The organism is Streptomyces sp. CB03234, from assembly GCF_001905885.1.
Classification (GTDB): domain Bacteria; phylum Actinomycetota; class Actinomycetes; order Streptomycetales; family Streptomycetaceae; genus Streptomyces.
In genome coordinates this window covers 168,426-223,147 of the sequence record NZ_LIYH01000006.1, presented here as the reverse complement: position 1 = coordinate 223,147, position 54,722 = coordinate 168,426, and the positions used below count along the sequence as shown (strand labels likewise).

Annotated in this window: 58 protein-coding genes (2 of these 58 cut by a window edge); 31 read left to right on the top strand and 27 right to left on the bottom strand. The window is 72.7% G+C overall.

Annotation, left to right across the window (positions count from 1 at the left end):
* Nucleotides 1-168 carry the 5' portion of an alpha/beta fold hydrolase gene (locus tag AMK26_RS26745; RefSeq protein WP_073757324.1) on the bottom strand. The gene continues 702 nt to the left of window position 1, outside the view, so only the first 168 of its 870 coding nucleotides appear in the window; it begins with the start codon at nt 166-168; its stop codon lies off the left edge, out of view.
* A 524-nt stretch (nt 169-692) separates the two neighbouring features.
* Entirely contained in the window at nt 693-1,385 is a 693-nt protein-coding gene (locus tag AMK26_RS26740) for a metal-dependent transcriptional regulator (RefSeq protein WP_073757323.1), read from the bottom strand.
* Nucleotides 1,386-1,539: 154 nt separating this feature from the next.
* On the opposite strand from AMK26_RS26740, the gene AMK26_RS26735 reads away from it, so the two are divergent.
* The gene (locus AMK26_RS26735) at nt 1,540-2,295 is read left to right on the top strand and encodes an SIS domain-containing protein (RefSeq protein WP_073757322.1); all 756 of its coding nucleotides are present in this window, start codon (nt 1,540-1,542) and stop codon (nt 2,293-2,295) included.
* A 19-nt stretch (nt 2,296-2,314) separates the two neighbouring features.
* Here AMK26_RS26735 and AMK26_RS26730 read toward each other — a convergent pair whose 3' ends face one another.
* Both AMK26_RS26730 and AMK26_RS26725 read right to left on the bottom strand, forming a co-directional pair.
* Nucleotides 2,315-3,505: an ATP-binding protein gene (locus AMK26_RS26730; RefSeq protein ID WP_241838082.1), complete on the bottom strand. Its 1,191-nt coding sequence runs from the start codon at nt 3,503-3,505 to the stop codon at nt 2,315-2,317.
* A complete protein-coding gene (locus AMK26_RS26725) occupies nt 3,502-4,161 on the bottom strand; it encodes a response regulator transcription factor (protein ID WP_073757321.1) in 660 nt (219 codons plus the stop codon). Before AMK26_RS26725 ends, AMK26_RS26730 begins: the two co-directional genes overlap by 4 nt.
* A gap of 90 nt (nt 4,162-4,251) precedes the next feature.
* On the opposite strand from AMK26_RS26725, the gene AMK26_RS26720 reads away from it, so the two are divergent.
* Genes AMK26_RS26720 through AMK26_RS26705 form a run of 4 tightly spaced genes read left to right on the top strand, consistent with a single transcriptional unit; the run spans nt 4,252 to nt 7,656 of the window.
* Nucleotides 4,252-4,722, top strand: a complete 471-nt coding sequence (locus tag AMK26_RS26720) for a hypothetical protein (protein ID WP_073757320.1) — start codon at nt 4,252-4,254, stop codon at nt 4,720-4,722.
* Complete coding sequence (locus AMK26_RS26715; RefSeq protein ID WP_241838081.1) at nt 4,719-5,774, top strand: efflux RND transporter periplasmic adaptor subunit; 1,056 nt, start codon at nt 4,719-4,721, stop codon at nt 5,772-5,774. The genes AMK26_RS26720 and AMK26_RS26715 overlap by 4 nt, the downstream gene beginning before the upstream one ends.
* On the top strand, nt 5,771-6,454 hold the full coding sequence (locus tag AMK26_RS26710; RefSeq protein WP_073757318.1) for an ABC transporter ATP-binding protein: 684 nt from the start codon (nt 5,771-5,773) through the stop codon (nt 6,452-6,454). Before AMK26_RS26715 ends, AMK26_RS26710 begins: the two co-directional genes overlap by 4 nt.
* A complete protein-coding gene (locus AMK26_RS26705) occupies nt 6,454-7,656 on the top strand; it encodes an ABC transporter permease (RefSeq protein WP_073757317.1) in 1,203 nt (400 codons plus the stop codon). The genes AMK26_RS26710 and AMK26_RS26705 overlap by 1 nt, the downstream gene beginning before the upstream one ends.
* Before the next feature lie 357 nt (nt 7,657-8,013).
* Here AMK26_RS26705 and AMK26_RS26700 read toward each other — a convergent pair whose 3' ends face one another.
* Complete coding sequence (locus tag AMK26_RS26700; RefSeq protein ID WP_073757316.1) at nt 8,014-9,378, bottom strand: PAS domain-containing protein; 1,365 nt, start codon at nt 9,376-9,378, stop codon at nt 8,014-8,016.
* A 450-nt stretch (nt 9,379-9,828) separates the two neighbouring features.
* Between AMK26_RS26700 and AMK26_RS26695 the strand changes: the two genes are divergently transcribed.
* Entirely contained in the window at nt 9,829-10,197 is a 369-nt protein-coding gene (locus tag AMK26_RS26695) for a hypothetical protein (RefSeq protein WP_143608634.1), read from the top strand.
* Nucleotides 10,198-10,212: 15 nt separating this feature from the next.
* On the opposite strand, the gene pdxH is transcribed toward AMK26_RS26695, so the two are convergent.
* Complete coding sequence (gene pdxH, locus AMK26_RS26690) at nt 10,213-10,839, bottom strand: pyridoxamine 5'-phosphate oxidase (RefSeq protein ID WP_073757314.1); 627 nt, start codon at nt 10,837-10,839, stop codon at nt 10,213-10,215.
* A 267-nt stretch (nt 10,840-11,106) separates the two neighbouring features.
* Between pdxH and AMK26_RS26685 the strand changes: the two genes are divergently transcribed.
* Nucleotides 11,107-12,207, top strand: coding sequence for a citrate synthase 2 (locus AMK26_RS26685; RefSeq protein WP_073757313.1), 1,101 nt, complete (start codon nt 11,107-11,109; stop codon nt 12,205-12,207).
* Between the two features lie 68 nt (nt 12,208-12,275).
* On the opposite strand, the gene AMK26_RS26680 is transcribed toward AMK26_RS26685, so the two are convergent.
* From AMK26_RS26680 to AMK26_RS26630, 11 genes are all read right to left on the bottom strand, one after another.
* Nucleotides 12,276-12,677: a PIN domain-containing protein gene (locus AMK26_RS26680; RefSeq protein ID WP_073757312.1), complete on the bottom strand. Its 402-nt coding sequence runs from the start codon at nt 12,675-12,677 to the stop codon at nt 12,276-12,278.
* On the bottom strand, nt 12,674-12,937 hold the full coding sequence (locus tag AMK26_RS26675) for a hypothetical protein (protein ID WP_073757311.1): 264 nt from the start codon (nt 12,935-12,937) through the stop codon (nt 12,674-12,676). The genes AMK26_RS26680 and AMK26_RS26675 overlap by 4 nt, the downstream gene beginning before the upstream one ends.
* A gap of 58 nt (nt 12,938-12,995) precedes the next feature.
* The gene (locus tag AMK26_RS26670; RefSeq protein WP_073757310.1) at nt 12,996-13,589 is read right to left on the bottom strand and encodes a TetR/AcrR family transcriptional regulator; all 594 of its coding nucleotides are present in this window, start codon (nt 13,587-13,589) and stop codon (nt 12,996-12,998) included.
* A complete protein-coding gene (locus AMK26_RS26665) occupies nt 13,577-14,314 on the bottom strand; it encodes an enoyl-CoA hydratase family protein (RefSeq protein WP_073757309.1) in 738 nt (245 codons plus the stop codon). The genes AMK26_RS26670 and AMK26_RS26665 overlap by 13 nt, the downstream gene beginning before the upstream one ends.
* Nucleotides 14,311-15,888 carry a 4-coumarate--CoA ligase family protein gene (locus AMK26_RS26660; RefSeq protein ID WP_073757308.1) on the bottom strand — a complete coding sequence of 526 codons (1,578 nt, stop codon included), beginning with the start codon at nt 15,886-15,888 and terminating at the stop codon, nt 14,311-14,313. Before AMK26_RS26660 ends, AMK26_RS26665 begins: the two co-directional genes overlap by 4 nt.
* Nucleotides 15,889-15,903: 15 nt before the next feature.
* A complete protein-coding gene (locus AMK26_RS26655) occupies nt 15,904-17,037 on the bottom strand; it encodes an acyl-CoA dehydrogenase family protein (protein ID WP_073757307.1) in 1,134 nt (377 codons plus the stop codon).
* Nucleotides 17,034-18,965, bottom strand: a complete 1,932-nt coding sequence (locus AMK26_RS26650; protein ID WP_073757306.1) for an acetyl/propionyl/methylcrotonyl-CoA carboxylase subunit alpha — start codon at nt 18,963-18,965, stop codon at nt 17,034-17,036. The genes AMK26_RS26655 and AMK26_RS26650 overlap by 4 nt, the downstream gene beginning before the upstream one ends.
* Nucleotides 18,966-18,975: 10 nt before the next feature.
* Nucleotides 18,976-20,574, bottom strand: coding sequence for an acyl-CoA carboxylase subunit beta (locus tag AMK26_RS26645; RefSeq protein ID WP_073757305.1), 1,599 nt, complete (start codon nt 20,572-20,574; stop codon nt 18,976-18,978).
* Entirely contained in the window at nt 20,571-22,286 is a 1,716-nt protein-coding gene (locus tag AMK26_RS26640) for an acyclic terpene utilization AtuA family protein (protein WP_073757304.1), read from the bottom strand. Before AMK26_RS26640 ends, AMK26_RS26645 begins: the two co-directional genes overlap by 4 nt.
* Nucleotides 22,283-23,068 (bottom strand): TIGR03084 family metal-binding protein, encoded by a 786-nt coding sequence (locus AMK26_RS26635; RefSeq protein WP_073757303.1) that lies wholly within the window; start codon nt 23,066-23,068, stop codon nt 22,283-22,285. Before AMK26_RS26635 ends, AMK26_RS26640 begins: the two co-directional genes overlap by 4 nt.
* 99 nt (nt 23,069-23,167) lie before the next feature.
* Complete coding sequence (locus AMK26_RS26630; RefSeq protein ID WP_073757302.1) at nt 23,168-24,115, bottom strand: EamA family transporter; 948 nt, start codon at nt 24,113-24,115, stop codon at nt 23,168-23,170.
* 145 nt (nt 24,116-24,260) lie between these two features.
* On the opposite strand from AMK26_RS26630, the gene AMK26_RS26625 reads away from it, so the two are divergent.
* Both AMK26_RS26625 and AMK26_RS26620 read left to right on the top strand, forming a co-directional pair.
* Entirely contained in the window at nt 24,261-24,584 is a 324-nt protein-coding gene (locus tag AMK26_RS26625) for a hypothetical protein (protein ID WP_338015599.1), read from the top strand.
* Nucleotides 24,581-24,961 carry a hypothetical protein gene (locus AMK26_RS26620; RefSeq protein ID WP_198944167.1) on the top strand — a complete coding sequence of 127 codons (381 nt, stop codon included), beginning with the start codon at nt 24,581-24,583 and terminating at the stop codon, nt 24,959-24,961. Before AMK26_RS26625 ends, AMK26_RS26620 begins: the two co-directional genes overlap by 4 nt.
* Here the strand turns inward: AMK26_RS26620 and AMK26_RS26615 are convergent.
* Nucleotides 24,951-27,785: an FAD-binding and (Fe-S)-binding domain-containing protein gene (locus tag AMK26_RS26615; RefSeq protein ID WP_073757301.1), complete on the bottom strand. Its 2,835-nt coding sequence runs from the start codon at nt 27,783-27,785 to the stop codon at nt 24,951-24,953. The two genes, AMK26_RS26620 and AMK26_RS26615, sit on opposite strands and share 11 nt — an antisense overlap.
* Nucleotides 27,786-27,962: 177 nt before the next feature.
* Between AMK26_RS26615 and AMK26_RS26610 the strand changes: the two genes are divergently transcribed.
* From AMK26_RS26610 to AMK26_RS26570, 9 genes are all read left to right on the top strand, one after another.
* Entirely contained in the window at nt 27,963-29,471 is a 1,509-nt protein-coding gene (locus tag AMK26_RS26610) for a sensor histidine kinase (RefSeq protein WP_073757300.1), read from the top strand.
* Nucleotides 29,468-29,875: a roadblock/LC7 domain-containing protein gene (locus tag AMK26_RS26605; RefSeq protein WP_073757299.1), complete on the top strand. Its 408-nt coding sequence runs from the start codon at nt 29,468-29,470 to the stop codon at nt 29,873-29,875. The genes AMK26_RS26610 and AMK26_RS26605 overlap by 4 nt, the downstream gene beginning before the upstream one ends.
* Nucleotides 29,872-30,240: a DUF742 domain-containing protein gene (locus AMK26_RS26600; protein WP_073757298.1), complete on the top strand. Its 369-nt coding sequence runs from the start codon at nt 29,872-29,874 to the stop codon at nt 30,238-30,240. The genes AMK26_RS26605 and AMK26_RS26600 overlap by 4 nt, the downstream gene beginning before the upstream one ends.
* Nucleotides 30,221-30,820: a GTP-binding protein gene (locus AMK26_RS26595; protein ID WP_073757297.1), complete on the top strand. Its 600-nt coding sequence runs from the start codon at nt 30,221-30,223 to the stop codon at nt 30,818-30,820. Before AMK26_RS26600 ends, AMK26_RS26595 begins: the two co-directional genes overlap by 20 nt.
* Complete coding sequence (locus AMK26_RS26590) at nt 30,817-32,034, top strand: cytochrome P450 (RefSeq protein ID WP_073757296.1); 1,218 nt, start codon at nt 30,817-30,819, stop codon at nt 32,032-32,034. Before AMK26_RS26595 ends, AMK26_RS26590 begins: the two co-directional genes overlap by 4 nt.
* Nucleotides 32,031-33,245 (top strand): cytochrome P450 family protein, encoded by a 1,215-nt coding sequence (locus tag AMK26_RS26585; protein ID WP_073757295.1) that lies wholly within the window; start codon nt 32,031-32,033, stop codon nt 33,243-33,245. The genes AMK26_RS26590 and AMK26_RS26585 overlap by 4 nt, the downstream gene beginning before the upstream one ends.
* A gap of 81 nt (nt 33,246-33,326) precedes the next feature.
* Nucleotides 33,327-34,445 (top strand): phosphoserine transaminase, encoded by a 1,119-nt coding sequence (gene serC, locus AMK26_RS26580; protein ID WP_073757294.1) that lies wholly within the window; start codon nt 33,327-33,329, stop codon nt 34,443-34,445.
* Nucleotides 34,446-34,651: 206 nt separating this feature from the next.
* Nucleotides 34,652-35,311: a DUF4360 domain-containing protein gene (locus AMK26_RS26575; RefSeq protein ID WP_073757293.1), complete on the top strand. Its 660-nt coding sequence runs from the start codon at nt 34,652-34,654 to the stop codon at nt 35,309-35,311.
* Between the two features lie 151 nt (nt 35,312-35,462).
* Nucleotides 35,463-36,422, top strand: coding sequence for a TIGR04222 domain-containing membrane protein (locus AMK26_RS26570; protein ID WP_158071149.1), 960 nt, complete (start codon nt 35,463-35,465; stop codon nt 36,420-36,422).
* A 70-nt stretch (nt 36,423-36,492) separates the two neighbouring features.
* Here the strand turns inward: AMK26_RS26570 and AMK26_RS26565 are convergent, their stop codons facing one another.
* Nucleotides 36,493-37,500: a hypothetical protein gene (locus AMK26_RS26565; protein ID WP_073757291.1), complete on the bottom strand. Its 1,008-nt coding sequence runs from the start codon at nt 37,498-37,500 to the stop codon at nt 36,493-36,495.
* Between the two features lie 59 nt (nt 37,501-37,559).
* On the opposite strand from AMK26_RS26565, the gene AMK26_RS26560 reads away from it, so the two are divergent.
* Nucleotides 37,560-38,240, top strand: a complete 681-nt coding sequence (locus AMK26_RS26560; RefSeq protein WP_073757290.1) for a GDSL-type esterase/lipase family protein — start codon at nt 37,560-37,562, stop codon at nt 38,238-38,240.
* Nucleotides 38,241-40,091: 1,851 nt separating this feature from the next.
* Here AMK26_RS26560 and AMK26_RS26555 read toward each other — a convergent pair.
* Nucleotides 40,092-40,514, bottom strand: coding sequence for a hypothetical protein (locus tag AMK26_RS26555; protein WP_073757289.1), 423 nt, complete (start codon nt 40,512-40,514; stop codon nt 40,092-40,094).
* A gap of 82 nt (nt 40,515-40,596) precedes the next feature.
* Between AMK26_RS26555 and AMK26_RS26550 the strand changes: the two genes are divergently transcribed.
* Nucleotides 40,597-41,412, top strand: a complete 816-nt coding sequence (locus AMK26_RS26550) for a helix-turn-helix domain-containing protein (RefSeq protein ID WP_073757815.1) — start codon at nt 40,597-40,599, stop codon at nt 41,410-41,412.
* A complete protein-coding gene (locus AMK26_RS26545) occupies nt 41,409-41,615 on the top strand; it encodes a DUF397 domain-containing protein (protein ID WP_073757288.1) in 207 nt (68 codons plus the stop codon). Before AMK26_RS26550 ends, AMK26_RS26545 begins: the two co-directional genes overlap by 4 nt.
* On the opposite strand, the gene AMK26_RS26540 is transcribed toward AMK26_RS26545, so the two are convergent.
* On the bottom strand, nt 41,559-42,722 hold the full coding sequence (locus tag AMK26_RS26540; RefSeq protein WP_073757287.1) for an alpha/beta hydrolase family protein: 1,164 nt from the start codon (nt 42,720-42,722) through the stop codon (nt 41,559-41,561). The two genes, AMK26_RS26545 and AMK26_RS26540, sit on opposite strands and share 57 nt — an antisense overlap.
* Nucleotides 42,723-42,875: 153 nt before the next feature.
* On the opposite strand from AMK26_RS26540, the gene AMK26_RS26535 reads away from it, so the two are divergent.
* Nucleotides 42,876-43,355, top strand: a complete 480-nt coding sequence (locus tag AMK26_RS26535) for a MarR family winged helix-turn-helix transcriptional regulator (RefSeq protein WP_073757286.1) — start codon at nt 42,876-42,878, stop codon at nt 43,353-43,355.
* Here the strand turns inward: AMK26_RS26535 and AMK26_RS26530 are convergent.
* Nucleotides 43,342-43,797 carry a carboxymuconolactone decarboxylase family protein gene (locus tag AMK26_RS26530; protein WP_198944185.1) on the bottom strand — a complete coding sequence of 152 codons (456 nt, stop codon included), beginning with the start codon at nt 43,795-43,797 and terminating at the stop codon, nt 43,342-43,344. The two genes, AMK26_RS26535 and AMK26_RS26530, sit on opposite strands and share 14 nt — an antisense overlap.
* Before the next feature lie 65 nt (nt 43,798-43,862).
* Here AMK26_RS26530 and AMK26_RS26525 point away from each other — a divergent pair, with 65 nt between their 5' ends.
* From AMK26_RS26525 to AMK26_RS26515, 3 genes are all read left to right on the top strand, one after another.
* Nucleotides 43,863-44,372, top strand: a complete 510-nt coding sequence (locus AMK26_RS26525) for a MarR family winged helix-turn-helix transcriptional regulator (protein WP_073757284.1) — start codon at nt 43,863-43,865, stop codon at nt 44,370-44,372.
* 108 nt (nt 44,373-44,480) lie between these two features.
* Nucleotides 44,481-45,071, top strand: a complete 591-nt coding sequence (locus AMK26_RS26520; protein ID WP_073757283.1) for a Uma2 family endonuclease — start codon at nt 44,481-44,483, stop codon at nt 45,069-45,071.
* An 81-nt stretch (nt 45,072-45,152) separates the two neighbouring features.
* Nucleotides 45,153-46,139 (top strand): aldo/keto reductase, encoded by a 987-nt coding sequence (locus tag AMK26_RS26515; RefSeq protein ID WP_073757282.1) that lies wholly within the window; start codon nt 45,153-45,155, stop codon nt 46,137-46,139.
* A gap of 127 nt (nt 46,140-46,266) precedes the next feature.
* Here the strand turns inward: AMK26_RS26515 and thpR are convergent, their stop codons facing one another.
* The 3 genes from thpR to AMK26_RS26500 all read right to left on the bottom strand — a co-directional run bounded on the left by thpR (nt 46,267) and on the right by AMK26_RS26500 (nt 48,962).
* The gene (gene thpR / locus AMK26_RS26510) at nt 46,267-46,842 is read right to left on the bottom strand and encodes an RNA 2',3'-cyclic phosphodiesterase (protein WP_073757281.1); all 576 of its coding nucleotides are present in this window, start codon (nt 46,840-46,842) and stop codon (nt 46,267-46,269) included.
* 304 nt (nt 46,843-47,146) lie between these two features.
* Nucleotides 47,147-48,487: an MFS transporter gene (locus AMK26_RS26505; RefSeq protein WP_073757280.1), complete on the bottom strand. Its 1,341-nt coding sequence runs from the start codon at nt 48,485-48,487 to the stop codon at nt 47,147-47,149.
* Nucleotides 48,488-48,518: 31 nt separating this feature from the next.
* Entirely contained in the window at nt 48,519-48,962 is a 444-nt protein-coding gene (locus AMK26_RS26500) for a MarR family winged helix-turn-helix transcriptional regulator (RefSeq protein ID WP_073757279.1), read from the bottom strand.
* Nucleotides 48,963-49,093: 131 nt separating this feature from the next.
* Here AMK26_RS26500 and AMK26_RS26495 point away from each other — a divergent pair, with 131 nt between their 5' ends.
* Nucleotides 49,094-49,282, top strand: coding sequence for a ribbon-helix-helix protein, CopG family (locus AMK26_RS26495; protein WP_073757278.1), 189 nt, complete (start codon nt 49,094-49,096; stop codon nt 49,280-49,282).
* Nucleotides 49,283-49,490: 208 nt separating this feature from the next.
* Here the strand turns inward: AMK26_RS26495 and AMK26_RS26490 are convergent, their stop codons facing one another.
* Entirely contained in the window at nt 49,491-50,945 is a 1,455-nt protein-coding gene (locus AMK26_RS26490) for an NCS2 family permease (RefSeq protein WP_073757277.1), read from the bottom strand.
* A 194-nt stretch (nt 50,946-51,139) separates the two neighbouring features.
* Here AMK26_RS26490 and AMK26_RS26485 point away from each other — a divergent pair, with 194 nt between their 5' ends.
* Together AMK26_RS26485 and AMK26_RS37095 are read left to right on the top strand one after the other, a co-directional pair.
* Nucleotides 51,140-51,433: a DUF2530 domain-containing protein gene (locus AMK26_RS26485; protein ID WP_073757813.1), complete on the top strand. Its 294-nt coding sequence runs from the start codon at nt 51,140-51,142 to the stop codon at nt 51,431-51,433.
* A gap of 109 nt (nt 51,434-51,542) precedes the next feature.
* Nucleotides 51,543-51,680 carry a hypothetical protein gene (locus tag AMK26_RS37095; protein WP_158071148.1) on the top strand — a complete coding sequence of 46 codons (138 nt, stop codon included), beginning with the start codon at nt 51,543-51,545 and terminating at the stop codon, nt 51,678-51,680.
* On the opposite strand, the gene AMK26_RS26480 is transcribed toward AMK26_RS37095, so the two are convergent.
* Complete coding sequence (locus AMK26_RS26480) at nt 51,658-51,981, bottom strand: hypothetical protein (protein ID WP_073757276.1); 324 nt, start codon at nt 51,979-51,981, stop codon at nt 51,658-51,660. The genes AMK26_RS37095 and AMK26_RS26480 overlap by 23 nt on opposite strands.
* Here AMK26_RS26480 and AMK26_RS37090 point away from each other — a divergent pair.
* From AMK26_RS37090 to AMK26_RS26470, 3 genes are all read left to right on the top strand, one after another.
* On the top strand, nt 51,980-52,135 hold the full coding sequence (locus tag AMK26_RS37090; protein WP_158071147.1) for a hypothetical protein: 156 nt from the start codon (nt 51,980-51,982) through the stop codon (nt 52,133-52,135). The two genes, AMK26_RS26480 and AMK26_RS37090, sit on opposite strands and share 2 nt — an antisense overlap.
* Nucleotides 52,136-52,149: 14 nt before the next feature.
* Nucleotides 52,150-52,347 carry a hypothetical protein gene (locus AMK26_RS26475; protein WP_073757275.1) on the top strand — a complete coding sequence of 66 codons (198 nt, stop codon included), beginning with the start codon at nt 52,150-52,152 and terminating at the stop codon, nt 52,345-52,347.
* Between the two features lie 162 nt (nt 52,348-52,509).
* Nucleotides 52,510-54,722: the 5' portion of an HAD-IC family P-type ATPase gene (locus tag AMK26_RS26470; protein ID WP_073757274.1), read on the top strand. 256 nt of this gene lie beyond the right edge of the window; 2,213 of the gene's 2,469 nt are visible here — the first part of the coding sequence; it begins with the start codon at nt 52,510-52,512; the stop codon falls past the right edge of the window.

Below are 54,722 nucleotides of genomic sequence, written 5' to 3'. Positions count from 1 at the left end.
GCGGGCGGTGGTGGTCCAGTGCGAGGCGCGGCCCATCAGGCCGTGGAGGAGGAGCACCCCGGGAGCCGGGTCGGCGTCACCGGGCGTCCGGCCCTTGGGCGGGTCGGCGAACTCCCAGGCGGCGAGGCGTAAGCCGTCGGCTCCGGTCAGGTCGATGCGTCGCACCATGTGTCCTGACACCCCCTTCTGTCACGTGCGCGGCCAGGCTATCGAACCTGCATTCGAAAACGGGGGTCTCGCGCGCAACACCGCTCGTTCGAGTGACCCGGCTCAAGGATTGACGGCCGCCGCCGAGGGGAGATCTTCATCGGGAGGCGGGCCGCTCGGGGAAAACGGTCCGAGGGGGATGACCCTGAGAGCTCGGGGCTCCGGGTCAGCACAGGGGAGGTGAGGCCCCGGCGCCGATCGGCGCCGGGGCTCTCCACATGTACGGGTACGTGCGACGGGCGCATCAACCTGCTCCCTCCCCGGTCGCGGAGCCTCGGCTCACGCCGACTCAGGTCATATGCCTGAGCCAAGACTGGCACGCGAGGCGCCCGGGCGCTGCCCTTCCGGTCGAAAGCGCGTTCCGTGACGGAGGCCGGTGGGATCCGCCGCCGACCGGTGTTGCGGGGCGCCGCTCGACCCGGGGGCCCGGGCAGGGCATCGGGCGACGCTCCGGTGCCGTGCGGGGGGCCGCCCCGCACGACGGGTCAGCGCTTGGCGACGAAGACGTGCGACGCCACGTCGGCGCCCAGCTCCGCGGCCTCACCGCTGCTGCCGACGAGCACACCGCCGGCCGACTCCGTCACGCTCACCACCGAGCCGGGCTGCACGCCCGCGCGACGCAGCGTGTACATCAGCTGGGCGTCCGTCTGGATCGGCTCGCCGATGCGGCGCACCACGACGGTCTTGCCCTCCGGGCCCGCGTCCAGCTCGGCCAGCGACACCATGCCCTCGTCGAGGAACGCCTCGGTCTCCGCCTTCTCCCCCAGCTCCTCCAGGCCCGGGATCGGGTTGCCGTACGGCGACTCGGTCGGGTGGCGCAGCAGCTCCAGCACGCGGCGCTCCACCGCCTCACTCATTACGTGCTCCCAGCGGCACGCCTCGGCGTGGACCTGCTCCCACTCCAGGCCGATCACGTCGACGAGCAGGCACTCGGCGAGCCGGTGCTTGCGCATCACGCGCGTGGCCAGGCGGCGGCCCTCGTCGGTCAGCTCCAGGTGCCGGTCGCCCGCGACGGTCACCAGACCGTCCCGCTCCATCCGCGCGACCGTCTGGCTGACGGTCGGCCCGCTCTGGTCCAGCCGCTCGGCGATGCGGGCGCGCATGGGCACCACACCTTCCTCTTCCAGCTCGAGGATGGTGCGGAGATACATCTCCGTGGTGTCGATCAGTCCGGACATACGTGCCCCTCGAAAAGAATCGTGCGCTGGCCCTGACTCAATTCTTGCGCATCGCGCCGACAACCGTGCCGCCCTGTGGACAAGCCGGTATTGACAGAGCAATGGTCCAGACCGCAACGTGATCCGCGACACGGAGAGAAGGGGCCTTGACGCCATGGGCGACAGCGAGCTGGCAGGTCGGTTCTTCGACGCCGCGATCGGCCTGCTCCAGCGGGTCCGGGACGAAGAGGCGGCGAACATCGCCGCCGCCGGCGCGGCCGTCGCCGACACGGTCGCCGAGGGCGGCCGCCTCTTCGCGTTCGGCGCGGGCCACTCGTCCCTCGCCGCCCAGGACGTGGTCTACCGGGCCGGCGGCCTCGCGCTGGTGAACCTGCTGGCCGTACCCGGCGTGGTCGGGGTCGACGTCATGCCGGCCACCCTCGGCTCGGCCCTGGAGCGCGTGGACGGCCTGGCCGGCGCGGTCCTCGACTCCTCGCCCGCCACGGCCGGCGACGTACTGATCATCGTCTCGCTCTCCGGCCGCAACGCCCTGCCCGTCGAGATGGCGATGAACGCCCGCGCGCTCGGCCTGAAGGTCATCGGGGTGACGTCGGTGGCGTACGCGGAGGAGACCAAGCCCCGGCACGTGTCGGGCACCTTCCTCAAGGACCACTGCGACATCGTCCTGGACTCCAAGATCGCCGTCGGGGACGCCGAGCTGACCCACGAGGGCGTCGAGGCCCCGTTCGCCCCGGCGTCCACGGTCGTCACCAGCGCCCTGATGCAGGCTGTCATGGCGGCCGCCACCGAGGCCCTGGTCGCCCGCGGCATCGAACCACCCCTGCTGCGCTCCGGCAACGTCGACGGCGGCCACGAGTGGAACGGCCGCGTGATGAACGAGTACGCGGACCGGATCTTCTTCCGGCACTAGCGGAAGGCCACTTCCGGCACTAGCGGAAGGCCACCCGGACCGTCAGGCCGCCCTCCGGGGCCCGGTTCGCCGTGGCGGTCGCCGACGCGCCGTGGGCGCGGGCGATGGAGGCGACGATCGACAGGCCGAGGCCCGCGCCCTCCCCTGGGGCGTGGCGGCGTTCCGTGAGGCGGCGGAACGGCTCGAAGAGCAGGGGGACCGTGTCCTCGGGGACGACCGGGCCCGTGTTGGACACCACGATTCCCTCCGGCCCCGTACGCAGGGACACGTGCCCGCCCGCCCGGTTGTGCCGGATCCCGTTGGCGACCAGATTGTGCACCAGCCGGTCCAGCAGGACCGCGTCGCCGGCGACCGTCAGCGGCTCGGCACGGACCGAGACCGTCACGCCCCGCTCGGCCGCCTCCCCCGCGAGGGCGTCCACGGCAGCCCGGGCGACCTCGTGGACGGCGACCGGCGCGACGTCGCCCGACAGCCCCTGGTCGGAGGCGGCCAGCAGCAACAGCCCGTCGATGATCCGCTCGCTGTCGTCCGCGACGCCGATCAGCTTCGTACGGATCCGGGCCACCCGCTCCCGGTCCGGCTCCCCCGCCAGGCCGATCTCCGCCGCCGCCCGCTGCACCGCCACCGGCGTACGCAGCTCGTGCGCCGCGTTCGCCGCGAACCGCTGCTGCGCGCCGACGAGCTGCTCCATCCGTTCCAGCATCCCGTCGAAGGTGTCCGCCAGCCGCTTCAGCTCCCCCGGCGGGCCCGCCAGCCCGATCCTTTCGTGGAGGTTCTCGCCGGACAGCCGCCGTGCCGTCTTTGTGATCACCGCGACCGGCCGCAGCACGCGCCCCGCCATCCACCACGCCACGGCCACCGAGACCACCGCGTACAGGGCGAGGACCAGCAGCGACACGGTCAGCAGGCGGCTCAGCGCGGCGTCCTCGGCCGCGTCGCTGAGCTGCCGCGTGACGGCGTAGCCGCGCGCCACCGCCCCCGGCGGCACGGGCATCGGGCTGGCCGGCACGGCCGAACGGGTCGGCAGCGGCCCGGAGGGGTCCAGCGTCGACGCCGGAACGGCCGTCGTCACCGCCGTACTGATCGAGGTGTGGAGACCCTGCCGTACGAGCAGGTAGACCACCCCCGTCAGCAGCGCGCCCGCCAGCACCAGAAGCCCGCCGTACAGCGCGGTGAGGCGGGCGCGCTCACTGCTGGGGAACAGGGTCACGAGGCGATCCGGTAGCCCGCGCCCGGCACCGTCTCCACCACCGGCGGCTCCCCCAGCTTGGCCCGCAGCTTGCTCAGGGCGACGCGTACCGCGTTGGTGCGGTAGCTGGTGTGCTCCTCCCACACCTGCTCGATCAGGTCCTCGCCGCTGAGGACCGCGCCCTCCGCGCGCAGCAGCGCCTCCAGTACGGCGAACTCCTTGCGCGACAGGTGCAGGTGCCGCCCGTCGCGGCTGGCCTGCCTCCGTGCCGTGTCCAGCACGATCCCGGCCCGCTCCAGGACCGGCGGCAGCGCGGGCCGCGCCCGGCGCCCGAGCGCCAGCACGCGCGCGAGGAGCTCGTCGTACGCGAACGGCTTGGTCAGGTAGTCGTCGGCGCCCAGGCCCAGTCCCTCCACCCGGTCCCGTACCGTCCCCGACGCGGTCAGCATCAGGATCCGGGTCAGCAGCCCCTGCCGCACCACCCGGCGGCACACGTCGTCCCCGTGCAGCCCCGGCAGGTCCCGGTCCAGCACCAGCACGTCGTACGCCCCGAACCGCAGCTTCCGCAGGGCCTCCAGGCCGTCCGACGCGACGTCGACGGCGAGCGCGTCACGGCGCAGGCCCTCCGCGATCATCTCCGCGAGGAACTCCTCGTCCTCCACCACCAGTACGCGCATGCGTCCTGTGTAACCCACAGGCACCTTTCGGCGGTGTTAACGGATCCCTTGGCAGCGGCGAAACACCCGTCCCGGGCACCCTCCACAGCCATGAGAATCCGACACTGCACAGCCCTCGCCGCCCTCGCCCTGCTCGCCGCCGCCTGCTCGGGCGCGGAGAGCGGGACCAAGAGCGAGGACGTCAGCGGCGAGGGCAAGAAGGCCGACCAGGCCCTGGAGTACCGCAAGTGCCTGCGCGAACAGGGCCTGGACGTGCCCGAGCCCGAGCCGGGGCAGGACGAGCGGGGCATCACCATCGGCGGCGACCTGAGCAAGGAACAGATGGAGAAGGCCTTCAAGGCGTGCCGTAGTAAGAGCGGCTCTTCCGGCTCCGGCGAGATCACCCAGGCCGACAAGGACAAGGCCCTGAAGTACGCGCGCTGCATGCGGGAAAACGGCGTCAACATGCCCGATCCGAAGTTCGACGGTTCGATGCAGCAGGCGCTGCCCATGCCGACGGCCGGACCGGAGAAGGAGAAGTTCGACAAGGCGATGAAGGTCTGCGGAGGCGAGACCCGGTGACCCGCCGCCGACTCGTCGTCGCGCTCGCCGTCATCGTCCTGGCGGCGGGCGGCGGGGCCGCCGTCACCGCGTACAGCGCCCCCGAGCAGAAAACCGTCCCCAAGAAGACCCCGGCCGCGACCGCCACCGTCCAGCGCGGCGACCTGAAGGACAGCAGCCGGCAGACCGGCACCCTCGGCTACGCCAAGGAACGCCGGATCAACGCCGGGCCGTCCGGCACCCTCACCTGGATCGCGGGCGCCGGCTCCACCGTCGAGCGCGACGAGCGGCTGTACGAGGTCGACGGCCGGCCCGTCCGGCTGATGTACGGCAGCGGGCCGATGTACCGGACGCTGAAGCCCGGCGACAGGGGCCGGGACGTCGAGGAGCTGGAGGAGAACCTCCGCGACCTCGGGTACGGCTCCGGGCTCGCCGTCGACGAGAAGTACACCGAGGGCACCGCCGACGCCGTCAAGCGCTGGCAGAAGTCCCACGACCTGAAGCAGACCGGCCGCACAGGCCCCGACCAGATCACCTTCGCGTCCGGTTCCGTCCGCGTGAAGGAGACCGGCGCGGCGCCCGGCGACCCGGTCGGGCCGGGCAGGCCCGTCCTCACCGTGACCGGCGCCGAACGCGTCGTACGCTTCCAGCTCCCCGTCGCCGACGGGTCCCTGGCGAAAACCGGCACCAAGGTCACGGTCGACCTCCCGGACGGCACCAGCGCGCCCGGAAAGGTGACGGGTGTCGGCAAGACCGCCAAGGCGGGCGACGACCCGCAGGACAAGACCCCGAAGATCGACATCACGGTCTCGTTCGACGACCCGGACAAGGTCAAGGCCTTCGACCAGTCACCGGTCACCGTGAACCTCACCGGCGAGACCCGCGAAGGCGTCCTGTCCGTCCCCGTCAACGCCCTCCTCGCCCTCCCCGGAGGCGGTTTCGGCGTCGAAGTCGTCGAGAACGGCCGCAGCCGGGACGTGAAGGTCGAGCTGGGCATGTTCGCCGAAGGCAGGGTCGAGGTCAGCGGCGGCGGGCTGCGCGAAGGCATGAAGGTCGGGGTGCCGTCCGTATGAGCACGGTCGTACGGCTGACCGGCGTCACCAAGGAGTACGCGGGCGGCGTCACCGCGCTCGACGGCGTCGACCTGACCATCGGGCAGGGCGAGCTGGTCGGGATCGTCGGCCCGTCCGGGTCCGGCAAGTCCACCCTGCTGCACGTCGTCGGCACGCTCGACCGGCCGACGGCGGGGCGCGTGGAGATCGCCGGGCACGATGTCGCCGCCCTGTCCGACCGGCGCCTGTCGGCGCTGCGCGCCCGGCACATCGGGTTCGTCTTCCAGGCGTTCCACCTGGTGCCGGGCGTCAGCGCCCGCGACAACGTCGCCGAAGGGCTCCTCTACTCCGGCCTGCCCCGGGCCCGCAGACGCGCCCTCGCCGCCGAGGCGCTGGCCCGCGTCGGGCTGGCCGACCGGCTGGAACACCGGCCGCACGAGCTGTCCGGCGGGCAGAAGCAGCGCGTCGCCATCGCCCGGGCCGTCGTCGGCCGCCCGGACCTCCTGCTCGCCGACGAGCCCACCGGTGCGCTCGACACGGCCTCCGGCGAGGCCGTCATGGAGCTGCTGCACGCCCTCAACGCGGAGGGCGCCACCATCGCCGTCATCACCCACGACACGGAGATCGCGGCTCGGCTCCCGCGCCAGGTACGCATCCGGGACGGCCGGATCGTCGCGGACGTACGGAAGGTGGCGGCCTGATGCCCTCTCGTACGCGCCTGAAGGCCGCCCGGCTCGGGCCCCGCGACGTCCTGCACGTCGGCGCCGCCGGGCTGCGCAGCCGGCCGGTGCGGATCGTGCTGTCCGCGCTCGGCATCGCCATCGGCATCGCCACGATGATCGCGGTCGTGGGCATCTCCGCGTCCAGCAAGGCGCAGCTGATGCGGCAGCTCGACGCGCTCGGCACCAACATTCTGGTGGCGACGCCCGGCGAGTCGATGTTCGCCGGACAGGACGTCAAGCTGCCCAAGGACGCGCCCGGCATGGTCGGCCGCATCGACGGCGTACAGCAGGTCGGCGCGACGGGCGACGTGGCCCGGTCGGTGCGCCGCTCCGAGAAGATCCCGGAGGAGGAGACGAGCGGCATCGCGGTGAAGGCCGCCACCGAGGACCTGCTGAAGGTGCTGCGCGGCTCGGTCGGCCGCGGGACGTGGCTGAACGACGCCAACGGCCGCTACCCGTCGGTGGTGCTGGGCCACGTCACCGCCCAGCGGCTCGGCATCAGCGAACCGGGGCGGCAGGTATGGCTCGGCGACCGGTACTTCACGGTCGTCGGCATCCTCGACCCGCTGCCCCTCGCCCCCGAGATCGAACGGTCCGCCCTGGTGGGCTGGGCGGCGGCGGAACGGCTGCTCGGCTTCGACGGGCACCCCACGTCGGTGTACGAGCGGTCCACGGACGCGTCGGTGGCGTCCGTGCGGTCCCTGCTGGCGTCCACGGTCGACCCGCGGAACCCGCAGAACGTCCGGGTCACCGACCCCTCGTCGGCGCTGCGCGCCAAGGCGGCGACGGAGGGCGCCTTCTCGACGCTGCTGCTCGGACTGGGCGGGATCGCGCTGTTGGTCGGCGGGGTCGGGGTGGCCAACACCATGATCATCTCCGTGCTGGAGCGGCGCCACGAGATCGGGCTGCGCCGCTCGCTGGGCGCGACGCGGGGCCAGATCCGGATCCAGTTCGTCACCGAGTCGCTGATGCTGTCGGGCCTCGGCGGCCTGGCGGGCGTGGCGCTCGGCGCGGCCGCCACGGGCGCGTACGCCGCGTCTGGCGGCCTGCCGTGGGTCGTACCGCCCTGGGCGGTCGGCGGCGGCTTCGGCGCGACGCTCGCCATCGGCACGGTGGCCGGGCTCTACCCGGCGGTGCGGGCGTCCCGCCTGTCCCCGACGCTGGCGCTGCACGCGGGGTAGGCGGTCCGTTCGCCGTACGGCGGCCGGGGCGGGGCCGTGCAGGGTCGCCCGGCTGGCGGCGCCGGGTGGGCTCGCGTGCCGGGGCCCGAGGCCGCCGGCCTCGAGGAGGTGAGCCCGGAGGGGCCCCGCCCCCACCCACCGGGGGTAGCCGCCGCTCGGGCACCGCGCCTGGGGGCACCGGGAACAGGCACCGCCCCGTGGGGCACCGAGAAAGGGCGCCGCCCCGGTTCCGTTGTGCCCACCCGTTCCGCCCTGCGGAACGACTGCCCACAACGTAGCGGGAGCGGGACCCCGACGGCGGGGCGGCTGCCCACACCGGGCGCGGGGCGGGGCCCGCAGCGGCGGGGGCGGTGGGGGTTACCCCGCCAGGTCGATCGCCGCCGCCACCCGGACCGCGACGCTCTCCGCGTACAGCGCGTCCGGGCGCTCGAAGGCGGGGCGGCTGCCCGAGCGGAGGAAGGTCACGACGCCGAGCGTCCGGCCACGGCTGCGGAGCACCGCGCACAGGGCGTGGGCCGCGTCCCCGGGCCACTGGCGGTCGGCCGCCCACGACTCCGAGGACGCGCTCGCCCGTACCGAACCGGCCCGCTCCACCGCCTGCATCGCGGGGTGCCGCGCCGCGTACCGCACCGGGATGCCCGCGCCCGCCAGGCGGGCCACCGGGCCCGGCGCGCCGGGCGGGGAGGCGGCCGCCCGGACGAGCCGGTCGCCCTGGAACAGGTCCACCACCACGTGGTCGGCGAACCCGGCCAGCGCGAAGTCCAGGTAGGTGACCGCCGCCTCCATCGGGTCCTCGCACTCCGCGGCGGCGTTGCCCGCCCGGTGCAGCTGGCTGGACCGGAACCGCAGCCGGTCGGCCTCCTGTTCCGCCAGCTTCGCGTCCGTCACGTCCTGGAACAGCCAGCCGACGCCCAGCGGCACCGGCTCCTCCGCGAGCGGCGACGCCAGCCGCAGGAACCCACTGCGCCAGCAGCGCCGCCGCTCGCCCTCCGGCGTCCGGAGCGTCACCCACAGTTCGACCAGCGCCCTGGGCGCGCCCTCCGCCAGGACGTGGTGCAGGGCGCCCTCCAGTTCCTCCACACCCTGGACGACCAGTTCGCCGAGCGGCCGCCCGAGCAGCGTCGTACGGCCGCAGCCCAGCGCCCGCGCGGCGTGGGCGTTCACGATGGTCGGCCGGAGGTCCACGTCGACCAGGACGACGCCCCAGGACGCGTCCTCGAACAGGGCCTCGCTCAGCGCGATCGACCGCTCCAGGTCGATCTGGGCGTGCACCTCGCTGAACGCGCAGTACACGCCGGCGGGCCGGCCGTCCGCGCCCCGCACCCCGGCCGACTGCGTCCGCACGAGCACCCGTCCGCCGTCCTTGCGCAGGAGGGCGAATTCGTTGACCTGGCGGCCGGGCGCGTCCATGACGGCCATCAGGCGCCGGTGTACGTCGTCGGCGTCCGCGCTGCGCACGGCCCACCCGGCGAACCCGCGCCGTCCGACGGCCTCCTCGGCGCTCCACCCGAGGATCCGCTCGGCCTCGCGGTTCCAGTGGGTGATCGTCCCGTCCGCGTCGAACGCGCACAGCGCGGCGTCCATCCCGTCGAGCAGCGCGGCGAGCAGATCCGCCCCGGCCTCGACCCGGTCGTCCGGCCCGCCGACCCGGCCGGACCCGGCGGCCCGGTCGGGCTCGTCGGGTCCCAGAGCACTGGTGGTCTCGCTCCTGGACGCACTCATCCCGGCACCCCCTGCAGGACGTGTCCACACGTGCAGCTGCACGCCCGGTCATTCAACTGGAACGTGACTCAGAACACACCCCGTTCCCGGAAATCGACCCGGCCCAAAAACCGGTTGTCGGGCGCGGGAGCCGTTCCTAGGGTGTGGGGCACACGAAGAAAGGAGGTGATCCGGAAGTGGTTTCTTTTCGGATGCGTGAGGTGACTGCGGGCTGAGGCCTGCCGTCGCACTCTGTGCAATGCCGGCAGGCCTCCTGCCGCAATCCAAGCAGTCACCGACCCGCGGGCTCGCCGGCACATCCGGCCGGCCTCTCCGTCAGGAGAGCCAGAGCCCGCGGGTTTCTGCTTGCCGCGTGACCGTGGCCTGAGTACGTACGCGTGCGTACGCGTGTGCGGCTCTGAGTACCTGGGACGATGTCCGCCGCGCCCGGCGGCGGCCACGATGGCCGGCATGAACGCAACCGACTCGGCCAAGGCCGGGACAGAGGCAGAGACAAAGACCGCTCCTCGGCCGCACGACCCCTTCGCGCCCAGCACCGGGGCCGTACGCGTCTTCGCCGGGATCGGGCTGCTGCTGCTCGCGGTCACGTTCGTCGGCACGCTCGCCATCGTGCTGCACCAGGCGTTCGGGGGCGACGGGGCGAGCGGCCCCATGACGGAACTCGCCATGTGGTCGCTGGGCCTGTCCGGCCTCGTGGGGCTGTGGGCGCTGTGCCTGCCCCGTGACGCGGTGGACCACGGTGTGCGGTGCGGGGCGGTGGTCGTCCAGTACGCACTGGCGGTGGCGGGACCGCTGCTGGCCTCCGTCGACCTCTCCTGAGGCTCGCCCCGGGCCCTACGGCGCCAGCCGCTCGACCCGCCACGCCTCTCCGTCCCGTACATACCGCAGCCGGTCGTGCAGCCGGTTCTCGTGGCCCTGCCAGAACTCGACCGTGTCCGGGGCGACCCGGAAGCCGCCCCAGTGGGGCGGGACCGGGACCTGCTCGCCCTCCGGGTAGCGGGCCGCGAGCTCCTCGTACCGGGCGAGCAGCTCGGCCCGGGAGGCGATCACCGACGACTGCTCGCTCGCCCAGGCGCCGAGCTGGGAGCCGTGCGGGCGGGTACGGAAGTAGGCGGCCGTCTCGTCGCGCCCGACGCGGGTCGCCGTGCCGGTGACGAGGACCTGGCGGGCGACCGGGTGCCAGGGGAAGAGGAGCGAGACGTACGGGTTGGAGTCCAGCTCCGAGCCCTTGCGGGAGCCGTAGTTGGTGAAGAAGACGAAGCCCCGCTCGTCGTAGTGCTTCAGCAGCACGGTCCGCGACGAGGGCCGGCCGCCGGGCGTCGCCGTCGAGACGATCATGGCGTTCGGCTCGACGACCGCGGCGCTGTCGGCCGCCTCCTTGAACCAGCGCGCGAACTGCTCCATGGGGTCGGCCGCGAGGTCCGCCTCCAGGAACTCGGCGGTGCGGTACTGCTCGCGCATGTCGGCGGGATCGAGAGCTGAGGGGTCCAGAGCGTCTGTCACAAGGCCATCCTGCCGTAGCACCCCAGTTTGCCCGGCACCGCGTGCCACTAATCCTCCCTGACCGGTTCGGCGGAGTGTGCCGGATGTCACGCTTCCCCGCATCGGGGGAACCCGACAGACTCATGCGCTGGGTCACTGTTCCCTCCCTACGACGGTGAGGATGACCACCAGCCTTACGGGGCATCACCGCACCACCGGAAGACACACCTCACGAGGAGCCGCCTGATGTCCGACTTCGTACCCGGACTCGAAGGAGTCGTCGCGTTCGAGACGGAGATCGCCGAACCGGACAAGGAAGGCGGCGCGCTCCGGTACCGCGGCGTCGACATCGAGGACCTGGTGGGTCAGGTCTCCTTCGGCAACGTGTGGGGCCTGCTGGTCGACGGGGCGTTCAACCCGGGTCTGCCGCCCGCCGAGCCGTTCCCGATCCCGGTGCACTCCGGTGACATCCGCGTCGACGTGCAGTCCGCGCTCGCCATGCTCGCGCCCGTGTGGGGCCTGAAACCGCTGCTCGACATCGACGAGGAGCAGGCCCGTGACGACCTCGCGCGGGCGGCGGTCATGGCGCTGTCCTACGTCGCCCAGTCGGCGCGCGGGCAGGGCCTGCCGATGGTCCCGCAGAGCGAGATCGACAAGGCGCAGTCGGTCGTCGAGCGGTTCATGATCCGCTGGCGCGGCGAGCCGGACCCCAAGCACGTCAAGGCCGTCGACGCGTACTGGACGTCCGCCGCCGAGCACGGCATGAACGCCTCGACCTTCACCGCCCGCGTCATCGCCTCCACGGGCGCGGACGTGGCGGCCGCCCTGTCGGGCGCCGTCGGCGCCATGTCGGGCCCGCTGCACGGCGGGGCGCCGTCCCGCGTCCTCGGCATGATCGAGGAGATCGAGCGCACCGGTGACGCCGGCGCGTACGTCCGCCAGGCCCTGGACAAGGGCGAGCGCCTGATGGGCTTCGGTCACCGCGTCTACCGCGCCGAGGACCCGCGCGCCCGCGTCCTGCGCCGCACCGCCAAGGAGCTGGGCGCACCGCGCTTCGAGGTGGCGGAGGCGCTGGAGAAGGCCGCCCTGGAGGAGCTGCACGCCCGCCGCCCGGACCGGGTCCTGGCGACGAACGTCGAGTTCTGGGCGGCGATCGTGCTGGACTTCGCGGAGGTCCCGGCGCACATGTTCACGTCCATGTTCACCTGCGCCCGCACGGCCGGCTGGTCGGCCCACATCCTGGAGCAGAAGCGCACCGGCCGCCTGGTGCGGCCCTCGGCCCGTTACGTGGGGCCGGGTTCCCGCAGCCCGCGCGAGATCGCCGGGTACGAGGACATCGCCGGCTGACCGGCCGTACGTACGGGAACGGCGCCGACCCCTGCGCGGGGCGGCGCCGTTCGCATTCGTGCGCGTCGTCAGAGGCTGACGAGCTGGACTCGATCACCGCAGAGGCGGGACATGTCGTCGATGTCCGAGGTGAGCATGAAGACAGGCCCCGGCTGGCGCAGCGCCATCTCGGCGACGGTCGCGTCGATGGCGTACTTGTGGCCGTGCAGCCCGGTGTCCTTGAGCAGCCGCGCTGCGGCCTTGGCGGACTGCTCGGTGACGGGTTCGACCTTCACCCGCGACAGCAACCACTGAAGCCGAGGAAGGTTCACCCCGTCGTACATCACCTCGACGATGGTGTTGGCGCAGACCACAAGCCTGGCGCCCACGTCGTAGAAGACCTGGATCTTCGATGTGACCTTCCGGTCCCGTGTGATCCAAGCCGACAGGCCCTCCGAGTCCAGGACGACGGAACTGATGTGGTCGCTCAAGCTGCCCTCGCCGAGTCCTGGTCCTGGCCTGTGTCCATGCCGAGCGCCCCGAAGATCTCGGCGCGTGCCTCAGCGAGTTCCTCCTCGGTGAAGGCTCCGTACTCTTCCTGATAGAGCCGCAGTTCCTCCCCCAGCAGGTCGTGCCGTATCCGTTCGGCCACGGCCTCGGCCACGAATCCGGACACGTTGTCCGTCGACTTCTTCAGAATCTCCACCAGAGCGGTGGGGAGAGTCACCGTGATACGCGTCGTCTCGGCCATGCGACAAGCCTACCGCCGGCACGCATACCCCGATATGCACTTTCGGGTGAACTCTCGGTCAGCCCAGCACCTCGTCCAGCACCGCCCCCCACTGCGCCACCACCCGCTCCCGGCGCGTCCGGTCGTCGGTCAGCAGGTTCGCCAGGCCCAGGCCCCGCGCCATGTCCAGCAGGCCCTGGACCGTCTCGCGCACGCCCGGGCGGGTCTCGTCGGCGCCCAGCAGCTCGACCGCGATGCGGTGGGTCTCGCGGCCGACCCGCGCCTCCAGCTCCGTCACCCGGGGCCGCAGCTGCTCCTCGTTGGAGGCCGCCACCCACAGGTGCAGCGCCGCCCGGAACAGCGGGCCGGTGTACAGGTCGACCAGGGCGGCGACGACCGCCGCGCGCCCCTGGACGGGCAGGGCGCGCAGCGCCTGGGAGCGCTCCTCGGCGACGTACTCGACCGCCGCCGTGAACAGGTCCTCCCGCGTCGGGAAGTGGTGCTGCGCCGCGCCCCGCGAGACACCGGCCCGTTCGGCGACGACGGAGACCGTCGAGCCCGCCCAGCCGTGTTCCGCGAGGCACGCCACGGCCGCTGCCAGCAGCCGCTGCCGGGTGGCGCGGCTGCGGTCCTGCTTCGGCGCCTTGGTCACCGAGGAGGTCACAACACCCATACGGGGTCCCGTCGTTCGAGGAAGGCCGTCATCCCCTCGCGTGCCTCCGCCGAGGCGAAGAGCGAGGCCGAGCGCTGTACGAGATCCTCCGCGTCACGCTCGAACATCTCCAGCACCCTAGCCGTGACCAGCCTCTTGGCCTCCGCCAGCCCCTGCGGGGACGCCTTGCGCAGCCCGTCCAGTACGGGGGCGAGGGCGGCGTCCACCTCGTCCCCGACCACCGTCACCAGCCCGATCCGGGCCGCCTCCGCCGCGCCGAACCGCTCCCCGGTCAGGTAGTAGCGGGCGGCGGCCCGTGCGTCGAGACGCGGCAGCAGCGACAGGGAGATCACCGACGGCGCCACCCCGATCCGCACCTCCGTCAGCGCGAAGTCCACACCCGTCCCCGCCGCCACGATGTCGCACGCCCCGAGAAGGCCCAGCCCACCGGCCCGTACGTGCCCGTCCACCCGGGCCACCACCGGCTTGGGCAGCTCCACGATCGCCCGCAGCAGCGCCACGAAGGTGTACGGGCTGGGCGGCGCCTTCAGGTCGGCGCCCGCGCAGAACGTGGACCCGGTGTGCGTGAGCACCACCGCCCGTACCGCCGGGTCCTTGCCGCAGCCGTCGAGCGCCTCGGCCAGCTCGCCGACCAGCCGCGCCGACAGGGCGTTGCGGTTGTCCGGGGAATCCAGCGTCAGGGTCGTGATGCCCCGCTCGTGCGCGGTGGTGACGAGACTCGTCATGCGCCTTCTCGCTCCCTCAGTTCGCGCCGGAGGATTTTCCCCGACGCCGCCCTCGGCACGCCGTCGATGAACTCGACGCGCCGGATCTTCTTGTACGGGGCGACCTTCCCTGCCACGAACGCGATGATGTCGTCGGCCGTCAGTTCGCCGGCGTCCGGCTGACGCACCACGTACGCCTTCGGGACCTCGTTGCCGTCCTCGTCGTACGCCCCGATCACCGCCGCGTCCGCGACGCCGTCATGGGTCAGCAGCAGCGCCTCCAGCTCGGCCGGGGCGACCTGGAAGCCCTTGTACTTGATCAGTTCCTTGACCCGGTCGACGACGAACAGCCACCCGTCCGCGTCGACCCGCCCGATGTCCCCGGTGTGGACCCACCCCTCGGCGTCGATCATCGCGGCGGTCGCGTCCGGCCGGCCCAGGTACCCCTTCATCACCTGTGGGCCCCGGATCGCGATCTCGCCCTCCTCGCCGGGGCCGGCGTCCTCGGCCGGGTCGTCCAGCGACAGGATCCGCATCTCGGTACCCGGCAGCAGCTTGCCCACCGCGCCCGGTGGAGGGTCCGTCGCGTCCAGCGGGACGACGTGCGTGCCGGGCGACAGCTCCGTCATCCCGTACGCCTGCCGCACCGGCGGCAGCCCGAGCCGCCGCGCGCACGCCTGCGCGAGGCGCGCGTCCAGCGGGGCGGCGGCGCTGACGACGTACTCCAGGGAGGACAGGTCGTAGCGCGCGACCGCCGGGTGCTTGGCGAGCGCCAGGACGATCGGCGGGGCGACGTACAGGGCGTTGATGCGGTGCTTCTCGATCGCGGCGAGGAACTGGTCGAGTTCGAAACGGGGCAGGACGACGACGGTGGCGCCCTGCCGCAGAGGGGCGTTCATCAGGGCGGTCAGCCCGTATATGTGGAAGAACGGGAGCACCGCGAGGATCCGGTCGCCCGGACCCATCGGGATCGCCGGCTCCAGCTGCGCCAGGTTGGTGGCGATGGAACGGTGCGTGAGCATCACGCCCTTGGGGACGCCGGTGGTGCCCGAGGAGTACGGCAGGACGGCGACGTCCTCGTCCGGGTCGATGGCGACGGCCGGTTCGGGGGCGGCCGAGCCGAGCATCTCCAGGACGGAGCGGTGCCCTTCGGCCTGGTCGCACACGAAGATCTCGGCCACGCCGCCCGCCAGTTCGGCGGCCCGCCGCGCGGCGGCGAGGAGCGGCGAGACGGTGACGATCCAGCGGGCGGAGGAGTCCCGCAGCTGCTTGGCGAACTCCTCCGGCGTGGCCAGCGGGTGGACGGTCGTGACGGCCGCTCCCGCGCGCGTCGCCCCGTAGAAGACCACCGGGTAGGCGACCGTGTTGGGGCTGTGCAGGGCCAGGACGTCACCCTTGCGCAGCCCCGCCTCGGCGAGCGCGGCGGCGACCCGCCGGTGGTACGCGTCGAGCATGCCGTACGTGAGGGTGAGGTCGCCCGCCCCGTCGACGAGGGCGACCTCGTCGGCGTACGCGGCGGCCGACCGGCCCAGTACCGCGTCGTGGATGGGGAGGGAGACGGCCGGGACGTCGGCGTACTCGCTGTGGAACACCATCACGGCTCCTACGGGTCAGTACGACTTGGGCAGGCCGAGCGATTGGTGGGACACGTAGTTCAGAATCATTTCCCGGCTTACCGGAGCGATGCGTGCCACTCGTGACGCGGTGATGAGCGACGCGAGACCGAACTCACGGGTGAGACCGTTCCCGCCGAGGGTGTGCACGGACTGGTCGACGGCCTTCACGCACGCCTCGGCGGCGGCGTACTTGGCCATGTTGGCGGCCTCACCCGCGCCGATGTCGTCGCCCGCGTCGTAGAGGTGGGCGGCCTTCTGCATCATCAGGCGGGCCAGCTCCAGCTCGATGTGGGCCTGGGCGAGGGGGTGGGCGATGGCCTGGTGGGCGCCGATGGGCGCCTGCCAGACCTGGCGGTCCTTGGCGTACGCGACGGCCTTCGTCACCGCGTACCGGCCCATGCCGAGGGCGAACGCGGCGGTCATGATGCGCTCGGGGTTGAGCCCGGCGAACAGCTGGAGCAGTCCCGCGTCCTCGTCGCCCACCAGGGCGTCGGCAGGGAGGCGTACGTCGTCGAGGGTCAGCTCGAACTGCTTCTCGTGGGCGTTCAGTTCCATGTCGATCTGCCGGCGCCCGAAGCCGGGCGCGTCACGCGGGACGACGAACAGGCAGGGCTTGAGCTTCCCGGTCCGGGCGTCTTCCGTGCGGCCCACGATGAGGGTGGCGTCGGCGATGTCGACGCCGGAGATGAAGACCTTGCGGCCGGTCAGCACCCAGCCGTCCCCGTCCCGGCGGGCCGTGGTCGTGATCCGGTGGGAGTTGGACCCCGCGTCGGGCTCGGTGATGCCGAACGCCATGGTCCGGGTGCCGTCGGCCAGGCCCGGCAGCCAGCGCCGCTTCTGCTCGTCGGTGCCGAAGCGGGCGATGACGGTGCCGCAGATGGCGGGCGAGACGACCATCATCAGCAGCGGGCAGCCCGCCGCGCCCAGCTCTTCGAGGACGATGGACAGTTCGGCCATCCCGCCGCCCCCGCCGCCGTACTCCTCGGGGAGGTTGACCCCGAGGTAGCCGAGCTTGCCGGCCTCGGCCCAGAGGGCCTCGCGGTCGTGGGCGCGTCCGTGGCGCTGCCCGAGGGCGGCGACAGCGGCGCGCAGGGCGCGGTACTCCTCGGTCTCCGGACTTCCGGTCATGCCTGTTCCTCCTGTACTTCCCGTACGACGGCGAGCAGGGCACCGACCTCGACCTGGCGGCCGGGGGCGGCGTGGAGCGCGGTGAGCGTGCCGGAGGCGGGAGCGGTGATCTTGTGCTCCATCTTCATGGCCTCCAGCCAGAGGAGCGGCTGCCCCGCCTCGACGCGGGCGCCGACCTCGACGCCGGCGACCCGGACGACGGTGCCGGGCATGGGCGCGAGCAGCGAGCCGGGCGCGGCGCGCTCGGCCGGGTCGGTGAACCGGGGGTGGGCGGCCAGCCGGTGGCCGTTCACATGGACGACGCCGTCGCCGTACGCGGCCACCTCGAAGCGCCGTACGACGCCGTCCACGTCGAGGCTCACGCACCCGGGCGAAACGGCCACCACGCGCGCGTGCGGGTGGGATTCGACGGTGAACCCGCCGCCCCGGGTGGGCCGGTACCGCACCTCGTGGTCGCCGTAGCGGGCGGTCTGCGGCTGCGACGGTACGTTGCGGAAGGCGCCGAACCGGCCGGAGCGGCGCGCGGCGGCCGCGAGGGCGGCGGCGACGGCCGCGTACGCCTCGCCGGCGAGGGGCGAGGTGAGGCCGTCCAGGTTCCGCTCGTAGAACCCGGTGTCCAGGCGCCCCGCCACGAAGTCCGGGTGCCGCAGCGACGCGACGAGCAGGTCCCGGTTGGTGACGGGCCCGTGCACCCGGGCGCGCGCCAGGGCATGGGCCAGCCTGCGGACGGCCTCGTCCCGGGTGGGCGCGTGGGCGATCACCTTGGCGAGCATGGCGTCGTAGTGGACGCCGACGGTGTCCCCGGCGGCGTACCCGGCGTCGACGCGGAGGTGGCCGCCTTCGGCGTACGCACCGTCGCTGTGGGGGTTCCCGTCCCCCACCGGGAACTCCAGCGCGTGCAGGACGCCCGTCTGCGGCGCCCAGTCCCTGGCCGGGTCCTCGGCGTACAGGCGGGCCTCCACGGCGTGACCGGAGGCGGCCGGGGGCTCGGGCGGCAGCGCGGCGCCCTCGGCGATACGAAGCTGGTGGGCGACCAGGTCCAGGCCGAAGACCGCTTCCGTGACCGGGTGTTCGACCTGGAGCCGGGTGTTCATCTCCAGGAAGTACGCCTGGTCGCCGGCGACCAGGAACTCGACCGTGCCCGCGCCGACGTACCCCACCGCCCGTGCGGCGGCCACCGCCGAGGCGTGGAGGGTTTCGCGGAGGTCCGGGCCCAGGCCGGGCGCCGGGGCCTCCTCGATGACCTTCTGGTGCCGCCGCTGGAGCGAGCAGTCGCGGGTGCCGAGCGCCCACACCGTGCCGTGGGTGTCGGCGAGGACCTGGACCTCGACGTGGCGGCCGCGCTCGACGTACGGCTCCGCGAACACCTCGCCGTCCCCGAACGCCGACCGTGCCTCGGCGGTCGCCGCCGCCAGCTCACCCGGCAGCGCGGCCAGGTCCCGCACGATCCGCATGCCCCGGCCGCCGCCGCCCGCCGCCGCCTTCAGCAGGAGAGGGAGGTCCTCGGACGTGGCCTTCGCCGGGTCCACGGGCGCCAGGAGCGGCACGCCCGCCGCCGCCATCAGCTCCTTCGCCCGCGTCTTGGACGCCATCGTCTCGATCGCCTTCGGCGGCGGGCCGATCCAGACCAGGCCCGCGTCAATGACGGTCCGCGCGAAGTCGGCGTTCTCCGACAGGAACCCGTACCCGGGGTGCACCGCGTCCGCGCCCGCCGCCAGCGCGGCCTTCACGACGAGGTCGCCGCGCAGGTACGTGTCGGAGGGCGCCGCCCCCGGCAGCCGTACCGCCGCGTCGGCCTCCCGTACGTGCAGGGCGCCCGCGTCCGGGTCGGAGTGGACGGCCACCGTGTCGATGCCGAGCGTCCGGCACGTACGGAAGACGCGGCAGGCGATCTCGGCCCGGTTGGCGACAAGGACAGAAGAGATCATGGAGTGGTCCTCACATCCGGAAGACGCCGAAGCCGCCGCGCGCGCCTTCGACCGGGGCGGTGTGGATCGCGGAGAGGCACAGGCCGAGGACGGTCCGGGTGTCGCGCGGGTCGATGACGCCGTCGTCGTACAGCCGCCCCGACAGGAACACCGGCAGCGACTCGGACTCGATCTGCTGCTCCACCATGGCGCGCAGCGCGGCGTCGCCCTCGTCGTCGTACGGCCGGCCCTTCGCCGCCGCCGACGCGCGGGCGACGATGGAGAGCACGCCAGCGAGCTGTTGCGGGCCCATGACGGCGGACTTGGCGCTGGGCCAGGCGAACAGGAACCGGGGGTCGTAGGCGCGCCCGCACATGCCGTAGTGCCCGGCGCCGTACGACGCGCCCATGAGGACGGACAGGTGCGGGACCTTCGAGTTGCTCACCGCGTTGATCATCATCGCGCCGTGCTTGATGATGCCGCCCTGCTCGTACTCCTTGCCGACCATGTAGCCGGTGGTGTTGTGCAGGAAGAGCAGGGGGATGTCCCGCTGGTTGGCGAGCTGGATGAACTGCGCCGCCTTCTGCGACTCGGCGGAGAACAACACGCCCTGTGCGTTGGCGAGGACCCCGACCGGATAGCCGTGCAGGGACGCCCAGCCCGTCACCAGCGACGGCCCGTACAACGGCTTGAACTCGTCGAAGTCCGAGCCGTCGACGATCCGGGCGATGACCTCGCGCGGGTCGAAGGGCGTCTTCAGGTCGCCCGGCACGATGCCGAGGAGTTCGTCCGGGTCGTACTTCGGCGGCTGGGCCGGGCCCGGATCCGGGTGCGCCTTGCGGTGGTTGAGGCGGGCGACGATCCGGCGGGCCTGCCGGAGGGCGTCGGCCTCGTCGACGGCGTAGTGGTCCGCGAGACCCGACACGCGCGCGTGCATCTCGGCGCCGCCCAGGGACTCGTCGTCGCTCTCCTCCCCGGTGGCCATCTTCACGAGCGGCGGGCCGCCCAGGAAGACCTTCGACCGCTCCTTGATCATCACGGTGTGGTCGGACATGCCCGGCACATAGGCGCCGCCCGCCGTCGAGTTGCCGAAGACGACCGCGATGGTGGGGATCCCGGCGGCGGACAGGCGGGTGATGTCGCGGAACAGCGCCCCGCCCGGGATGAAGATCTCCTTCTGCGACGGCAGGTCGGCGCCGCCGGACTCGACGAGGGCGATGCAGGGCAGGCGGTTGGCGTACGCGATCTCATTGGCGCGCAGCGCCTTCCTCAGCGTCCAGGGGTTGGACGCGCCGCCGCGTACGGTTGGGTCGTTGGCCGTGATCAGGCACTCGACGCCCTCGACGACACCGATGCCGGTGACGAGCGACGCGCCGACGGGGTAGTCGCTGCCCCAGGCGGCGAGCGGGGACAGTTCGAGGAACGGCGCGTCGGGGTCAAGGAGCAGCTCGATGCGCTCGCGGGCCAGCAGCTTGCCGCGCCCCCGGTGCCGGTCGACGTACTTCTCGCCGCCGCCCGCGAGCGCTTTGGCGTGCTCGGACTCCAGCTCGGCGAGCTTGGCGAGCATGGCCTCGCGGTGGGCGGCGTAGTCGGGCCCGGTCGTGTCCAGGGCGGTGGGGAGGACGGTCACAGCAGGGCCTCCGGAATGTCGAGATGGCGGGAGCGGAGCCATTCGCCCAGCGCCTTGGCCTGGGGGTCGAACCGGGCCTGGGCGGCGACGCCCTCGCCCAGCAGGCCGCTGACGGTGAAGTTCAGCGCGCGGAGGTTCGGCAGAACGTGCCGTACGACCTCCAGCGGCCCGGTTTCCGGGAGGAGTTCGCGCAGCCGGTCGACGGTCAGCGCGTGGGCGAGCCAGCGCCACGCGTCGTCCGTGGGTGCCCACACGCCCACGTTCGCGTCGCCGCCCTTGTCGCCGCTCCTCGCCCCGGCGACCAGCCCGAGCGGGGCACGGCGGAGCGGACCGTCCGGGAGGGGGTCGGGGAGGGGCGGCTGAGGGACGGGCTCCAGTGCCCGTGTACGGACCGGTGCCGGGATCACCAGACTCCCCCAGCCTTCGGCCGGGGGGACCCCCATCTCGCTTCGCTCGCCGTCCGGGAGTACGGCGGTGTGCGTGACGGTGCCGGGGTCGACGTACGCCGCCTCGAACACGCCGTAGGGCGCGCCCTTGCCCGGCGGTGCCGTGACGTGGAAGCCCGGGTAGCTGCCGAGGGCCAGCTCGATGGCCGCGCCGCTCACGGCCCGGCCCACCGCGTCGGGGTCGGCGTCCCGGACGACGAGCCGCAGCAGGGCGCTGGCCGTCTCCTCGGTGTCGGCGTCCGGTCGGTCGGTACGGGCCAGCTCCCACCGCACCTCGGCGGGCTTCACCGCGAGGGCGCCCTCCAACTGCTCCCGTACGAGCCGCGCCTTGGCCTCGATGTCGAGTCCCGTCAGCACGAACACGACCTCGTTGCGCCAGCCGCCGAGCCGGTTCAGCCCGGCCTTCAGCGTCGGGGGCGGCGCCTCGCCCCGTACGCCGGAGATCCGCACCCGGTCCGGCCCGGCCGCCTCCAGCGCCACCGTGTCGAGCCGCGCGGTCACATCCGGTCCCGCGTACCGGGCGCCCGCCGTCTCGTACAGCAGCTGCGCGGTGACCGTGCCGACATCGACGACCCCACCCGTACCGTCCTGTTTGGTGATGACCGAGGACCCGTCCTCGTGCAGCTCGGCGACCGGGAAGCCGGGCCGGCGTACGTCGTGGCGGGCGAAGAACGCGTAGTTGCCGCCCGTCGCCTGCGTGCCGCACTCCAGGACGTGCCCGGCGACCACCGCGCCCGCCAGCCGGTCGTACGCCTCCGGCCCCCACCCGAACCACCACGCCGCCGGCCCGCTGACCAGCGCCGCGTCCGTGACCCGCCCGGTCACCACCACGTCCGCCCCGCCGCGCAGGCACGCCGTGATGCCGCCGCCGCCCAGGTACGCGTTGGCCGTCAGCGCCCCGTCCGGCACCGGCAGCTGATCGCCCTCCACGTGCGCGACACGCACCTGCGGGAGACCAAGGCGGTCCGCGAGGGCGCGCAGCGCGGCGGCGAGACCGGCCGGGTTGAGGCCGCCGGCGTTGGTCACGATCTTCACGCCCCGCTCGTGGGCGAGCCCGAGGCCCTCCTCCATCTGCTTCAGGAAGGTCTTGGCGTAGCCCAGTCCGGGGTCCTTGAGCCGGTCGCGGCCGAGGATGAGCATGGTCAGCTCGGCGAGGTAGTCGCCGGTCAGGACGTCCAGGTCGCCGCCGGTGAGCATCTCGCGTACGGCGTCGAAGCGGTCGCCGTAGAAGCCGGAGGCGTTGCCTATGCGCAGCGGCCGCTTCATGCCGCCCCCTTGGGCCCGCGCCCCGGACCCGCCGGTCCGGCGAAGGCCTGCGCAATGTCCAGCCATCGGTCGGCGTCGGGGCCCTCCGCCCGTACGGCGAGGTCGTCGCGGTGGGCCCGCTGGGTGACCAGGAGGCAGAAGTCCAGGGCGGGGCCGGTGATCCGCTGGGGGGCGTCCTCCGGACCGTACGCCCAAAGGCTGCCATCGGGTGCGGTCAGCTCCACGCGGAACGGCTCGGCGGGCGCTGCCATGCCCCGTACCGCGTAGGCGTAGTCCCGGGCCCGGACGCCGATCCAGGCGACGTGCCGGAGGCGGGCGGTGGGCTGCTGCACTGTTCCGAGGGCGTCGGCGACGTCCCTGCCGTGCGCCCAGGTCTCCATCAGGCGGGCGGTCGCCATGGACGCGGCGCTCATGGGCGGCCCGTACCAGGGGAAACGGGCCCCTGGTGGGGCGGCCGCGAGGGCGTCGAGGAGCCGTGAGCGGCCGGCGCGCCAGCGGGCGAGGAGCCTGGCGGGCGGTTCGGCGGCGCCTGCCTCCGCCCCGTCGTCGACGAAGGTGTCGGGTGCCTTGAGCGCCTCGTCGACGTGCGCCGCGAACCGGTCCGCGTCCGTGACGGCGAGCAGGGCCGCGTCGTCGGTCCACGCCAGGTGGGCGATCTGGTGGGCGACGGTCCAGCGGGGCGCGGGGGTGGGCGTGGCCCAGCCGTCCGGTTCCAGGCCTGCGACCAGCCGGTCGACCTCCTCGCTCTCGTCGCGCAGATCATCCAGCAGGGCATCGGACACGGAGCGCTCCCTCCGACGGCACGGGGCACAGGGCACGGACACGGCAGTGCGTGCCCCGGAGCATGGCAGCGCCCGGAGAAACAAGCAAGCGTGCTTGCTTTACTTTTTCGGCTTTCCGGCCACCTGCGACCGCACCGCCCCCATGCTGGCCGCGATGACCAGCGCTATCGCCAACGCGTCGGTGACGGACAGGGCTTGGTGCAGGACGAGGAACCCGGCCGTCGCCGCGATCGCGGGTTCCAGGCTCATGAGGATCGCGAAGGTCGGCGCGGGCAGGCGGCGCAGGGCGAGCAGTTCGAGGGTGTACGGGAGGACGGAGGACATCAGCGCGACGGCGAGGCCCAGGGCGACCGTCGACGGCACCAGCAGCCTGGACCCGGCCTCCGCGACGCCCAGCGGCAGGCTCAGCACCGCGCCGACGGCCATCGCGAGCGCCAGCCCGTCCGCCTGCGGGAACCGCCGCCCGGTGCGGGCGCTGAAGACGATGTACGCCGCCCACATCACGCCCGCCGCGAGCGCGAACACCGCGCCCACCGGGTCCAGCCGGTCGAACCCGCCCCCGCTCAGCAGCACCACCCCGGCCAGCGCCAGCCCGGCCCACACGACGCTGACCAGCCGCCGTGATGCGATCACCGACAGGACGAGCGGCCCGAGCACCTCCAGCGTGACGGCCGCGCCCAGCGGGATACGGTCGGCGGCCTGGTAGAAGAGCACGTTCATGCCGGCCATGGCCGCGCCGAAGGCGACGACGGTCCCCCAGTCGGCGCGCGTGTACCCCCGCACCTGGGGCCGGCACAGCGCCAGCAGCACGACGGCGGCGAGGACCAGCCGCAGCGTGACCACCCCGAGGGCACCGGCGCGCGGCATCAGCAGCACGGCGACGGCCGCCCCGAACTGCACCGACAGCCCCCCGGCGACCACCAGCGCCACCGGCCCGACCGCGCCCCGCCGCCGCGCGACACCGCCCTCGGGATGCGCGGCGGCAACCTCGGGCAGCGCGACGGCGGCGGCGTCGGCGGTACGGGCATCGGTAGGGGTGGCGTCCACCAGGACCTCAGGACTTCCTGCTGGGCATATTCCAGCGACACATTCATCAGTTCGGGCTACGTACCGACGGTACGGGACCGGAGTTCCCCATTCCGCACCAAGAATCCGGAGGGCACGTTCTCCGACGGAAAGTGAGTGTATGGTCATGACGCTGATGGACACGGGTACGGGTACGGGTACGTATCCGTCGACACAGGGAAGGGTCGTCACGATGGCTGACGCGAACATCCGGATCCCCGTCGAGGCCCGCGACCGGCTCGCGACCATCGCGGCTGCCGAAGGCATGTCGCTGCGCGCCTACCTCTCCAGCCTCGCCCAGAGCCTCCTCACCCCGGAGGAGCGCAAGGCGCAGGCCGACGAGGCCCGCCGGATCCTGCACGAGTGGAACGGCTACGACCCCACCGACGAGGAGCTGGAAGAGACCGTCGCCGAACTGAAGCGGCGAATCGCAGAGGCGGTCATCCGTTGAACGAGAGCACGCACATCATCATGGACGACTCGGCCTTGGTGGCGGCCGGCCGGGGCAATCACAAGGCATCTGTCCTGATCCATTGGGCGCACAACGATCCCACGTGGTCCCTGTACGCGCCCACCTGCGCCATCGTCGAGGCGGATCGCAGCCGCCCCGGTACGGCTGAGCACATCGCGAGCATGCCCGGCATCGTTCTGCTGGAGCTGGATCTGCCCGCCGCGCTCGCCGTCGCCAAGCAGGAGACGTGGTCGATGGCCCACGTGCTGCACGCCGCCGAACCGACACCGGAGCGGCCGAGCGGCGGGGTCGTCGCCACGCTGGAACCCGACCGCTGGAAGGGCGCCCCCGTCCGCCTGCTGGACCTCAATCCCTGAGTCCGGGTTCCGGGCTCTCCGCCGGGTCGCCCCGGCGGAGAGCCTCCGCCAGCACCTCCGCCAGGTGCCTGGCCCGTACCCCGGCCAGCTGGTCCAGCTGCGTGCGGCAGGAGAAGCCGTCCGCGAGGATCTCGGTGCCGGGTGGCGCCGTGCGGACGGCGGGCAGCAGCTGGTCCTCGGCGCAGGCGACCGAGACGTCGTAGTGTCCGCGCTCGAAGCCGAAGTTCCCCGCCAGGCCGCAGCAGCCGCCGCTCAGCTCGCTGGTGAGGCCCGCGCGGGCGCGCAGCCGGCGGTCGGGGGCGTCGCCGAGGACCGCGTGCTGGTGGCAGTGGGTCTGGCCGGCGACCGGCCGGTCCAGGCGCGGGGGCCGCCAGTCGGGGGCGTACTCCTCCAGGGCCTCGGCGAAGGTGCGTACGGAGTCGGCCAGGCGGCGCGCCCGGGGGTCGCCGGGGAGCAGCTCGGGCAGGTCGGTACGCAGGGCGGCGGCGCAGCTCGGTTCGAGGACGACCACGGGGGTGCCCAGGGTGGGCGCCATGGTGTCGAGGGTGCGGCGCATGACGGTACGGGCCCGGTCGAGCTGGCCGGTGGAGACGTACGTGAGCCCGCAGCACACCCGGTGCGGCGGGAGGGCCGGGGTGAGGCCCGCCGCCTCCAGGACGGTGACGGCCGCGCGGCCCACGGACGGGGACAGGTGGTTCGTGAACGTGTCGGGCCACAGGAGCAGGTCGCCCGCCGTGTTCCCCCGCCGCGCGTACCAGCGGCGGAACGTCTCCGTCGCCGGCTCCGGCAGCTCCCGCTCCGGCGCGATGCCCGCCACCCGCTTGGCCAGGGCCGCGAGCACGGGCACCCGTGCGGCGGCGTTGAGGACCCGGGCGAAGGGCGCGGCGAGGCGCAGCCACTGCGGCAGGCGGCCCATGGCGTAGTGGGCGGCCGGGCGCCGCCGCCCCGCGTAGTGGTGGTGCAGGAACTCCGCCTTGTACGTCGCCATGTCGACCCCGACCGGGCAGTCGCTGCGGCAGCCCTTGCACGACAGGCACAGGTCCAGCGCGTCCCGCACCTCCGCCGACCGCCACCCGTCCGTCACCACCTCGCCGGCGAGCATCTCGTGCAGCAGCCGGGCGCGGCCGCGCGTCGAGTGCTGCTCCTCGCCCGTCGCCCGGAAGGACGGGCACATCACCGCCGGGCCCTGGCTGGGTCCTTCCACCCGGCACTTGGCGACGCCGACACAGCGCCGTACGGCGGTGGCGAAGTCCCCGCCGTCGTGCGGGTAGCCGAAGGCGACGTCCACGCGCTCGCGCGGCAGCACGTCGAAGCGGAGGTTGTCGTCGAGGCGGGCGGGCCGGGCGAGCATGCCGGGGTTCATGCCGCCGGCCGGGTCCCACAGGTCCTTGAACCGGCCGAAGAGGGCGACCAGTTCGTCCCCGTACATCTTCGGCAGCAGCTCGGCGCGCGCCTGCCCGTCGCCGTGTTCGCCGGACAGCGAGCCGCCATGGGCGACGACGAGATCGGCGACGTCCTCGGAGAACCGCCGGAAGCGCCGTACGCCGCCCTCCGTGACCAGGTCGAAGTCGATACGGACGTGGACGCAGCCGTCGCCGAAGTGCCCGTAGGGCGTGCCGCGCAGCCCGGATTGCGCCAGCAGGGCGCGGAAGTCGCGGAGGTACGCGCCGAGGCGGGCGGGCGGTACGGCGCAGTCCTCCCAGCCGGGCCAGGCCTCGGCGCCTTCGGCGGTGCGGGTGGCGGTTCCGGCGGCGTCCTCGCGGACCCGCCACAGGGCACGCTGGGCGGCCGGGTCGGTGACGACGGTGGCGTCCAGGGCATCGGCGGCTCGCACGAGCCGGGCCGCGTGGGCGGCCGCCTCCTCCGGCGTCGCGCCGCCCGTCTCGGCGAAGAGCCAGGCGCCGCCCCGGGGCAGCGCGGCGCGGGCGGCCGGGTCGCGGACCAGGTCCTCGGCCATGCCCTCCACGGTGAGCGGGCCGTACAGGAGGAGGCCGGGCGCCGCGTCGGCGGCCGCGCCCTCGTCGGCGTACCCGAGGATGGCGAGGGCGCGGGCGGGCGGCGACTCGACGAGACGTACCGTCGCCTCGGTCAGCACGGCCAGGGTGCCCTCGCTGCCGCAGAAGGCGCGGGCGAGGTCGGTGCCGCGCTCGGGGAGGAGGGCGTCCAGGGCGTAGCCGGAGATGCGGCGGGGAAGGCCCGGCGGGAAACCGGTGCGGAGGGCGGCCAGGTGGTCGCGGACGAGGTCCGCCAGCCCGTCCGGCGCGCCCTGCCCGCCGCACCCGAGGTCCAGCTCAGCGCCGCCGTAGGTCACGACCGTGAGCCGGTCGACGTTGTCGGCGGTCGTGCCCCACGCCACGGAGTGCGACCCGCACGCGTTGTTGCCGATCATGCCCCCCAGCGTGCAGCGGCTGTGGGTGGAGGGGTCGGGCCCGAAGGTCAGCCCGTACGCACGTGCCGCCCCGCGCAGCCGGTCCAGCACCACGCCGGGCTGGACGACGGCCGTGCGGGCCTCGGGGTCCACCGAGACGATGTCCCGCATGTGCCGGGTGAAGTCGAGCACGACGCCGGTGCCGGTCGCCTGCCCGGCGATGGACGTCCCCGCCCCGCGCGGCACGACCGGCACACCGTGCTCGCGGCACACCGCCAGCGCGGCGGCCACGTCGGCCGCGTCGCGCGGGGCGACGACGCCGACCGGGACGCGCCGGTAGTTGGACGCGTCCATGGTGTGCAGGGCCCGGGCCGCCGCCCCGAAGTCCACCTCGCCGCGCACGGCGTCCCGAAGGGCCCGCGCGATGTCCGCCGTCTCCCGCCGCTGATCACCCATGCGGCCAGGATGCCCCCCGACAGGCCCGGCGGCCTTCCGGCCCTCGCCCTCCCGCCACGTCAACCGAAAGAAAGCACACAAGAACTTCCCAAACTGATCGTCAATTCTCTTATAGTGACCCGGAATTGTTCGGGAATTGACGGCTCCAGATGCCCACACGCCCAGAGGACTGACGATTTGCGCCCCTCCCTCCGGCCGGTCGCGCCGACCCTGCTGATCTCGGCGGCCGTCACCGGCCTCCTGTGCGCGGGAGCGGTGGCCCTCGCTCCCGGCTCCGTGCGGGCCCCGCTGGCGTGGGGCTCGGCCGCGGCCGCCGTCCTGCTGACCGCCGCGGTCACCACCGCCGCGTACGCCCTCGACACCGCCCGCCGCCTGCGCGACCGGGCCGCCGCGCTCACCACCGAGGCCGCGCGCCGCGCCGCCGACACCGCCCGGACGGTCGCCGACGCCCGCGCGGAAGCGGCCCGCGCGAGGACGGAGGCGGACCGCGCCATCGCCGAAACCCGCGCGGAAGCCGACCGCGCCATCGCCGAAACCCGCGCCGACGCCGACCGCGCCATCGCCGAAACCCGCGCCGAAGCGGACCGCGCCGCCGCCGAAGCCCGCGCCGACGCCGACCGGGCCCGGGCGGAGGCCGCGCGCAGCGAGACCAACCGGGCCGCCGCCGTGGCCGCCTGCGCCAACGCGGCCGGCCGCATGCAGGCCCTCGCCACCAGCATGCTCGCCGACCTCCGCGAGATGGAGCACCGGCACACCGACGAGGACGTCCTCACCGACCTCCTCCACCTCGACCACCGCACCGCCCAGGCCGGGCGCCTCGCCGACTCCATCGCCGTCCTCACCGGCGCCCGCTCCGGCCGCCGCTGGGCCAAGCCGATCGTGATGGAGTCCATCCTGCGCGGCGCGATGGGCCGTATCGGCGGCTACCAGCGCGTACGGCTCCACACCACCAGCGACGCGGCGATCGCCGGGCACGCGGCCGAGGGCGTCATGCACGCCCTCGCCGAACTCCTGGACAACGCCGCGAACTTCTCGCCACCCACCGCCGAGGTCCATGTGTACGTCGAGGAGGTCCCGGCCGGGCTCGTGGTCACCGTCGAGGACAGCGGCCTGGTCATGAGCGACGTCCAGCTGCGCCGCGCCGAACGCGCCGTCACCGCCGAACGGACCGACCTGACCGGCCTGTCCGGCACCCGCCTCGGCCTGGCCGTCGTCGGCCGCCTGGCCCGCAAGCACGGGCTGACCGTGTCCTTCCGCCCCTCGGCCCGCGGCGGCACCGGCGCGCTGGTGATGATCCCGCACGAGCTGATCACCCGCCCCCGCGACACGGCCGCCCACGCCCCCGGCACGACCCCCGTGCCCGGCGCGCCCCGCGACACCCATGCGCCCCACGCGCCCCACGACCCCCCGTCACCCCCCTTCGTCACCTCCACCTCCCCCTCCCCCTCCACCACCCCCGGCGGCCTCCCCAAGCGCCGCCGGGGCCAGACCCTGGCCGCCGCCCACCCGGAAGGCACCCCCGAAGGCACCCCCGACGGCACCCCCGGCGGCACCCCCGAAGGCACCCCCGGCGCCACCCCCACGACCCCCTCCACCACCGACCCCGCCTCCCGGACCCGGTCGGCGGCCCGTTTCAGCAGCTTCCGCCACGCGGTACGCACCACCACGGAAGGCACCCCCCGATGACGACCGGCACCACCACCGACGAGAAGCTCAACTGGCTGCTGGAGAACCTGCTCCAGCGCACGCCCGGCGCCCGCCACGCACTCGTGCTGTCCCGGGACGGCCTCAAGCTGTGCCGTACGCCCGAGCTGTCCGTCGACCAGGCCGACCAGCTGGCCGCCATAGCGGCGGGCATCCAGAGCCTGTCCCACGGGGCGTCCATGGAGTTCGGCGACGGGACCGGCGGCGTACGGTCCGCGATGGCCGAGTTCTACGGCGGCATCCTGCTCATCGTCGAGGCCGGCGAGGGCGCCCACCTCGCGGTCGTCGCCGCCGAGGACTCCGACGTCGGCCTGGTCGGGCACAACATGAGCGAGCTCGTCGAGCAGCTCGGCGAGCACCTGCACGCCGAGCCCCGCACACCGTGAGCCCGACAGGCCGGTCCGGGAGCCACCGGGACGAGTCCCCGGACCGGCTGTACACCCTCACCGGTGGCCGCACCCGCTCCGGCCCGGACGCGCCGTTCGACCTGGTCACCCTGGTGGTCGCCGAGTCCGAGCCGGCGCCCGGCATGCAGTCGGAGCACACCGCGATCCTCCGCATGTGCCGGCGCCCCACCGCGGTCGTCGAGGTGGCGGCCGAACTCGCCCTGCCGGTCGGCATCGTGCGCATCCTGCTCTCCGACCTGCTCGGTACGGGCCGGATCAGCGCCCGCCACCCGCGCGCATCCGCGCACAGCCTTCCCGACCCCGACATCCTGGAGCAGGTGCTCGTTGGACTCCGCAATCTCTGAACGGACACCCCTCACCAGCACCGCCGACAACGGTCTCAAGATCGTCATCGTCGGCGGTTTCGGTGTCGGCAAGACCACCCTCGTGCGCTCGGTCAGCGAGATCCGTCCCCTCAACACCGAGGAGACGATGACCCGCGCGGGCGAGGCCGTCGACGACGTCGGCCAGATCCACGCCAAGACGTCCACCACCGTCGCCTTCGACTTCGGCCGCATCACGCTCGACGCGCGCAACGTCCTGTACCTCTTCGGCGCCCCCGGCCAGGAACGCTTCTGGTTCCTGTGGGACCGCCTCTTCTCCGGCACCCTCGGCGCGGTCGTCCTCGTCGACACGCGCCGCCTCGCCGACTCCTGGTACGCGATCGACCGCCTGGAGCACCACGGCATGCCGTTCATCGTCGCCTGCAACGACTTCGGCGGCCCGGCCCACACCGAGCGCGAGATCCGCGAGGCGCTCGACCTGGCCGACGACGTACCGCTGGTCGAGTGCGACGCCCGCGACCGCTCGTCGAGCAAGTACGTACTGATCACGCTCGTCACCCACCTCCAACACCTGCACGCCCTCCGGGAGACCAGAACATGACCGCCCCGCTGCCCCTGTCCGGGCCCCGGTTCCAGGCCGAACCCGCCCAGCTGTACCGGGAGCTGAGGCGCGAGCACGGAGCCGTCGCTCCGGTCGTGCTCGACGGGGACGTACCGGCCTGGCTGGTGCTCGACTACCGGGAGCTGCACCAGGTCACCAGCGACCCGGTGCTCTTCAGCCGCGACTCCGACCTGTGGAACCAGTGGGACCGCATCCCCGACGACTGGCCGCTGCTGCCGATGATCGGCCGCAAGCAGCCGTCGATCCTCTACACGGTCGGCGAACGCCACCGGCAGCGCGCCGGGATGATCGCGACCGCCCTGGAATCGGTCGACCCCTTCAGCCTGCGCCGGTACGCCGAGGAGTACGCGGACGGGCTCATCGACACGTTCTGCGGCACGGGCGAGGCGGAGCTGATCGCCCAGTACGCCATGCTGCTGCCCGTCCGCGTCCTGGTGAAGATCTACGGCGTGCCCGACGCACAGGGCCCCGGGCTCGTCACCGCGCTCAACGACATGATCGACGGCCGGGAGCGGGCGCTCGACGGCCAGCGGCACCTGGCCGAGGCGATATTCGGCCTCCTCACCGCCAAGCAGACCGAGCCGGCCGAGGACGTGGCATCGCGCATGCTGGCCGACCCGTCCGGCTTCACCGTCGAGGAGATGGCGCAGGACCTGATGGTCATGATGGCGGCCGGGCACCAGCCGACGGCCGACTGGATCGGCAACTCGCTGCGCCTGATGCTGACCGACGACCGGTTCGCGGCCTCCCTGTCCGGCGGCCGGCACAGCGTCGCCGAGGCGATGAACGAGGTGCTGTGGGCCGACACCCCCACCCAGAACGTCGCCGGCCGGTGGGCGTCGCGCGACACCCACCTGGGCGGGCGGCACATCAAGGCCGGCGACCTGCTCCTGCTGGGCCTGGCCGCCGCCAACGCCGACCCGCAGGTCCACATCGACAACTCCGCCCTCACCGGCGGCAACAGCGCCCACTTCTCCTTCGGGCACGGCGAGCACCGCTGCCCGTTCCCCGCCCAGGAGATCGCCGAGGTCATCGCCCGTACCGGGATCGAGGTGCTGCTGGACCGGCTGCCCGACCTCGACCTCGCCGTACCGGCCGGCTCCCTCACCCGGCGGCCGTCGCCCTGGCTGCGCGGCCTGACCGACCTGCCCGTGACCTTCACCCCGACCCCCGCCCTCGGAGGCACCCCATGACCACTGAGCCCATCCATCTGGACCCCTTCGTCACCGACCTCGACGGCGAGAGCGCCCGCCTGCGCGCCGCCGGGCCGCTCGCCCGGGTCGTCCTGCCGGGCGGGGTGCCGGTGTGGGCGGTCACGCACCACGCGGAGGCGCGCGAACTGCTCACCGACAAGCGGCTGGTGAAGGACATCAACGTGTGGGGCGCCTGGCAGCGCGGCGAGATACCCCTGGACTGGCCGCTGATCGGCCTGGCCAACCCCGGCCGTTCCATGCTGACCGTGGACGGCGAGGACCACCGCCGGATGCGGGCACTGGTCGCGCAGGCGCTCACCCCGCGCCGGGTGGAGCTGATGCGGGAGCGGATCACCGAGCTGACCGAGGGCCTGCTGGACGGCCTCGCCGCGCACGAGCCGGGCGCGGTCGTCGACCTCAAGGCCGCCTTCGCCTACCCCCTCCCCATGTACGTCATCAGCGACCTGATGGGCATCGACCCGGCGGACCATCCGCGCCTGAAGGTCCTGTTCGACAAGTTCTTCTCCACCCAGACGCCGCCGGAGGAGGTCGTGGCGACCCTCGGGGAACTGGCGGAGATGATGGCGAAGGTGGTGGCCGCCCGCCGCGCCGAGCCGGGCGACGACCTCACCAGCGCGCTGATCGCCGCCTCCGAGAACGGCGACCACCTCACCGACGAGGAGATCGTCTCCACCCTCCAGCTGATGGTGGCGGCGGGCCACGAGACGACGATCTCGCTGATCGTCAACGCCGTGGTCAACCTGTCCGCCCACCCCGAGCAGCTCGCCCTCGTCCGCTCCGGTGAGGCCGGCTGGGACGCGGTGGTCGAGGAGACCCTCCGCTACTCCACGCCCACCTCGCACGTCCTGATCCGGTTCGCGACCGAGGACGTCCAGGTGGGCGACCGTACCCTCCCCGCGGGGGACGCGCTGATCGTGTCGTACGGGGCGATCGGCCGTGACGAGAAGCAGCACGGCCCCAGCGCGGGCGTCTTCGACATCACCCGCTCGCCCAGCCGGCACATCTCCTTCGGCCACGGCCCGCACGTCTGCCCGGGCGCCGCGCTGTCCCGCCTGGAGGCGGGCGTCGCCCTGCCCGCGCTGTACGCGCGCTTCCCGGACCTCACGCTCGCCGTGCCCGCCTCCGAGCTCCGCAACAAGCCGGTCGTCACCCAGAACGATCTCTTCGAGCTGCCCGTCCGGCTGCGCTGAGCCGCGCTGACGTCTCATTTCCTCGTCTCACCCGACGGACACGGCGCTCCGCCGTGTCCGTCAGGGACTAGGCTCCGGTCCGTGGCTGAGATCCAGATTCCCGCTGACATCAAGCCCGCCGACGGCCGTTTCGGCGCGGGCCCCTCCAAGGTGCGTACGGAGGCGCTGGACGCCCTGGCCGCCACCGGCACCTCCCTCCTCGGTACGTCCCACCGCCAGGCCCCGGTCAAGAACCTGGTCGGCGAGGTCCGCGCGGGCGTACGCGACCTGTTCTCCCTCCCCGAGGGCTACGAGGTGATCCTCGGCAACGGCGGCTCCACCGCCTTCTGGGACATCGCGACCCACGGGCTGATCGAGAACAAGTCGCAGCACCTGTCCTTCGGCGAGTTCTCCTCCAAGTTCGCCAAGGCGTCGAAGCTGGCCCCGTGGCTGGCCGAGCCGACCGTGATCTCCTCCGACCCGGGCACGCACCCCGAGCCGCGGGCGGAGGCGGGCGTCGACGTGTACGCGTTCACGCACAACGAGACCTCCACCGGTGTCGCCGCGCCCGTCAAGCGCGTCGAGGGCGCCGACGAGGGCGCGCTGGTCCTGGTGGACGCGACGTCCGGCGCGGGCGGCCTGCCGGTCGACATCACCGAGTCGGACGTCTACTACTTCGCCCCGCAGAAGTCGTTCGCCTCCGAGGGCGGCCTGTGGATCGGCGTGTTCTCCCCGGCGGCGCTGGAGCGGGCCGCCCGGATCCACGCCTCGGGCCGCCACATCCCGGAGTTCTTCTCCCTGCCGACGGCGATCGACAACTCGCTGAAGAACCAGACGTACAACACCCCCGCCCTCTCCACCCTCTTCCTGCTCAACGAGCAGCTGAAGTGGATCAACGGGCAGGGCGGTCTCGACTGGTCGGTGCGCCGCACCGCGACGTCCGCGCGCACCCTGTACGGCTGGGCGGAGGAGTCGAAGTACGCGACGCCGTTCGTCTCGGACCCGGCGAAGCGCTCGCAGGTCATCGGCACGATCGACTTCTCGGACGAGATCGACGCGGCGGCGGTCGCCAAGGTGCTGCGCGCCAACGGCATCGTCGACACCGAGCCGTACCGCAAGCTGGGCCGCAACCAGCTGCGGATCGCGATGTTCCCGGCGATCGACCCGGCGGACGTCGAGGCGCTGACGGCGTGCGTCGACTACGTGATCGAGAAGCTGTAGGCATCCGGCGTACGTAGCGGAAGGGCCCCGACCCGATGGGTCGGGGCCCTTCCGTATGCGGCCGATAACCGCTCTATCCGGCGCTGTCGCCGGTCCCTACCATCCGAAGCACTCCGGCACACCAGCACCACGGAGCCGGTGGATTGACATGTGCACGCCTTCCACGGTTGGACCCCCCACTTCGACCGGCAACCGATCGGAGCCCCATGTCCAGACGACCCCGAGCGCTGCTCACCGGCGCGGCCCTCACCACAGCGGTCGCGTCGACCGTCCTCGCGCCGACCCCCGCCTCGGCGGGCATCGTCGCCCCGCCCGACAAGATCGTGATCGAGATCGCGACCGTCAACGGCTCGGGCTGCCCCCTGGGCACGGCCGCCGTCGCCGTCGCCCCGGACAACACCGCCTTCACCGTGACGTACAGCGACTACCTCGCCCAGGTGGGCGTGGGCGCGGAGCCGACCGACTTCCGCAAGAACTGCCAGCTCAACCTGATCGTGCACGTCCCGCACGGCTTCACCTACGCCGTCGCCAGCGCCGACTACCGCGGCTACGCCAAGCTGGAGGCCGGCGCCACCGCCGTACAGAAGGCGTCCTACTACTTCCAGGGCTCGCCCGACACGGCCTCCAGGTCGCACCCGTACAAGGGCCCGTACGACAACAACTGGCAGGCGACCGACCAGACCGACTGGGGCCAGCTGGTCTGGGCGCCCTGCGGCGTGAAGCGGAACTTCAACATCAACACCGAACTGCGGGTCAGCGCGGGCACCTCCGACCCGACGAAGACCACCAGCTTCATCGCCATGGACTCCACGGACGCCGACATCAAGACGATCTACCGGCTGGCCTGGAAGGAGTGCCCGAAGTAGGCACTTCCCGGTGACCGGGTGGGCCCGCGCCCCCTCCGCGGGCCCACCCCTCGCCGAAACACCGGGCACGCTTGCCGATCTCCCTCCGCGGGGACAACGCCTTCAACGGGGATTACGGGGGATTGACGGGGGATACGCCATGTGGCCCGGTGTGCTCCAACTCGCAGCGCTGGTGGTGGTGGCCGGCGCGCTCGCCCACCACCTGCTCGTGATGGCGGCGATACGGCGGGAGACGAAACGCGCGGTGCAGGTCCGCGAGGACCTGACAGCCCACGAGCTGGCCTTCCTGGCGGGCGGGCCCCGGCGCGTGGTGACGATCGCGCTCTACCGGATGAAGCGGCAGGGCCGGCTGTCCGTCGCGGAGGACGGCACGGTCACGTGCCACGACGACGCGTCCGGCGACACGGTGGACGCCGTCGAGAGGGCGGTCATCCAGGCCGCGGGCATCCACCGCACCGAGCGCCTCGGGAAGCTGGTGGCCCGAGCGGCCTCGACCCGCGCGGTGCAATCGGTCGGCGACCGTCTGAAGACCGAGTCCGTCCTGGTCAGCCCGTCCCTGCTGCGCCGCCAGTACCGGGCGCGGCGCCTCCTGCGAATCGCAGCCGTGCTGCCGCTGGTCCTCACCGTGGGCGAACTCGCCCTCGGCACGCCGCACCGCTGGTGGGCCGGGCTGCTGCTGTCCGCGATCGGAGCCGTACCGGCGTGGCTGCTGAAGCCGGTGCACGCGCGCGTACCGGACGAGGTCCGCCGGAAGCTCGACACCCTGCGCGCCGAGCGGCAACGCCCGCCGACGTCCCGGTCGTCCGACACCCTGACCACACTGGCGGCCACCCCTGTGGGCGCCGTGGCCCTCTACGGCCTGGCCGCCTCCAGGGAACCGGAGTTCACCGCACTGGTCACCCCCGAGACCTGGGCCGCCCGGCAGAGCCCGTTCGGCTCCGGCGGTGTCTCACCCGGCCTCGGCGCCGCCTACTGGTGCGGCACCACCTCCGACTGGGGCGGCACCTCCTGCGCGGGCCCGGCCGGCTGCGGCGGCGCGGGCGGCGGCGGCGGGAGCGCCTGCGGCGGGGGCGGGGGCGGGGGCGGGGGCTGCGGAGGGGGCGGGCCGTGAGGCGGCCGGCGGACGCGGACCGTGAGGCGGCCGGCGGACGCGGACCACACCGCATGCCCGGGCCCCGCGCTCAGCCCCTGGGGCGTCGCGAGCGCCGCCACACCAGTACGAGCACGGCGGCACCGGCCAGCACCACGGCGCCCACGGTGGCGTTGCCGCCGCCGGCGCCCTCGCCGGCGCCCTCGCCCCCGCCGGCGCCCGGATCCACCGGCGACGCCCCGCCGTTGCCGCCCGAACCGGGGGAGCCGCTCCTGTCCGGGGCGGGCCGCGACTCCAGAGGTACGCGCACCACCTCGCTGTTCGCCCCCTCCGTGCCGTACATCAGCGCCGACCCGTCCACCGCGTACGTCACCGACTCCGCCTGCCGCTGGATCGGCGCGCTCAACCGCCGCTCCTCGCCCGGCCGCCCGTCCTTCCAGGCGTACGCCCGGGCACTGAAGTAGCCGCGCAACACCAGCTCCCCGCCGTCCGGCGAGAACGCCCCGTCCGTGACCCACGGCACCTCGGCGATCCGCCGGAACACGTTCGGGCCATCGGCGCTCAGCCGGGCGGGACCTTCGTACAGCCCGCCCCCGTCCTCGTTCTTCGACGCGATGTAGACCCGCCCGGTCTTCGGATGCACCATCAACGCCTCGGCGTTACGGGGCCCGTCGGCGTACGTCACCGTGTACTGCGTGGCCTCCACGGTCTGATCGCGCAGCCGCTCCGGCTCGGGGAAGCGGTAGATCCAGACGTGCTGCCAGGAGCCGTCGAGGTTGTCCCCGATGTCGCCCACGTACACCTGGCCGTCCGCCCCGACCGAGATCGCCTCCATGTCACGGGGCGTGCCGACCCCGCGCAGGGTGACGGTGGCGACGGTCTTGCCGGTCCTGCCGTCCACGGCGAACACCCGTGGCTCGTCCTGGTCGTTGTGCGTCCAGTAGACGCCCGGGTGGGCGCGGCTCGCCGCGAGGCCGCTCGACTCGGTGATCCGGGGGTCCCCGATCGTGAACCCGCCGTCTTCCGCCATGGCGGGGGCGGCGGCGGCCAGCACCACCACGGCCGAGGCCAGACCCACCGTCGTACGCAACGAAACCATGCCCCCAGTGTCCATGGTCACATCGCACACCAGCGCCCCGGTCGGCGATGATGACCCCCATGCGTTTCATGTTCGTCGGCGACTCCATGACCATCGGACGCGCCGGCGACTACACCTGGCGCTACCGGATGTGGCAGCACCTCGACGCGACCTCCGACGGCCGCCCGTACGAGATCGTCGGCCCCCGCACCGAGCTGTACGACCCGGCCGCCGACGCCCCCGTCTCGCACGCGTACGCCGACCCCGCCTTCCCCGCCGACGCCCGCAGGCACCTCTCCGGCTGGGGCGAGGGCTGGCTGCACATGGCGCCGGTGATCGGTGAGACGGTCGCCGCGACGAAGGCGGACGTGCTGCTGGTGTCCCTGGGACTGATAGACCTGGGCTTCTACACGGACAGCACGCAGACGTCCCGGAACGTCCGCTCCTTCATCGCCGAGGCCCGCGCCGCCAACCCGCATGTCCGGGCGGTCCTGCTCCCGGTGATACCGAACATACGCGCCCGCTACGACGCGCCCTTCGCCGCCGAGTGCGCCCGCTTCAACGAGCTGCTGGCCAAGTCCGTCGCCGACCTCGACCAGCCCGGCTCCCCGCTCCTCCTGGCCTCGCCCCCGGAGTCGTACGACATCGACACCGACACCTACGACGGCACCCACCCCGGCCCGTCGGGCGAGCACAAACTGGCAGCCGCCTTCGCCACGGCCATGCACCAGGCCTGGACCCTGGGCGGCCCGTACGCCTAGGGCCACCATCGCGGGCGTGCTGGTCATGGTGGGCGTGTGGGCTCGCCGTGTCCCGGGGGTGGGCGTGCTGGTCCGGTTACCGTGCGGGCCACCGCCCTCGGGCTGGACGCCCCGCCCACGGTTACCGTGCGGGCCACCGCCCTCGGGCTGGACGCCCCGCCCACGGTTACCGTGCGGGCCGCCCTCTCTCCGAGTGTGGCGGGCTCCAGCGCCCCCTCAAGGGCGCTTCGCGTCGGCTTCGCCGATGGCCTACGGCCACCCTTGACCGGCCGCCTCCGCCCGCCTTTTCCCACTCGGAGGGCGGCCCGGGGGAACGGGCCCAGGAGGGGCGCCCCTTTCCCCGTGCCGTTCGTGGCCAGGAGGCGGGCGCCGCAGGGGGCGCGGCAGTGGAATGGGGTGCTCGCTGTCGGCTCGGCGGCGGGCGGCCGCCTTTCGGCTGCGGTACAAGACCTCGCTCCGGTGGGTGGGGGTGCGCCCCAGTGGCATGGGGCATCCGGGCCCGGCTCGGCGGCTGCGGGTGGGTGAGGGGTTGGGGTTCAGGCGGGTGGCTGGGGTGGGGCGGGGGCTGGGCCGGGTGTTGCCCTGGCGGAGCGGCGCCCGGGGCTCACCGGCCCCGCCTGCCACGCAGGGCAGGTCCCACCCGTCTCCTCGGTCACAGCAGCGCCGGGATGGGGGAGTTGTGTGCGGTGTGGGACACCTCCCCGCCGTGATGTCGGGGGCTGTGGGTGTCCCATCCCGCCCACAACTCCGGCGAGGCGACACGGCTGTGACTGGAGAGGGCGGAGGAGCCCGCCCGCTGGGTCCGATGACGTGTCCGGGGCCCTGGGGGCTGCCAGGGGAAGGGCGCGCCCCAGGCGGGTGCCGGACAGGCAACCGACCGTGCGGTGCACCGGTGACCGGACCCCGCCCCGACTCCTGGAGGAGACGAGGGGCTGGATCCCGCCCCGGGCGCCGGGCAGACCTGGTCCTGTGCCGGGGCACGACGGCCCCCGCTTGGCGTCACGCGTGCCGGGCTCGAAAGTCCCAGGGGCCCCGCCCGCCTCACGAGGGCGCCTCACCGGTCCCCACGGTCACACCGGCACCACAGCCGGGGAGTTGTGTGCGGAGCAGGACACCTCCCGGCCACGAGCATCCCGGCACAGGTGTCCGATCCCGCACACAACCCCGGTGAGCCGACACGGCTGTGACCGGAGAGGCCAAAGGGGCCGCCCCTTCCCGGACTTCGAGCGCCCGGGCAGGGCAGCAGCGTGCGTGCCACGGCGGCCGGTGTCGGCGGCCGGACCGACCCGGCCGCGCCCGACCGTCCGGGAGGCCCCGGCCCCGGGCCCAAGCCGGAGACCAGGCCGCGCCGGGAGCTTCACCGACCCGGGGCCCAACGTCCCCGCCATGCCCCCGGCCGGACAGGGCAACACCCCGGCCCAACCCCGCACCCACCCCAGCCACCTGCCTGAACCCCAGCCCCTCACCCACCCGCAGCCGCCGAACCCAGCCCGGAAACCCCACACCACTCCCGCGCACCCACCACCCACCGAAGCGAGGTCCTGCACCGCAACCCACAGACGGCGGCCCGCCGCTTAGCCGAGCCGCGCCGCCCCATTCCTCTGCCGCGCCCCCTGCGGCACCCGTCTCACGGCCACGAACGGCACGGGAAAGGGGCGCCCCTCCTGGGCCCGTTCCCCCGGGGCCGCCCTCCGAGTGGGAAAAGGCGGGCGGAGGCGGCCGGTCAAGGGTGGGCGAAGCCCATCGGCGAAGCCGACGCGAAGCGCCCTTGACGGGCCGCCGGAGCCCGCCACACTCGGAGAGAGGGCGGCCCACACGCCCACCATGACCAGCACGCCCACACCGAGAGCCTTACCGGGGCGGCGCGTTGAGCGCGTGGCCCACCATTTCGTGAAGCAAGTCGGGTTCCACGAAGGGGACTTCCTCGGTGGGGTGCGAGCGCCAGTCCAGTGGCCAGGTCAGCCCGTCGAGCGCGGGGATGCCGACGAACGCGGCGCTGCGCCCGGCTCGGCTCAGGGCCCGCGTCCCCGCCGGCCACGCGTGAGCCGCCGCCGTCTGGGGCGGCAGGAGGAAGTACAGGTTCTGCTCACCGGTCAGCTCCCGGACGATCGGCCCGGCCTGGAAGTCGGTGAACTCCATGAGCCGGTAAGCCACTTCCTCCCCGAGGAGTCCCCCGATGCGCACGGCGTCGAAGTGGATGCCCGCATGCCGCAGGGCATGCCCGGACGCGGGAATCCAGGACGGAACCCTGTCAAGTGAAATGCGCGGATTCATGCGGCCAGCTTTGCGGTCCCGCTCTACTGTGACCAGCGCCACACGGCGTTTGTGCAGGACTGTGTACGTGGGGAGGGCGGGCGTGAACATCGGAAACAACGGCAGCCCAGGCGCCGCGAAGGCGTTCGGCAGGCTGCTGCGGTTCTACCGGGAGCGGGCCAAGGTCTCCCAGGAGGCGCTGGGCCGGGAGACCGGATACTCCAAGTCCCAAGTGGCCATGATCGAGCGCGGCGAACGCCGCCCGAGGGGCAACTTCGTGAACGTGGCGGACGAGGTGCTGGGTGCACAAGGTGCACTGGTGGAGGTGGCGGAGGAGGTGAAGGCGAGCGGGGTCGCGGCCTGGTTCGAGGACTACTTGGAGGAGGAGGCGAAGGCGGCGGGCGTGCACAAGTACGAAAATCACGTGATCCCCGGACTACTCCAGACCGAGTCGTACGCCCGCGCTGTCATCGGCTGTGCCTGTCCGCCCTTGGACAGTGACGAGATCGATGCGGGAGTCGCGGCTCGCCTGGCGCGGCAGGCTCTGTTCCACCGCAAGCCCACGCCACTGATCAGCTTCGTGCTCGAAAGGGCAGTGCTGACCCGGCCCCTTGGCGGTCCAGACGTCCTCAAGGAGAACTTGCTGCACGTCCTCGACGTCGCACGACTACGCAACGTTGAGATCCAGGTGATGCCTGAAGACCGACAGACCCATGCCGGACTGAACGGGCCTTTCACTCTCCTGGACACAGCCGAGCGGCGCGGTCTCGTCTACGTCGAGGGTCAGGGCGGACGCTACTTTCTCAGCGAACAGCCTGACATGGGAGACGTGTTCGCCCGCTATGGCATTCTGCGGGCTCAGGCCCTCACACCGGAGGACTCCGCCAAACTTATCGAACAGGTGGCACGCGAGCTATGAGCACCAACCTCGACTGGTTCAAAAGCAGCTACAGCGGCGACCAGGGCGGCGACTGCGTCGAGGTCGCCCTCTCCCCCCGCACCGTCCACGTCCGTGACTCCAAGGACGTGACCCGCCCCGCCCTGGCCCTCTCCCCCGCCGCCTGGTCAGCGTTCCTCGTGGAAGACCACCTCCGGGTGCTCGGCGGAGGGACCGTCCAGTAGAGGCCGCTCCGCGCCCTTCAGGTGCAGGTCGAAGAAGGCCGTCACGTACGCGCGGGTGATCTCCTGCGACCGTTTGCCCGACAGGGGCTCGCCCGGGGGCAGGAGGCCCAGCTGGTCGGCGAGGACGGGCGTGTCGGTGAAGGTGAAGTGGCCCGATCCGGTGACGTTGATCCAGCGCTTCCAGCCGTCGAGGAGGGGCCAGTCGCGCACCCACGAGCGGTCGTCGTCGCCCGTGCCCAGCATCATGAAGGGGCGTCCGCCCAGGCCTTCGGCCGGGATCGGCTCCATGAAGGAGCCGTCCATGTTGGCCCCGGCGCGTACCCGCCGGTCGCCCGCCATGGTCGTCGCGGCGGACGCGCCGCCGATGGAGTGGCCGGCCATGCCGATCCGCGCGTGGTCGATCATGCGGGCGTGCCGCCAGGCGGGGTGCCGGTCGGAGAGCAGCCGGTCGAGCAGGAAGGACACGTCCTTCGCGCGGCCCTTGGGCACCACGCCGTACCCACCCGGCTGGATCTTCTCGCAGGCGACGCAGTCCAGGAGACGGCCGCCGGGGAACGCCGTGCCCACTGTCTCGTAGGCGTGGTCGACGGCGGCGACGACGTACCCCTGGCTGGCGAGTTCCTCGGCGAGCAGGGTCAGCGTGGAGCGGTTGACGGTGAACCCGGGCGACAGCACCACGAGCGGGAACTTTCCGCGTACGGGCGCCGCGCCGGGGCGGGAGTTGGTGCGGGTGCCGCTGAGGGTCCGGGCGGAGACCGCGTCGGTGAGTTCCCGGTCCTCGATGAAGGCGCGGGCCTCGCCCTCGGTCATGTACGGGGCGGTCCGGCCGCCGCCGGGCCGGGCCGGGTAGTACAGGGACACCATCAGCTCGCGTGCCCCGGCCTCCGGGACCCAGGGGTCGGGGCGGTCGGTGTCCACGAGGTGCAGGGTGTCGCGGCCGACGGCGTACGCCCCGGTGGGCGGCGGCAGTTCGAGGCGTACGCGGGCGGTCTCGGCGGCCGGGGAAGGGGCCGTGGCGGGGGGTGCGGCCTGGGCGACGCCCGTGCCGAGCAGGGTGAGGGACAGGCCGAGTAAAGCGGCTGCTGCGCCGCGAGGCAGTGGATGCATACCGGTGAGGCTAGGCAGCGGCCCCTTCCCGGGTCGTCCTCCCACGGCCTGAACGGTGTGGGCCCCTGGACGTACGCCGGTCTCCGCCCGTGGACGGACGTGCCCCGTAAGGGAGTTGACCTCAAGCGCGGTTGAGGTCCTACGATCGTCCGCATGACGACGACAACGACTGCTCCCGCCCCCGCCGACCCCGCCGCCACCGACGCCGACCTCGCCTCCCAGCCCATCGGTTACTGGAGCGGCGTCGTCCACAAGGCGGTCATCACGCACCTCCGCGACGCCATGGCCCGCGTGGACGTCACCCAGCCCCAGTGGTGGACGCTCAACCGGGTGGACGTCGGCGACCACGTCACCCGTGAGGTCATCGTCTCCGGGCTCGCCGACGTCGCGGACACCCCGCACGACGCCTCCCGCGCCGTCGACCACCTGCTCCACCGGGGCTGGCTCGGTATCGACGCCGAGCAGCGCCTGCACCTCACCGACGAGGGCCGCGCCGCCAAGGCCCGTATCAAGGAGCTGGTGACCGGCATCCGGGCGCGGATCCACGACGGCATCAGCGACGACGAGTACGTCGCCGCGCTCAAGGTGCTGCGCCGCATGGCCGACAACGTCGCGGCGGCTACGCCCGCGTGAGCCGGTTCGCGAGGGTCGACATGGTGTAGGTGCCGATGCCCATGACGACCTCCAGGGCGTTGCGTTCCGTGTAGCCGTGGGCGAGGAAGGCGGCGAGGTCCTCGTCGGAGACCTCGCCCGTCGTGGCGTAGACGGCGCCGACGAACCGCCGTACGGCTTCGAGGCGTTCGTCGGGCAGGGGCGTGCCCTCGCGGAGGGCGGCGATGACATCGGCGCCGGCGCCCAGGGTGCGGAGCTTGCGGGTGTGGAGGTCCACGCAGACCTGGCAGCCGTTGCGGGTGGCCACGGCCATGACGACCGTCTCGCGGGCGATCGGATCCAGGGTGGTGCGGTCGAACATGGCCGTGAGGGTCATGAAGCCCTCCAGCAGTTCGGGAGAGGCGGCCATCCGGGCGACGGCCGACGGGAGCCGGCCGCCCGTCCGCCGCGAAACGGCTTCCATCACGGGGCGGGCGGCCGGCGGGGCGGACTCCAGGGTGTGGTCGACGAACACGTGCCACTCCTAAGATGGACAACATGGTTGACGATCAAAAGGTAAACCAGGTTGTCGAATACGGCAAGGGCCATGAGCTGCCCCTGCTCCTCTTCGCCGGGTTCCGCACCCTCATCGACCGCCTCCACGCGGAACTCGCCCGTCAGGGCCACCCCGACGTACGGCCCGCGTACGGCTTCGCCATGCAGGCGATCGGGACCGGCGGCGCGACCGCCAGCGAGGTGGGGCGGCGCCTCGGGGTGTCCAAGCAGGCGGCCGGCAAGACCGTGGACCGGCTCGTCGCCCTCGGGTACGCCGAGCGCGCCGACGACCCCGCCGACGCCCGCCGCAAGCTCGTCCGCCTCACCCCGCACGGCCTGGACGCCCTGGCCCGCTCGGCCGCGATTTTCGACGAGCTACGGGCGGAGTGGGCCGGGGCACTCGGGCCGGAGCGCATCGGCGACATGGAGGAGGCGCTGCGTACCGTCGTACCGGCCGAGACGGCCTTCCGGCTCGACGCGGCGGGGTGGCTGGGCGGGGCGTGACCTCTCACTGAATGGCGAGTTGTCGCCACCGGCGTGTCGGCCCTTGCCTGCGTATCGTTGAGATGCGCGGCTGCATGCGATCACGCGGCAGCGGGGAGGAGCGCCACGATGACCGTCGTAGACGACGACAGGATCCACATGGCCGAGAGCAACCACGAGTGGACCTTGGACGAGATGTTCGAGGGGCTCGAGCGGATGGGCGTCCCCGAGGGCTTCAAGACCGAGATCGTCGGGGGAAACATCTTCATGACGCCGCAGCGGAAGATCCACTGGGACATCATCGCGAACATCTATGACCAGCTTCGGACCAAGCACCCCCGCAAGCGGCTGGTGTCCGACGTCCGCATCGACTACCCGGGATACCTCAACGGCCTCGCCTCCGACATGGCCCTGCTCGCCGAGAACGCCGCCGTGACCGACAAGGGGCTGTGTCGCTATCAGGACGTCGAGTTCGTCGCCGAGGTCATCTCCCGCAGCACCGGCATGAACGACTACGGGCCCAAGAAGGCCGCCTACGCCGAGGCCAAGGTCCCGGTCTACCTCATCGTCGACCCGTACACCGGCAGGTGCGTCCTCCACACCAACCCGAAGGGCGAGGAGTACACCGCAGACGCCCGGTTCGACTTCGGCGAGCCCATCGACCTCACCGACACCCCCGTCGGCCTCGTCCTCGACACCGCCGACTTCCCCCGCGACTGACCGCGCGCCCCCTCACGTCGTCCGCGCCCCGCCCGGCGCCCCCTTGCTTCGAGGGCGCTCGAAGGCGTTGGCTGTACGTCCATGAAGTACACGCAGCTCGGACGCACCGGACTCAAGGTCAGCCGACTCGTCCTCGGCACGATGAACTTCGGACCCCAGACCGACGAGCCCGGCAGTCACGCCATCATGAACGCCGCGATCGACGCGGGCATCAACTTCTTCGACACCGCCAACGTCTACGGCTGGGGCGAGAACAAGGGCCGTACGGAGGAGATCATCGGCTCCTGGTTCGCCCGGGGCGGCGACCGGGACAAGGTCGTGCTCGCCACCAAGGTGTACGGGAACATGTCGGCCGACGGGAACGTCTGGCCCAACCACGACCGACTCTCCGCCGTGAACGTCCGGCGGGCCGTCGAAGGCAGCCTCAAGCGGCTCAACACCGACTACATCGACCTCTACCAGTTCCACCACATCGACCGGCGCACGCCGTTCGAGGAGATCTGGCAGGCCATCGACGTACTGATCCAGCAGGGGAAGATCCTCTACGCGGGATCGTCGAACTTCCCCGGCTACAAGATCGCCCAGGCGAATGAGATCGCCGACCGGCGCGGCATGCTCGGGCTCGTCAGCGAGCAGTGCCTCTACAACCTGGCCGAGCGCCGCGCCGAGATGGAGGTCATCCCGGCCGCGCAGGACTACGGCGTCGGCGTCATCCCCTGGTCCCCGCTGCACGGCGGGCTGCTCGGCGGGGTGATCAAGAAGGAGACCGAGGGGGCGCGCCGCACGAGCGGGCGGTCGGCGGACGCCCTCGCCAACACCGACGTACGCCTCCAGATCCAGGCGTACGAGGATCTCCTCGACAAGCACGGCCTCAAGCCCGGCGAGGTGGCCCTGGCCTGGCTGCTGTCCCGGCCGGGGGTGACGGGGCCGATCGTCGGGCCGCGCACCGCCGAGCAGCTCGACTCCGCGCTGCGGGCCGTGGAGCTGGAGCTGTCGGACGAGGTCCTGACGGAGCTGGACGCGATCTTCCCGGGACCGGGGCCGTCCCCGGAGGCTTTCGCCTGGTGAGGCGCCGACAGGCCGGAGCGGCCGCGCTCGGTCAGCCGAGCGCGGCCGCCACGGCGATGATCACGAACATCAGCACGAGTACACCGGCCATGATCCGGTTACGGGTTTTCGGGTCCACCCTTCGAGGTTAACCGGCCCGCCCGAGCGGCCAGGACCCGACCGTCTCGTAACGCGGGCCCCGGCCTCCGCCACCGCCGCCGCCCGGGAGGTGGCTGCGTACGAGGGCGAGCTCGGCCACCTCCCAGCGGGTGCCCTCGAAGTCGTGGAGCCGCTCGACGAACGGGCGCAGGTCGGTGGCGTCCGTGCGGCCGCGCGCCACCGTCAGGTGGGCGTGGTAGCGGCGGTGCTCGTCCATCGGGATGCCGGAGCGCCGGGCGGCCGCGTCCGCGCGTTCGGCGAGCAGCCGCATCTCGTCCAGCCCGCCCGCCGCGCCCGCCCACAGGACGCGCCGCCCGAACCGCCCGCCTCCGTGCAGGCGCAGCGGGAACGGCTCGGTGCGGTGCGCGGCGCGGGCGAGCCGGGTACGCAGTTCCGGCACCAGCCCGTCGTCCACCTCCCCCATGAACGCGAGCGTGAAGTGCCAGCCGTCGCGGCCCGTCCAGCGCAGGTCGCCGGCGCCGGGCAGCTCCCTCAACCGGTCGACGACGGCGCCGAGTTCGTCGACGGCCACGCGGCTCGGCAGCACGGCAGCGAAAAGCCTCATACCGCGAGTCTGGCATGATCCACGCGCCTTGTTCCCGCCTTGGGCGGGGCCGACGACATCCCCGCGATACGCGGCATGCTGGACAGCGCGGTCGTCCGGCTGAACCCGCGCGGCATCACCGGCCAGTGGGGCACCGACCCGTGGGGCACCGACCCGTGGTCGTCGCAGCGCGCTGCCGGCGCACGCGGTCGGACGGATTCACGCCCACGGAGGCCTTCACGGTCGGCGAGTGGCCCGGGCAGGTGCGGGAGCGGCGGGTGTGACGGAAGGGGCCACCGCTTGTGAGGTGGCCCCCTTCCCGCCGTTACGCCGCCGTGGCCAGCTGCTCGCGCGGGACGAACCGCACGTGCGGGTGACCCGGGCGCAGGTCGACCTTCAGGCGCAGCCCGCCCACCCGGGCCAGCACCAGGCCGATCACCACGGCGGCGACCAGCGAGACGGCACCGCCCGTGGCGAAGCCGACGCGGGCGCCGTAGGTGTCGGTGATCCAGCCCAGCAGGGGCGCGCCGACCGGCGTACCGCCGACGAACACCATCATGTAGAGGCTCATCACCCGGCCCCGCATCACGGGGTCGGTGGCGAGCTGGACCGACGAGTTGGCGGTGACGTTGACCGTCAGGCCGAACATGCCGATCGGCACCAGCAGCAGCGCGAAGAGCCAGAAGGACGGCGAGAACGCGGCGGCGATCTCCAGGACGCCGAAGGCGACCGCCCCGCCGACCAGCAGCCGCAGCCGCGAGGTGCCGCGCCGGGCGGCGAGGAGGGCGCCGGCGAGGGAGCCGACGGCCATCAGGGTGTTGAGGAAGCCGTACGTACCCGCTCCGGCGTGGAAGACGTCGTCGGAGAAGGCGGTCAGCCAGATGGGGAAGTTGAAGCCGAACGTGCCGACGAAGCCGACGAGCGCGATCGGCCAGATCAGCTCGGGGCGGCCGGCGACGTACCGCAGCCCTTCGCGCAGCTGTCCCTTGCCGCGCGGTGCCCGCTCCACCTGGTGCAGCTCGCTGCTGCGCATGAGGAGGAGGGAGGCGAGGGGGGCGAGGAAGGACAGGCCGTTGACCAGGAAGGCGTAGCCGCTGCCGACGGACGCGATCAGGGCGCCCGCGACGGCGGGGCCGATGAGGCGGGCCGACTGGAAGTTGGCCGAGTTGAGGCTGACGGCGTTGCGGACGTGGGCGGGGCCGACCAGTTCGGAGTAGAAGGACTGGCGGGCCGGGTTGTCGACGACCGTGACCATGCCGAGCAGGAACGCGATCAGGTAGACGTGCCAGACCTGGACGTGGCCGGAGAGGGTGAGGACGGCGAGGGCGAGACCGCACAGGCCGAGGGCGCCCTGGCTGAGCATCAGCAGGTTCCGCTTGGGGTAGCGGTCGGCGATGACGCCGCCGTACAGGCCGAAGAGCAGCATCGGCAGGAATTGCAGCGCCGTCGTGATGCCGACGGCGGCGGCGGAGCCCGTGAGGCTGAGGACCAGCCAGTCCTGGGTGATACGGGCCATCCAGGTACCGGTGTTGGAGACGATGGCACCGGTGAAGAAGAGCCGGTAGTTGCGGACCTTGAGCGAGGAGAAGGTCCGGTTGCCGGTCGTGTCGTGGTGGTTGGGGTTGTGTGCGGGTGCGGAGTCTGTTGCTCCGGGTCCCGTACTCAAAAGGGTTCGCCTCCTTGGTGCGTCGTACGTCTTACAGGTGTGCGAGCTTCTCCAGCACGGGTGCGGCAGCACGCAGCTTTGCCCACTCGTCCTCGTCCAAACCTTCGGCGAGGGAGGCCAGCCAGGCGTTCCGCTTGCGGCGGGACTCCTCGAGCATGGCCTCGGCCGTCTCGGTCTGGCTGACGACCTTCTGCCGGCGGTCGTCGGGGTGCGGCTCCAGCCGGACCAGGCCCTTGGCTTCGAGCAGCGCCACGATGCGCGTCATCGACGGCGGCTGGACGTGCTCCTTGCGGGCCAGCTCACCGGGGGTGGCGGAACCGCAGCGGGCGAGGGTGCCGAGCACCGACATCTCGGTGGGGCTCAGCGATTCGTCGACGCGCTGGTGCTTGAGGCGTCGGCCCAGCCGCATGACGGCGGAGCGCAAGGCGTTCACGGCGGCTGCGTCAGCGGGGTCGCCGTGGGAGAGGTCAGGCATGTATTTAGCGTAACTCATTACCCAGACTAAATACCACCCGGTAGGCGGGGAGTGGTACGTGTCACCCGTTTGAGTGAGAGGCCGCCGGAAAGTGACGCGGGGGGCGGGGCGGGGCGGCGAGTCTGGGCGGCATGGGATCGACAGTGCTCAGCCTGCGGATAGACGGAGAGCTGCTCGACCGGGTCCGGCGCCATGCCGCCCGAAGCGGAATGAGCGTCCAGGACTATGTGGTCCGGACGCTGGTCCGCGACGACTTCGACGAACGCTTCGAGGCGGCGGTGGACGAGACGGACCGCTTCTACGGCGCCCACGGCGCCTGACCCCCGCGCGAGACCGCCCCGGGTGCGGCTGCACCGCAGGGGGGCGAGGTGGAGGGCTCCGGTCCGGCAAGGCGCCGGCCGGGGGCGGGTTCCACCGTCGAGGGGGGCGGTGGGTCAGGGCGGGGGCGCCACCCCGGGCCGGGCGGAGCCGCCACCCACGGCCGGGCGGGGGCGCCATCCCCGGCCGGGCGGGGGCGGCGGGGCGCGGTTACGTGAGGCCCAGGGCCGGCATGGCGTAGTAGAAGGCGAAGACCGCCGAGACGACGTACATCGCGACCGGGACCTCGCGGCCACGGCCCGCCGCGAGGCGGAGCACGCTGAAGGCGATGAAGCCGATGCCGATGCCGTTGGTGATCGAGTACGTGAACGGCATCATCACCATCGCCAGGAACGCGGGCACCGCGATGGTGAAGTCGCTCCAGTCGATGTCCTCCACGGACCCCGCCAGGATCAGGAACCCGACCGCCAGCAGCGCGGGAGTGGCCGCCTGGGAGGGGACCATCGTGGCGACCGGGGTGAGGAAGAGCGCCACCGAGAACAGCGCGCCCGTGACGACGGACGCGAGGCCCGTACGCGCGCCCTCGCCGACGCCCGCCGTGGACTCCACGAAGCAGGTGGTGGCCGAGGAGGAGCTGGCGCCGCCGGAGGCGACGGCGAGGCCGTCGACCAGGAGCACCTTGTTGATGCCGGGGAAGTTGCCGTCCTTGTCCATCAGCTTGGCCTCGTCGCCGACACCGAGGATCGTGCCCATCGCGTCGAAGAAGCAGGACAGCAGCACGGTGAAGACGAACAGGCAGCCGGTGAGCAGGCCGACCTTCTCGAAGCCGCCGAAGAGGCTGACCTGTCCGACGAGCCCGAAGTCGGGCGTGGCGACGGGGTTGCCGGGCCACTTGGGGGTGGTCAGGCCCCAGGACGGGATGGTCGCGACCGCGTTGATGACCATCGCGACGATCGTCATGACGACGATCGAGATGAGGATCGCGCCCGGCACCTTGCGGATGATCAGCGCCAGGGTGAGCAGCGCGCCGAGGACGAAGACCAGGACCGGCCAGCCGGTGAGGTGCCCGGTGGCGCCGAGCTGGAGCGGGACGGTGGTGTGGGCGGCGTCCGGGATGCGGGAGACGAAACCGGAGTCGACCAGGCCGATCAGCATGATGAACAGGCCGATGCCGATGGCGATGCCCTTGCGCAGGCCGATGGGTACGGCGTTCATCACCCGCTCACGCAGGCCCGTCGCCACGAGCAGCATCACCACGAAGCCGGCCAGCACGACCATGCCCATGGCGTCCGCCCACGACATCCGGGGCGCGAGCTGGAGGGCGACGACCGTGTTGACGCCGAGACCGGCCGCCAGGGCGATCGGTACGTTGCCGATGACGCCCATCAGCAGCGTCGAGAAGGCGGCGGTCAGCACGGTGGCGGTGACGAGCTGGCCGCCGTCGAGCTGGTGCCCGTACATGTCCTTGGCGCTGCCGAGGATGATCGGGTTCAGCACGATGATGTAGGCCATCGCGAAAAAGGTCGCGAACCCGCCGCGTACCTCTCGGGCGACCGTGGAGCCACGCTCCGAGATCTTGAAGAAGCGGTCCAGGCCGCTGGTCGGCTGCTGGGGGGACGGCGGCTGGGCGCCGGCGTCCACCAGCGCGGTGGCCGAGGAGGGCATGCGAAACCTCATGGTGCGGGTGGGGGCGGGGGCGGTCATGACCGATCACATTTGGCCATTCACACAAAAGGAACCGGTCAGACACGAGACGTTTCAGTATGAACGCATCATGCGAAGATCGGTATCTCCGCGCGTAGAGCCCCGCACCGCAAGGATCCACGGGAGCCTCCGAGCCCCCCGCCTACACTGTGCGCATGGCGAAGTGGACCCCCAAGCACGAGGCACCCGAACCCCTGGAGGGGCCGGTCGTCGCCACGATCACCGGCGGCACGGCCCTCTGGTTCGTCCTCTTCCTGGCGCAGGTTCCCTTCTACGGCTGGTTCGCCGACCGCGACCTCACATGGTGGGTGTGGACCTGCCTCGCCGGCGGCGGGCTCGGCCTCATCGGCATCTGGTACGTCCGCAAGCGTGACGCCGCGCTCAAGCGGGCGCAGGCGCGGACGCGGCCCGACGAGCCGCATGAGCCCCGGGACGCCACCCGACCCTGAGGATGCCCGCGCCCCTGAGGCCCCCGCGCTGATCTCATCAGGTGATGAACGGCCGCGCGCTGCGTGTCGGCTCGCCCGCGCCGCACCGCATGCGGCCGATCATGCACCCATGATCATCACCATCGCGGTGGCCTGTGCCGCGCTCTTCGTGGGACTCGTGGCCCACTGGTTCACGCGCGGCCGGATCGAGGCCACCGGGACCGAGCCGTGGACGGTGCGGGATTTCATCGCACCCCCCAGACCCTGACGATCTTCGTCCTTGCGTTCGTGCTGATCAGGACCGCGAGGGCGGCGAGCATCAGGTAGTACACGGGGTTGGGAATCGCCGGGGTGGCTTCGGCGGCGTCACCGCGTCCACCTCCAATGGCAACGCGGACGAGGCGGTACGCCAAGAGGCCGGTGTGGTCCTGCGCGCCGTGCGGTCGGAGGAGTGGCCCGCGATGGCCGACGGCCGGAGCTCGACGGCGCCGAGCGAGCCGGGTCTGACGAGCCTGCGAGCGGTCCTTGTCGGCGGATACCAGCATGCCGAGCGCGAGGGCGTCGCTCATGCTCTGGAGCGCGACACGGAAGTCGGTGCTCCTGGCGGACCACATGTTCGAGGCGGCCGACTTCGCCCCGCCCGCCCAGCGGCAGCGGCAGCAAGCCGATGTCGTCTGCTCTGCGGGGCAGGCACAGGGCCAGGGTGACGGAACACGCTCCTGAGCTCGGCCGGGCTGGTGGTCCTGACCGGTCTGCTCACCGGGGTGATGCTGGTCATCCGGGACGTCGAACGGCCCTTCAGCGGCGTCATCCAGATCCGGCCCAGCGCCATCACGGCCGTCGAGCACGATGTGACCGAGGACTTCATCGCGGCGTACGGCAAGAACCGCCTCCCCTGCGACGAACAGGGCCGTCCCAAGCGGATCGCCGCCTAGCCGCGCCGCGTGGGGGCCGGTCCTCCGGGGCATGGCCCGCGTCCGCGTCGCACACCGGGCGCCGCGGCCCGTACGGCCACGGGACCATCCGCGTCCTACCGGAGTCGGATCTTTGCGGCGCTCGGCGGGTGAGCCCGGACTTCCGGTCGTACCGTCGAGAACATGACGCAGCGGGCGAAGATCGAGACCGACGGCCCCGACGGCCCCGACGGCGCCGGGCACGGCGGGCCCGTCATCGACGCCGGGGCCGAGCTCGACCCCGTCCACCCCGTACCGCCACCCGTCCAGCACCGGCCCACCGGGCTGACGGCCGCCGAGGTGGCCGAGCGGGTCGCGCGCGGCGAGGTCAACGACGTACCCGTACGCAGCTCCCGCTCCACCGCCGACATCATCCGCGGCAACGTCTTCACCCGCTTCAACGCGATCATCGGCGTCCTGTGGGTGATCATGCTGATCGTCGCGCCGATCCAGGACAGCCTGTTCGGGTTCGTGATCATCGCCAACACCGGCATCGGCATCATCCAGGAGTTGCGCGCCAAGAAGACCCTCGACGGGCTCGCCCTCATCGGAGAGGTCAAGCCCACCGTCCGCCGGGACGGGGTCGCGGCCGAGGTGTCGACGTCGGAGATCGTCCTCGGCGACTGCATCGAACTCGGGCCGGGCGACAAGGTCGTCGTCGACGGCGAGGTGGCCGAGGCCGACAACCTGGAGATCGACGAGTCGCTCCTCACCGGCGAGGCCGACCCGGTCCTGAAGAAGCGCGGCGACCAGGTCATGTCCGGCAGCTTCGTCGTCGCGGGCGGCGGGGCGTTCACCGCCACCAAAGTGGGACGTGAGGCGTACGCGGCACAGCTCGCCGAGGAGGCGTCCCGCTTCACGCTCGTCCACTCCGAGCTGCGCAGCGGCATTTCCACGATCCTCAAGTACGTGACGTGGATGATGGTCCCGACCGCGATCGGGCTCATCATCAGCCAGCTCGTCGTCAAGGAGGTCGACTTCAAGGACTCCGTGGCGCGGACCGTCGGCGGCATCGTGCCGATGATCCCCGAGGGGCTGGTCCTCCTCACTTCCGTCGCCTTCGCCATCGGCGTCATCCGGCTGGGCCGCAAGCAGTGCCTGGTGCAGGAGCTGCCCGCCATCGAGGGGCTCGCCCGGGTCGACGTCGTGTGCCTGGACAAGACCGGCACGCTGACCGAAGGCGGCATGGACGTCACCGAGCTGCGGGCCCTGAACGGGTCGGACGAGGCGTACGTACGCACCGTCCTCGGCGCGCTCGGGGAGTCCGACCCGCGCCCCAACGCCTCCCTCCGCGCGATCATCGACGCCTACCCGGACAACGAGCGGTGGCGGTGCACGCAGGCGCTGCCGTTCTCCTCCGCACGCAAGTACAGCGGCGCCACCTTCAGCGAGGACGACGGGCAGACCAGCACCTGGCTGCTGGGCGCCCCCGACGTCCTCCTCCCCGACGGCGACCCCGTCCTCGACGAGATCGAGGACCTCAACCAGCAGGGGCTGCGGGTCCTGCTCCTCGCGAGCGTCACCGGCGAACTGGACGACCCGGCCGTCGCCGAGGACGCCCGCGCCACCGCCCTCGTCGTCCTCGAACAGCGGCTGCGCCCCGACGCCGCCGACACCCTCGCCTACTTCGCCGACCAGAACGTCGCCGCCAAGGTCATCTCCGGCGACAACGCCGTCTCGGTCGGCGCCGTCGCCGGCAAGCTGGGCCTGCCCGGCGCCGAGCACACCGTCGACGCCCGCCGGCTGCCCGCCGAGCGGGACGAGATGTCGAAGGCGCTCGACGAGGGCACGGTCTTCGGGCGCGTCACCCCGCAGCAGAAGCGGAACATGGTCGGCGCGCTCCAGTCCGGCGGGCACACGGTCGCGATGACGGGCGACGGCGTCAACGACGTACTCGCCCTGAAGGACGCGGACATCGGCGTCAGCATGGGTTCCGGCTCGGAGGCCACGAAGGCCGTGGCGCAGATCGTCCTGCTCAACAACAGCTTCGCCACCCTCCCCGCCGTCGTCGCCGAGGGCCGCCGGGTCATCGGCAACATCACGCGCGTCGCGACCCTCTTCCTCACCAAGACGGTCTACTCCGTGCTGCTGGCGATCCTGGTGGTGTGCAGCGGCATCGAATACCCCTTCCTGCCCCGCCACCTCACCCTGCTGTCCACCCTCACCATCGGCGCGCCCGCCTTCTTCCTGGCCCTCGCGCCCAACAAGGAGCGGGCGAAGCCGAACTTCGTACGGCGGGTGATGCGGTACGCGATCCCGGGCGGGATCGTCGCGGCCGCGGCGACCTTCACGACGTACCTGCTGGCCCGCACCCACTACAGCGGCCCGGACGCGCTGAGCGCCGAGACGAGCGCGGC

Coding starts and splice junctions, on each gene's coding strand:
- AMK26_RS26670 (WP_073757310.1), bottom strand. CDS start 13,589: ATGGGTGTTGTGACCTCCTCGGTGACCAAGGCGCCGAAGCAGGACCGC.
- AMK26_RS26740 (WP_073757323.1), bottom strand. CDS start 1,385: ATGTCCGGACTGATCGACACCACGGAGATGTATCTCCGCACCATCCTC.
- AMK26_RS26545 (WP_073757288.1), top strand. CDS start 41,409: ATGAGCACCAACCTCGACTGGTTCAAAAGCAGCTACAGCGGCGACCAG.
- AMK26_RS26665 (WP_073757309.1), bottom strand. CDS start 14,314: ATGACGAGTCTCGTCACCACCGCGCACGAGCGGGGCATCACGACCCTG.
- AMK26_RS26605 (WP_073757299.1), top strand. CDS start 29,468: ATGACGACCGGCACCACCACCGACGAGAAGCTCAACTGGCTGCTGGAG.
- AMK26_RS26525 (WP_073757284.1), top strand. CDS start 43,863: ATGGACAACATGGTTGACGATCAAAAGGTAAACCAGGTTGTCGAATAC.
- AMK26_RS26705 (WP_073757317.1), top strand. CDS start 6,454: ATGCCCTCTCGTACGCGCCTGAAGGCCGCCCGGCTCGGGCCCCGCGAC.
- AMK26_RS26480 (WP_073757276.1), bottom strand. CDS start 51,981: ATGAGCGACGCCCTCGCGCTCGGCATGCTGGTATCCGCCGACAAGGAC.
- AMK26_RS26590 (WP_073757296.1), top strand. CDS start 30,817: ATGACCGCCCCGCTGCCCCTGTCCGGGCCCCGGTTCCAGGCCGAACCC.
- pdxH (WP_073757314.1), bottom strand. CDS start 10,839: ATGCGCGAGCAGTACCGCACCGCCGAGTTCCTGGAGGCGGACCTCGCG.
- AMK26_RS26720 (WP_073757320.1), top strand. CDS start 4,252: ATGAGAATCCGACACTGCACAGCCCTCGCCGCCCTCGCCCTGCTCGCC.
- AMK26_RS26495 (WP_073757278.1), top strand. CDS start 49,094: ATGGGATCGACAGTGCTCAGCCTGCGGATAGACGGAGAGCTGCTCGAC.
- AMK26_RS26710 (WP_073757318.1), top strand. CDS start 5,771: ATGAGCACGGTCGTACGGCTGACCGGCGTCACCAAGGAGTACGCGGGC.
- AMK26_RS37095 (WP_158071148.1), top strand. CDS start 51,543: ATGATCATCACCATCGCGGTGGCCTGTGCCGCGCTCTTCGTGGGACTC.
- AMK26_RS26520 (WP_073757283.1), top strand. CDS start 44,481: ATGACCGTCGTAGACGACGACAGGATCCACATGGCCGAGAGCAACCAC.
- AMK26_RS26685 (WP_073757313.1), top strand. CDS start 11,107: ATGTCCGACTTCGTACCCGGACTCGAAGGAGTCGTCGCGTTCGAGACG.
- AMK26_RS26530 (WP_198944185.1), bottom strand. CDS start 43,797: ATGGAAGCCGTTTCGCGGCGGACGGGCGGCCGGCTCCCGTCGGCCGTC.
- AMK26_RS26675 (WP_073757311.1), bottom strand. CDS start 12,937: ATGGCCGAGACGACGCGTATCACGGTGACTCTCCCCACCGCTCTGGTG.
- AMK26_RS26585 (WP_073757295.1), top strand. CDS start 32,031: ATGACCACTGAGCCCATCCATCTGGACCCCTTCGTCACCGACCTCGAC.
- AMK26_RS26500 (WP_073757279.1), bottom strand. CDS start 48,962: ATGCCTGACCTCTCCCACGGCGACCCCGCTGACGCAGCCGCCGTGAAC.
- AMK26_RS26735 (WP_073757322.1), top strand. CDS start 1,540: ATGGGCGACAGCGAGCTGGCAGGTCGGTTCTTCGACGCCGCGATCGGC.
- AMK26_RS26660 (WP_073757308.1), bottom strand. CDS start 15,888: ATGGTGTTCCACAGCGAGTACGCCGACGTCCCGGCCGTCTCCCTCCCC.
- AMK26_RS26575 (WP_073757293.1), top strand. CDS start 34,652: ATGTCCAGACGACCCCGAGCGCTGCTCACCGGCGCGGCCCTCACCACA.
- AMK26_RS37090 (WP_158071147.1), top strand. CDS start 51,980: ATGCTCTGGAGCGCGACACGGAAGTCGGTGCTCCTGGCGGACCACATG.
- AMK26_RS26700 (WP_073757316.1), bottom strand. CDS start 9,378: ATGAGTGCGTCCAGGAGCGAGACCACCAGTGCTCTGGGACCCGACGAG.
- AMK26_RS26535 (WP_073757286.1), top strand. CDS start 42,876: ATGACGACGACAACGACTGCTCCCGCCCCCGCCGACCCCGCCGCCACC.
- AMK26_RS26625 (WP_338015599.1), top strand. CDS start 24,261: ATGACGCTGATGGACACGGGTACGGGTACGGGTACGTATCCGTCGACA.
- AMK26_RS26615 (WP_073757301.1), bottom strand. CDS start 27,785: ATGGGTGATCAGCGGCGGGAGACGGCGGACATCGCGCGGGCCCTTCGG.
- AMK26_RS26565 (WP_073757291.1), bottom strand. CDS start 37,500: ATGGTTTCGTTGCGTACGACGGTGGGTCTGGCCTCGGCCGTGGTGGTG.
- AMK26_RS26555 (WP_073757289.1), bottom strand. CDS start 40,514: ATGAATCCGCGCATTTCACTTGACAGGGTTCCGTCCTGGATTCCCGCG.
- AMK26_RS26655 (WP_073757307.1), bottom strand. CDS start 17,037: ATGACCGGAAGTCCGGAGACCGAGGAGTACCGCGCCCTGCGCGCCGCT.
- AMK26_RS26695 (WP_143608634.1), top strand. CDS start 9,829: ATGAACGCAACCGACTCGGCCAAGGCCGGGACAGAGGCAGAGACAAAG.
- thpR (WP_073757281.1), bottom strand. CDS start 46,842: ATGAGGCTTTTCGCTGCCGTGCTGCCGAGCCGCGTGGCCGTCGACGAA.
- AMK26_RS26560 (WP_073757290.1), top strand. CDS start 37,560: ATGCGTTTCATGTTCGTCGGCGACTCCATGACCATCGGACGCGCCGGC.
- AMK26_RS26485 (WP_073757813.1), top strand. CDS start 51,140: ATGGCGAAGTGGACCCCCAAGCACGAGGCACCCGAACCCCTGGAGGGG.
- AMK26_RS26540 (WP_073757287.1), bottom strand. CDS start 42,722: ATGCATCCACTGCCTCGCGGCGCAGCAGCCGCTTTACTCGGCCTGTCC.
- AMK26_RS26490 (WP_073757277.1), bottom strand. CDS start 50,945: ATGCCCTCCTCGGCCACCGCGCTGGTGGACGCCGGCGCCCAGCCGCCG.
- AMK26_RS26515 (WP_073757282.1), top strand. CDS start 45,153: ATGAAGTACACGCAGCTCGGACGCACCGGACTCAAGGTCAGCCGACTC.
- AMK26_RS26650 (WP_073757306.1), bottom strand. CDS start 18,965: ATGATCTCTTCTGTCCTTGTCGCCAACCGGGCCGAGATCGCCTGCCGC.
- AMK26_RS26640 (WP_073757304.1), bottom strand. CDS start 22,286: ATGAAGCGGCCGCTGCGCATAGGCAACGCCTCCGGCTTCTACGGCGAC.
- AMK26_RS26725 (WP_073757321.1), bottom strand. CDS start 4,161: ATGCGCGTACTGGTGGTGGAGGACGAGGAGTTCCTCGCGGAGATGATC.